Annotated in this window: 52 protein-coding genes and 2 tRNA genes (1 of these 54 only partly in view); 28 read left to right on the forward strand and 26 right to left on the reverse strand. The window is 24.5% G+C overall.

Annotated elements, in window-relative coordinates; genetic code table 11:
• A partial coding sequence (locus H0H78_RS02460; RefSeq protein ID WP_185850905.1) for a hypothetical protein occupies window positions 1-182 on the forward strand: 182 nt, incomplete at its 5' end.
• A complete protein-coding gene (locus H0H78_RS02465; RefSeq protein WP_185850906.1) occupies window positions 179-1186 on the forward strand; it encodes an RluA family pseudouridine synthase in 1008 nt (335 codons plus the stop codon). The genes H0H78_RS02460 and H0H78_RS02465, both read left to right, overlap by 4 nt.
• On the opposite strand, the gene mgtE is transcribed toward H0H78_RS02465, so the two are convergent.
• Complete coding sequence (mgtE, locus tag H0H78_RS02470) at window positions 1168-2526, reverse strand: magnesium transporter (protein ID WP_185850907.1); 1359 nt, start codon at window positions 2524-2526, stop codon at window positions 1168-1170. The two genes, H0H78_RS02465 and mgtE, sit on opposite strands and share 19 nt — an antisense overlap.
• Before the next feature lie 103 nt (window positions 2527-2629).
• On the opposite strand from mgtE, the gene leuS reads away from it, so the two are divergent.
• The 6 genes from leuS (at window position 2630) to rpoN (ending at window position 11178) form a co-directional block, all read left to right on the forward strand.
• Window positions 2630-5461 carry a leucine--tRNA ligase gene (gene leuS / locus H0H78_RS02475; RefSeq protein WP_185850908.1) on the forward strand — a complete coding sequence of 944 codons (2832 nt, stop codon included), beginning with the start codon at window positions 2630-2632 and terminating at the stop codon, window positions 5459-5461.
• Between the two features lie 102 nt (window positions 5462-5563).
• Complete coding sequence (locus H0H78_RS02480) at window positions 5564-6991, forward strand: Glu/Leu/Phe/Val family dehydrogenase (protein WP_185850909.1); 1428 nt, start codon at window positions 5564-5566, stop codon at window positions 6989-6991.
• Window positions 6988-7704: a UMP kinase gene (gene pyrH / locus H0H78_RS02485; protein WP_185850910.1), complete on the forward strand. Its 717-nt coding sequence runs from the start codon at window positions 6988-6990 to the stop codon at window positions 7702-7704. The genes H0H78_RS02480 and pyrH overlap by 4 nt, the downstream gene beginning before the upstream one ends.
• A 55-nt stretch (window positions 7705-7759) precedes the next feature.
• Window positions 7760-8272 (forward strand): ribosome-recycling factor, encoded by a 513-nt coding sequence (locus tag H0H78_RS02490; RefSeq protein ID WP_317167991.1) that lies wholly within the window; start codon window positions 7760-7762, stop codon window positions 8270-8272.
• Window positions 8273-8290: 18 nt separating this feature from the next.
• Window positions 8291-9697, forward strand: coding sequence for an asparagine--tRNA ligase (gene asnS, locus H0H78_RS02495; protein WP_185850912.1), 1407 nt, complete (start codon window positions 8291-8293; stop codon window positions 9695-9697).
• A gap of 8 nt (window positions 9698-9705) precedes the next feature.
• On the forward strand, window positions 9706-11178 hold the full coding sequence (rpoN, locus tag H0H78_RS02500) for an RNA polymerase factor sigma-54 (RefSeq protein ID WP_185850913.1): 1473 nt from the start codon (window positions 9706-9708) through the stop codon (window positions 11176-11178).
• Here the strand turns inward: rpoN and H0H78_RS02505 are convergent, their stop codons facing one another.
• From H0H78_RS02505 to H0H78_RS02530, 6 genes are read right to left on the reverse strand one after another with little or no spacing between them, the layout of a single operon-like run.
• A complete protein-coding gene (locus H0H78_RS02505) occupies window positions 11179-12543 on the reverse strand; it encodes an aldehyde dehydrogenase family protein (protein WP_185850914.1) in 1365 nt (454 codons plus the stop codon).
• 1 nt (window position 12544) lies between these two features.
• Complete coding sequence (locus tag H0H78_RS02510) at window positions 12545-12985, reverse strand: SufE family protein (protein WP_185850915.1); 441 nt, start codon at window positions 12983-12985, stop codon at window positions 12545-12547.
• A gap of 30 nt (window positions 12986-13015) precedes the next feature.
• Window positions 13016-15310: a 5-methyltetrahydropteroyltriglutamate--homocysteine S-methyltransferase gene (gene metE / locus H0H78_RS02515; protein WP_185850916.1), complete on the reverse strand. Its 2295-nt coding sequence runs from the start codon at window positions 15308-15310 to the stop codon at window positions 13016-13018.
• Window positions 15311-15353: 43 nt separating this feature from the next.
• Window positions 15354-16598 carry a putative sugar nucleotidyl transferase gene (locus H0H78_RS02520; protein WP_185850917.1) on the reverse strand — a complete coding sequence of 415 codons (1245 nt, stop codon included), beginning with the start codon at window positions 16596-16598 and terminating at the stop codon, window positions 15354-15356.
• Between the two features lie 6 nt (window positions 16599-16604).
• A complete protein-coding gene (locus H0H78_RS02525) occupies window positions 16605-16871 on the reverse strand; it encodes a type B 50S ribosomal protein L31 (RefSeq protein ID WP_185850918.1) in 267 nt (88 codons plus the stop codon).
• 1 nt (window position 16872) lies between these two features.
• Window positions 16873-17973 (reverse strand): 3-oxoacyl-ACP synthase III family protein, encoded by a 1101-nt coding sequence (locus H0H78_RS02530; RefSeq protein ID WP_185850919.1) that lies wholly within the window; start codon window positions 17971-17973, stop codon window positions 16873-16875.
• A gap of 82 nt (window positions 17974-18055) precedes the next feature.
• Here H0H78_RS02530 and ubiE point away from each other — a divergent pair, with 82 nt between their 5' ends.
• From ubiE to H0H78_RS02555, 5 genes are all read left to right on the forward strand, one after another.
• Entirely contained in the window at window positions 18056-18823 is a 768-nt protein-coding gene (gene ubiE / locus H0H78_RS02535) for a bifunctional demethylmenaquinone methyltransferase/2-methoxy-6-polyprenyl-1,4-benzoquinol methylase UbiE (RefSeq protein WP_185850920.1), read from the forward strand.
• 2 nt (window positions 18824-18825) lie between these two features.
• Complete coding sequence (locus tag H0H78_RS02540) at window positions 18826-20334, forward strand: GH3 auxin-responsive promoter family protein (RefSeq protein ID WP_185850921.1); 1509 nt, start codon at window positions 18826-18828, stop codon at window positions 20332-20334.
• Window positions 20335-20398: 64 nt separating this feature from the next.
• On the forward strand, window positions 20399-20668 hold the full coding sequence (rpsO, locus tag H0H78_RS02545; protein WP_185850922.1) for a 30S ribosomal protein S15: 270 nt from the start codon (window positions 20399-20401) through the stop codon (window positions 20666-20668).
• An 81-nt stretch (window positions 20669-20749) separates the two neighbouring features.
• Window positions 20750-22882, forward strand: coding sequence for a polyribonucleotide nucleotidyltransferase (locus tag H0H78_RS02550; RefSeq protein ID WP_185850923.1), 2133 nt, complete (start codon window positions 20750-20752; stop codon window positions 22880-22882).
• 31 nt (window positions 22883-22913) lie between these two features.
• Window positions 22914-23777: a sigma-70 family RNA polymerase sigma factor gene (locus H0H78_RS02555; protein ID WP_185850924.1), complete on the forward strand. Its 864-nt coding sequence runs from the start codon at window positions 22914-22916 to the stop codon at window positions 23775-23777.
• Between the two features lie 16 nt (window positions 23778-23793).
• Here H0H78_RS02555 and H0H78_RS02560 read toward each other — a convergent pair.
• From H0H78_RS02560 to H0H78_RS02570, 3 genes are all read right to left on the reverse strand, one after another.
• Window positions 23794-23869, reverse strand: a tRNA-Arg gene (locus H0H78_RS02560).
• A gap of 25 nt (window positions 23870-23894) precedes the next feature.
• Window positions 23895-24614: a triose-phosphate isomerase gene (gene tpiA / locus H0H78_RS02565; protein ID WP_238783747.1), complete on the reverse strand. Its 720-nt coding sequence runs from the start codon at window positions 24612-24614 to the stop codon at window positions 23895-23897.
• 95 nt (window positions 24615-24709) lie between these two features.
• Window positions 24710-25195 carry a nucleotide modification associated domain-containing protein gene (locus H0H78_RS02570; protein WP_185850926.1) on the reverse strand — a complete coding sequence of 162 codons (486 nt, stop codon included), beginning with the start codon at window positions 25193-25195 and terminating at the stop codon, window positions 24710-24712.
• A 38-nt stretch (window positions 25196-25233) separates the two neighbouring features.
• Here H0H78_RS02570 and folP point away from each other — a divergent pair, with 38 nt between their 5' ends.
• From folP to H0H78_RS02595, 5 genes are all read left to right on the forward strand, one after another.
• Complete coding sequence (gene folP / locus H0H78_RS02575; protein WP_185850927.1) at window positions 25234-26064, forward strand: dihydropteroate synthase; 831 nt, start codon at window positions 25234-25236, stop codon at window positions 26062-26064.
• Window positions 26065-26143: 79 nt separating this feature from the next.
• The gene (locus tag H0H78_RS02580) at window positions 26144-26905 is read left to right on the forward strand and encodes a diadenylate cyclase (RefSeq protein ID WP_185850928.1); all 762 of its coding nucleotides are present in this window, start codon (window positions 26144-26146) and stop codon (window positions 26903-26905) included.
• A 36-nt stretch (window positions 26906-26941) separates the two neighbouring features.
• Complete coding sequence (locus H0H78_RS02585; RefSeq protein WP_185850929.1) at window positions 26942-28240, forward strand: UDP-N-acetylmuramoyl-tripeptide--D-alanyl-D-alanine ligase; 1299 nt, start codon at window positions 26942-26944, stop codon at window positions 28238-28240.
• 76 nt (window positions 28241-28316) lie between these two features.
• On the forward strand, window positions 28317-29291 hold the full coding sequence (pdhA, locus tag H0H78_RS02590) for a pyruvate dehydrogenase (acetyl-transferring) E1 component subunit alpha (protein WP_185850930.1): 975 nt from the start codon (window positions 28317-28319) through the stop codon (window positions 29289-29291).
• A gap of 64 nt (window positions 29292-29355) precedes the next feature.
• Window positions 29356-30471, forward strand: a complete 1116-nt coding sequence (locus H0H78_RS02595) for a dihydrolipoamide acetyltransferase family protein (protein WP_185850931.1) — start codon at window positions 29356-29358, stop codon at window positions 30469-30471.
• Here the strand turns inward: H0H78_RS02595 and H0H78_RS02600 are convergent.
• Window positions 30463-31188, reverse strand: coding sequence for a TerC family protein (locus tag H0H78_RS02600; RefSeq protein WP_185850932.1), 726 nt, complete (start codon window positions 31186-31188; stop codon window positions 30463-30465). The genes H0H78_RS02595 and H0H78_RS02600 overlap by 9 nt on opposite strands.
• Before the next feature lie 74 nt (window positions 31189-31262).
• On the opposite strand from H0H78_RS02600, the gene secD reads away from it, so the two are divergent.
• The gene (gene secD, locus H0H78_RS02605; protein WP_185850933.1) at window positions 31263-34064 is read left to right on the forward strand and encodes a protein translocase subunit SecD; all 2802 of its coding nucleotides are present in this window, start codon (window positions 31263-31265) and stop codon (window positions 34062-34064) included.
• A gap of 7 nt (window positions 34065-34071) precedes the next feature.
• Entirely contained in the window at window positions 34072-34290 is a 219-nt protein-coding gene (locus tag H0H78_RS02610) for a twin-arginine translocase TatA/TatE family subunit (protein WP_185850934.1), read from the forward strand.
• A gap of 26 nt (window positions 34291-34316) precedes the next feature.
• Here the strand turns inward: H0H78_RS02610 and H0H78_RS02615 are convergent, their stop codons facing one another.
• From H0H78_RS02615 to H0H78_RS02625, 3 genes are read right to left on the reverse strand one after another with little or no spacing between them, the layout of a single operon-like run.
• Window positions 34317-36437 (reverse strand): SurA N-terminal domain-containing protein, encoded by a 2121-nt coding sequence (locus tag H0H78_RS02615; RefSeq protein ID WP_185850935.1) that lies wholly within the window; start codon window positions 36435-36437, stop codon window positions 34317-34319.
• Window positions 36438-37709 carry a hemolysin family protein gene (locus H0H78_RS02620; RefSeq protein ID WP_185850936.1) on the reverse strand — a complete coding sequence of 424 codons (1272 nt, stop codon included), beginning with the start codon at window positions 37707-37709 and terminating at the stop codon, window positions 36438-36440.
• 15 nt (window positions 37710-37724) lie between these two features.
• The gene (locus H0H78_RS02625; RefSeq protein WP_238783748.1) at window positions 37725-38225 is read right to left on the reverse strand and encodes a hypothetical protein; all 501 of its coding nucleotides are present in this window, start codon (window positions 38223-38225) and stop codon (window positions 37725-37727) included.
• A gap of 60 nt (window positions 38226-38285) precedes the next feature.
• On the opposite strand from H0H78_RS02625, the gene H0H78_RS02630 reads away from it, so the two are divergent.
• Window positions 38286-38358 (forward strand) — tRNA-Phe (locus H0H78_RS02630).
• Between the two features lie 25 nt (window positions 38359-38383).
• Here the strand turns inward: H0H78_RS02630 and H0H78_RS02635 are convergent.
• The 4 genes from H0H78_RS02635 to H0H78_RS02650 all read right to left on the reverse strand — a co-directional run bounded on the left by H0H78_RS02635 (window position 38384) and on the right by H0H78_RS02650 (window position 43187).
• Entirely contained in the window at window positions 38384-38896 is a 513-nt protein-coding gene (locus tag H0H78_RS02635) for an OmpH family outer membrane protein (RefSeq protein ID WP_185850937.1), read from the reverse strand.
• A gap of 32 nt (window positions 38897-38928) precedes the next feature.
• Window positions 38929-41502 carry a BamA/OMP85 family outer membrane protein gene (locus tag H0H78_RS02640; RefSeq protein ID WP_185850938.1) on the reverse strand — a complete coding sequence of 858 codons (2574 nt, stop codon included), beginning with the start codon at window positions 41500-41502 and terminating at the stop codon, window positions 38929-38931.
• Complete coding sequence (locus H0H78_RS02645; RefSeq protein WP_185850939.1) at window positions 41486-42223, reverse strand: isoprenyl transferase; 738 nt, start codon at window positions 42221-42223, stop codon at window positions 41486-41488. The genes H0H78_RS02640 and H0H78_RS02645 overlap by 17 nt, the downstream gene beginning before the upstream one ends.
• Window positions 42224-42296: 73 nt before the next feature.
• Window positions 42297-43187 carry an NAD kinase gene (locus tag H0H78_RS02650; protein ID WP_185851284.1) on the reverse strand — a complete coding sequence of 297 codons (891 nt, stop codon included), beginning with the start codon at window positions 43185-43187 and terminating at the stop codon, window positions 42297-42299.
• Between the two features lie 48 nt (window positions 43188-43235).
• On the opposite strand from H0H78_RS02650, the gene H0H78_RS02655 reads away from it, so the two are divergent.
• The 3 genes from H0H78_RS02655 to aroQ are packed head-to-tail and all read left to right on the forward strand — an operon-like array spanning window position 43236 to window position 45376.
• The gene (locus H0H78_RS02655) at window positions 43236-44201 is read left to right on the forward strand and encodes a mevalonate kinase family protein (protein ID WP_185850940.1); all 966 of its coding nucleotides are present in this window, start codon (window positions 43236-43238) and stop codon (window positions 44199-44201) included.
• Window positions 44202-44222: 21 nt separating this feature from the next.
• Window positions 44223-44951, forward strand: a complete 729-nt coding sequence (locus tag H0H78_RS02660; RefSeq protein ID WP_185850941.1) for a pseudouridine synthase — start codon at window positions 44223-44225, stop codon at window positions 44949-44951.
• On the forward strand, window positions 44948-45376 hold the full coding sequence (gene aroQ / locus H0H78_RS02665) for a type II 3-dehydroquinate dehydratase (RefSeq protein WP_185850942.1): 429 nt from the start codon (window positions 44948-44950) through the stop codon (window positions 45374-45376). The genes H0H78_RS02660 and aroQ overlap by 4 nt, the downstream gene beginning before the upstream one ends.
• On the opposite strand, the gene yihA is transcribed toward aroQ, so the two are convergent.
• From yihA to H0H78_RS02690, 5 genes are read right to left on the reverse strand one after another with little or no spacing between them, the layout of a single operon-like run.
• A complete protein-coding gene (yihA, locus tag H0H78_RS02670) occupies window positions 45343-45954 on the reverse strand; it encodes a ribosome biogenesis GTP-binding protein YihA/YsxC (RefSeq protein ID WP_185850943.1) in 612 nt (203 codons plus the stop codon). The genes aroQ and yihA overlap by 34 nt on opposite strands.
• Window positions 45929-46705, reverse strand: coding sequence for an alpha/beta fold hydrolase (locus H0H78_RS02675; protein WP_185850944.1), 777 nt, complete (start codon window positions 46703-46705; stop codon window positions 45929-45931). Before H0H78_RS02675 ends, yihA begins: the two co-directional genes overlap by 26 nt.
• Window positions 46706-46707: 2 nt before the next feature.
• Window positions 46708-47478, reverse strand: coding sequence for a ribonuclease III domain-containing protein (locus H0H78_RS02680; protein ID WP_185850945.1), 771 nt, complete (start codon window positions 47476-47478; stop codon window positions 46708-46710).
• Window positions 47468-48730 (reverse strand): beta-ketoacyl-ACP synthase II, encoded by a 1263-nt coding sequence (fabF, locus tag H0H78_RS02685; RefSeq protein ID WP_185850946.1) that lies wholly within the window; start codon window positions 48728-48730, stop codon window positions 47468-47470. Before fabF ends, H0H78_RS02680 begins: the two co-directional genes overlap by 11 nt.
• Before the next feature lie 17 nt (window positions 48731-48747).
• Complete coding sequence (locus H0H78_RS02690; RefSeq protein ID WP_185850947.1) at window positions 48748-49002, reverse strand: acyl carrier protein; 255 nt, start codon at window positions 49000-49002, stop codon at window positions 48748-48750.
• Between the two features lie 116 nt (window positions 49003-49118).
• Here H0H78_RS02690 and H0H78_RS02695 point away from each other — a divergent pair, with 116 nt between their 5' ends.
• A complete protein-coding gene (locus H0H78_RS02695) occupies window positions 49119-50726 on the forward strand; it encodes a phosphoenolpyruvate carboxykinase (ATP) (RefSeq protein WP_185850948.1) in 1608 nt (535 codons plus the stop codon).
• Window positions 50727-50772: 46 nt separating this feature from the next.
• On the forward strand, window positions 50773-51810 hold the full coding sequence (gene pdxA, locus H0H78_RS02700) for a 4-hydroxythreonine-4-phosphate dehydrogenase PdxA (RefSeq protein WP_185850949.1): 1038 nt from the start codon (window positions 50773-50775) through the stop codon (window positions 51808-51810).
• 33 nt (window positions 51811-51843) lie between these two features.
• On the opposite strand, the gene H0H78_RS02705 is transcribed toward pdxA, so the two are convergent.
• Window positions 51844-52080 (reverse strand): F0F1 ATP synthase subunit epsilon, encoded by a 237-nt coding sequence (locus tag H0H78_RS02705; RefSeq protein WP_185850950.1) that lies wholly within the window; start codon window positions 52078-52080, stop codon window positions 51844-51846.
• A gap of 2 nt (window positions 52081-52082) precedes the next feature.
• Entirely contained in the window at window positions 52083-53591 is a 1509-nt protein-coding gene (gene atpD, locus H0H78_RS02710) for a F0F1 ATP synthase subunit beta (protein ID WP_185850951.1), read from the reverse strand.
• Window positions 53592-53691: 100 nt separating this feature from the next.
• Between atpD and H0H78_RS02715 the strand changes: the two genes are divergently transcribed.
• Together H0H78_RS02715 and H0H78_RS02720 are read left to right on the forward strand one after the other, a co-directional pair.
• Window positions 53692-54636, forward strand: coding sequence for a bifunctional riboflavin kinase/FAD synthetase (locus H0H78_RS02715; protein ID WP_185850952.1), 945 nt, complete (start codon window positions 53692-53694; stop codon window positions 54634-54636).
• Between the two features lie 104 nt (window positions 54637-54740).
• A complete protein-coding gene (locus tag H0H78_RS02720) occupies window positions 54741-57308 on the forward strand; it encodes a PD-(D/E)XK nuclease family protein (protein ID WP_238783750.1) in 2568 nt (855 codons plus the stop codon).
• On the opposite strand, the gene leuB is transcribed toward H0H78_RS02720, so the two are convergent.
• On the reverse strand, window positions 57292-57671 hold the 3' end of the coding sequence (gene leuB, locus H0H78_RS02725) for a 3-isopropylmalate dehydrogenase (protein WP_185850954.1). The gene runs 703 nt beyond the window's last position; only the last 380 of its 1083 coding nucleotides appear in the window; its start codon lies off the right edge, out of view — the gene reads right to left on this strand; it ends in the stop codon at window positions 57292-57294. The two genes, H0H78_RS02720 and leuB, sit on opposite strands and share 17 nt — an antisense overlap.

Here is a 57671-nt window from a genome sequence, read left to right on the forward strand (position 1 = left end):
AAAAAAAACAAAATAAAGGAATAATCAAACCAACAGAAGGAAAACAAAATAAAGGCATACCAAAAAGAACAGAAGGAAAACAAAATAAAGGAATAATCAAACCAACAGAAGGAAAACAAAATAAAGGAATAATCAAACCAACAGAAGGAAAACAAAATAAAGGAATAATTAATCCAAAATGACTATAAAAAAATTTCAATTTTTTGCAAAAAAAAATCAATATTCCGTTAGAATTGATAAATTTTTAACACAGTCTATCCAAAATACAAGCAGAAATATAATTCAAAAAGCAACTGACTTAGGAAAAGTATTAGTAAATAAATATCCCATCAAAAAAAATTATAAAATAAAACCTTTTGATATTGTGGAAGCTGAAATATATTATCCTTCTATTTTAGATCCAGAATATAAAAATATTTTAGCAGAAGAGATTTATTTAAATATTCATCATGAAGATGATGATATTCTTGTTATAAATAAAGGAGAAGGAATGGTCGTTCATCCAGGATATGGAAATAAAAGTGGAACACTTATTCATGGAATTAAATACTATTTAAAAAATAATGATAAATTATATAGATTTGGTTTAGTTCATCGAATAGATAAAGGAACAACAGGTTTACTTGTTTTAGCAAAAAATGAGTATGCACAAAAATATTTATTAAAACAATTTTTTTCTAAAACAATAAAAAGAACGTATTTAGCATTAGTATGGGGAGATTTACAGAAAAAAGAAGGAACAATAAGTGGTTTCATAGGAAGAGATCCTAAAAATAGAAAAAGAATGACTTTGAAGAAAAAAAATTTTCCTAATGGAAAATTTTCCATAACTCATTACAAAGTTTTAGAACGTTTTAAATATATGACATTTGTTTCTTGCAATTTAGAAACAGGAAAAAAACATCAAATAAGAGTTCATTTCAAATTTTTAGGACATCCATTATTTAATGACTCAACATATGGTGGAAATAAAATACTTATGAAAAAAAAATTATCTAATAATTATAGAATCTTTTTTCAAAAATGTTTCAATTTTTTAAATTCAAAAAGACATGCATTACATGCTGTTTCTCTTTCTTTAATTCATCCAAAGAATGATAAATTACACCTTTTTACATGTAGAATTCCTAAAGATTTAGAAGAAATACTACATTATTTAAGAAACAATTACAATAAAGTACCATGAAAAATAATATAAGATATAGAGAAATATATAATTAAACCAATAACATCTACTAATGTAGCTACAAAAGGGGCAGAAGAACTTGCTGGATCCCCTCCAAATTTCTTAATAATAAAAGGCAACATAGAACCACTAAAAGTCCCCCATAAAACAACTCCTATTAAAGATAAAAAAACAGTTAATCCAACTAATAAACAATGAGGTCCATAATTAAAAAAATTAGCTTTATGCCAAGCTAAAATACGGATGAATCCTGTTAAACCTAAAATACAACCTAAAAAAAATCCACATATTATTTCTCGTCGTAAGACAATCCACCAATCTTTTATTTTTACTTCTCCTAAAGCCATAGCCTGAATAATGAGACTAGAAGCTTGAGATCCACTATTTCCACCACTTGAAACAACTAGTGGAATAAATAAAGCTAAAACAATAGCTTTTTCTATTGCACTTGAAAAATATTGCATGACAGTTGTTGTCAACAACTCCCCTATAAATAATAAAATTAACCATCCTGCTCTTTTTTTCATTAATTTAAATAATGGAACATTTAAATAGGATTGATTTAAAGCCTCCATACCTGCCATTTTTTGTATATCTTCTCTATAATTTTCATTTGATACCCATAAAATATCATCTATAGTAACAATTCCAAGTAGAATCTTTTGATCATCTATAACGGGAAGAGAAACTCTATTATTCATAGAAAATATTTTTGTAGCTATTTCTTCAGTCTCTGTTACACTTAATGCTGCAGTATATTGTTTATCCATTATACTAGAAACTTTAGTAGTTGGATCTACTACTAATAATTCCTGTATTTTTATATCATCTATTAATTTTCCTTTTTTATTTATTATATATACAATTTCTATAACATCACTATTTTTTCCTTCTTTTCGTATATAATCCAAAACTTCTTGTACACTCCAAGTTTCTTGTACAGCAAGATAATATGGAATCATAAGACGTCCTACACTATTTTCAGGATATCCTAAAGACACTAATGTTTTACATTTCTCTTCTGGAGTCAAATATTTAATTAAATCTTTTAAAGATTTTTCTGGAAAATTTTCTAAAAAAGAAACACGATCGTCTATTGATAATTTGTTTAGAAAATCCATCATTCTAATTGAAGGAAGATTTTCTATTATTTTTTTCTGTACAGGAAAATCTAAAACTTTGAAAATAGAAGTAGCTTTATCTATTTCTAATAAAATAAATATTTCTATAACCTTATCCGGATAAGTTTGAATCAATTTGATTAAATAATTAATAGTTTGATTATTTAAAAAAATCTCATTAAAATTTTTTTCTAAAAAATTTTTATGGGGATTAAACATATCTTTTTCCTTTATTAAAAGATAGAAAAAATTTTAATTTTACTTATTAATATTCTTATTAAGAATAGAATAATTTAAAATTACGTAATAAATAAAATTCAATATGGAATATAATTTTCGTGAAATAGAAAAACGTTGGCAAATATTTTGGAAAAAAAAAAATATTTTCCAAACAAAAAATTCTTTAAAAAAAAATCTATCTTCAAAATTTTATATTTTAAATATGTTTCCTTATCCTTCTGGTTATGGACTTCATGTAGGACATTGTTTAGGTTATATAGCTTCAGATATCTATGCTAGATATAAGAGAACAGAAGGTTGTAATGTACTTTACCCCATGGGTTTTGATTCTTTTGGACTACCTGCAGAACAATATGCAATTCAAACAGGAAAGAATCCTGATGAAACGACTCGAGATAATATAAAAAGATATAAAAATCAAATGGAAAAAATAGGGCTTTCATTTGATTGGAAAAATCAACTATGTACTAGTTCTACAGATTATTATCGTTGGACTCAATGGATGTTTATTCAAATTTTTGATTCTTGGTATGATAAAAATAGTGATAAAGCTAAACCTATAAATCTTTTAATTGAAGAATTCAATAAAAATGGAAATTTATGTGTTAATCCAAGTAGTAGTAATAACAAAATTACTAATTTTAAATTTAATTCTCAAATGTGGAAAGAATTTAATTCTTACAAAAAAGAATCTATTCTTTCAAATTATCGTTTAGCTTTTTTATGTAAAAATACAGTTAATTGGTGTCCAGAATTAGGTACAGTTTTAGCTAATGATGAAATTAAGAATGGGAAAAGTCAAAGGGGAGGATTTCCTATTTATAAAAAAAAAATGTTACAATGGCATATAAGAATTTCTTCTTATGCAGAAAGACTTTTAAAAGGGTTAGATGATATTGAATGTTCTGAATCTTTAAAAAAAATTCAATACAATTGGATAGGAAAAAAGTCAGGAATTTCTATTTATTTAGATCTTTTTTTTCATATAAATGGAATTAAAAAAATAGAAATTTTTCTTGAACGTCCAGAAATTATATTTGGTATGACTTTTATCATATTATCTACAGATCATCCATTTTCGGAAAAAATATCTCTTTTATACCAAAAAGAAAAAGTTAAATCGTTTTGCGAACAAAGTTCTCTTATAGAAAAAGAGAAAAGTATTTCTGGTATTTTCACAGGAAATTATATTTTTCATCCTTTTATTAAAAATAAAAAAATACCAATTTATATTAGTGATAATTTTTATGTAGATAATCAAACTAGATCGACGATAGGAATTCCTGGTCATGAAAACATATGTCAAACATTTGCTAAAAAATTTCATTTAGACATAATAGATGTATTAACAACCAACAATAATGAAAAAAAAGAAAAAACTTTTATTAATTCTTATTTTCTAAATGGATTAAATATAAAAGAAGCTAGAAAAAAAATTATCCTAATTTTAGAAAAAAAGAAAATAGGATTTCAAAAGAATAGTTATAAATTACGTGATGCTATTTTCTCAAGACAAAGATATTGGGGGGAACCAATTCCTATTTATTATAAGAGAAATCATATACCAAATCCAATACCTATAGAAAATCTTCCTCTAATTTTACCTAAAATAAATAATTATCATCCAAAAAATGGAAAATCTCCATTAGTAAGAGTAAATAATTGGGCTTGGGACGAAAAAAACAAGAAAATAGTATCCAATACTCTTATTGATAATCAATCTATTTTTCCAATAGAGACTAATACAATGCCTAGTTGGGCTGGATCAAGTTGGTATTTTCTTCGTTATATGGATGTTAATAATTCTCATTTTTTTTTATCTAAAAGAAAAGAAAAATATTGGATTAACGTAGACCTATATATAGGAGGATCTGAACATTCTACAGGTCATTTAATTTATGCAAGATTTTGGAATAAATTTTTAAAAGATAGAGGATGGATTAAATCAGAAGAGCCTTTTCAAAGAATATTAAATCAAGGAATGATTCTAAGTCATTCTGTATCTATACTAAAAATTATTGGAAAAAATATATTTGTATCTTTTGGATTAAGGAACAATAGAAAAAAATTTCATGATTCTTTTCAAGAAGTATATGTAGATATTTCTTTAATTGATCATAATAATGAATTGAATATAAATAAATTCAAAAAATGGAGATCAGAATACTACCATGCAGAATTTGTTTTAGAAAAGGGTGTTTTTTTGTGTAAGAAAAAATTAGAGAAAATGTCGAAATCTAAATATAATGTAATCACTCCAGATACAATCTATAAAAAATTCGGATCCGATGTATTTCGTGTATATGAAATGTTTCTTGGTCCAATTATGGTATCAAAACCATGGAATGACGAAAAAATTAATGGAATAAAAAATTTTCTAAATAAATTATGGCGTTTATTTCATAATAACAATAATCAAACATTTTATATCAGTAATAATACTCCAACTTTTAAAGAACTAAAAATTTTACATTTCACAATTAAAAAATTAAAAGAAAAAATAAATTCATTTTCCTTTAATACATCTATTAGTTATCTAATGATTATGGTAAATAAATTAATTATTCTAAAATGTAATAAAAGAAAAATATTGGAACCTTTGGTTCAATTATTAGCTCCATTTACCCCACATATTTCAGAAGAAATATGGATGAAATTAGGTAAAAAAAAATCAATTTTATTTTATTCCTTTCCTAATTTTGATCAAAAATATTTATTAGAAAATAAAATAACATATCCAATTATGTTAAATGGAAAATTTAAATTTACAGAAACGTTTGAAGTTTCTTTAAAAAAGAAAGAAATAGAAAAAAAAATACTAAATCATATTAAAGTAAAGATCTTTTTAAAAGAAAAAAAATTGAAAAAAATAATTATTATTCAAAATAAAATAATAAATATTATAGGAAAATAATTTTTTTAATGGATCTTCAATTACATATATTTATGTAGATTTGTATGACATTCAACCGTCTTTTTGAAATTTTTTTCATTTATGTTATAAAAAATTTTCTTTATGTCAAGAAAAAATAAAAATAATACGTATAGTTTTTTTAATTGTATAGAAAAAAATTTTGATAAAGCGACTAAATACCTTTCTATTAAGAAAGGTTTTTCTGGCATTTTAGAACAAATTAAAGCTTGTAATTCTATATATAGCATGCATTTCCCTGTAAAAATAGGAGAAAAAATAAAAGTCATTGAAGCATACAGGGTTCAGCATTCGCATCATAAATTACCATGTAAAGGTGGAATTAGATATAGTACAAAAGTCAATCAAGATGAAATAATGACTCTATCCGCATTGATGACTTATAAATGTGCTATAGTAGATGTTCCATTTGGAGGAGCTAAAGGAGGTATTAAAATAGATCCACAAGTTATTTCTGTAGAAGAAATGGAAAAAATAACCCGTCGTTATACTTCTGAATTAATAAAAAAAAATTTTATAGGTCCAGGAATAGATGTTCCAGCTCCTGATTATGGTAGTGGAGAAAGAGAAATGAGTTGGATTTTTGATACTTTCTTATCTATTAGTTCCGGAGAAGTTAATGCTTTAGCTTGTGTTACAGGTAAACCTATTTCTCAAGGGGGGGTTAGGGGAAGAAAAGAAGCCACAGGATTAGGTGTTTTTTATGGAATTAGAGAATTATGTAAAATGAAGGAATATATGTTATCAATTGGACTAAATGCAGGTTTATATGGAAAAAAAGTTATCATTCAAGGATTAGGAAATGTAGGTTTTCATGCAGCTAAATTTTTTCATGAAGCAGGAGCTGTTATTGTAGCTTTAGCCGAAAGAGAAGGAGCCATTTATAATGAAAATGGATTAAATGTATCTAATGTTATTTTACATTTAAAGAACACTGGATCTATATTAAATTATCCAGAATCAAAAAATATAGAAAATACAGAAAAAGCTCTAGAATTAGAATGTGATATACTTATACCAGCTGCATTAGAAAATGTTATACATAAAAATAATGCTAATCACATTAAAGCGAAAATTATAGGGGAAGCAGCTAATGGTCCTGTTACTCCTGAAGCTGATGAAATTCTAGAAAAAAAAGGTATTGTTGTCGTTCCGGATATTTATTTAAACGCTGGGGGTGTTACCGTATCTTATTTCGAATGGTTAAAGAATTTGAGTCATGTCCGTTATGGTCGTATGGGAAAACGTTTTAGTGAAAATATGAATGCAGAACTTATACAATCAATAGAAACTGTTTGTAGAAAAAAAATTCCAATAAGAGAAGAAAATTTAAGAGGACCAAAAGAAATCGATTTAATTCGTAGTGGATTAGAAGATACAATGATCAGTGGATTTCATAAAATTCTAGATATAAAAAAATCTTTTGGAATTGAAAGTCTTCGTACGGCTGCATTTGTTCTTTCTATAAAGAAAATCATAAATTCTTATGAAAAATTAGGCATTTTTCCATGAAGTACAAAAGATCATTGTTGAAATTAAGTGGAGAAGCTCTTATGGGAAAAAAAGAATTTGGTTTTCATTCTTCTTCACTTCAAAAATATGCTGAAGAAGTAAAAAAAGTTGTAGACATAGGAGGTCAAGTAGCTATAGTAATTGGAGGTGGTAATATTTTTAGAGGTTTATCTAATAAAAATATGAAAAAAAAAATGATAGGTCGTATAGGCGGAGATTATATGGGGATGTTAGCCACTGTTATAAATGGAATAGCTTTTCAAGCTTATTTAGAAAATTTAGGAATTTGTACGTCTATACAAACAGCAATTAGAATGGATCAGATAGCTGAACCATTTGTAAAAGATAGAGCTATTCATCACCTTGAAAAGGGTAGAGTTGTAATATTTGTGGCAGGTTTGGGTAATCCTTATTTTACTACAGACACTGCAGCTGTTTTACGTGCTATGGAAATTAAAGCAGATGTTTTATTGAAAGGGACTAGAGTAGATGGAATTTATACAGATGATCCAGAAAAAGATAAATATGCTAAAAAGCTTACAAGTATATCATTTGATATGGCTTATAAAATGGAAATAAAAGTAATGGATAAAACAGCCTTTATTTTGGGAAATGAAAATAATCTACCTATTATTATTTTTGATATAAATAAAAAAGGAAATTTAAAAAAAGTAATTTCTGGAGAAAAAATAGGAACTATTGTTTCCAAATAAAAAAAGTTATGTAATGGATGAGTTAAATAAAGTTTTCATGTCTTGCAAAAAAAACATGAAAAAAATTTTGAACCAACTTCAAGAAGAAATTCATCGTATGAGATTAGGTAGTCAATCCATCCTTTCTATTTTAGAAAATATAAGAGTTAAATGTTATGGGACTTTCTTACCCATGATTGAAATATCTACAATAAACATTGTTGATCATATGAATCTTACCATTGAACCTTGGGATCGTACGCTTATATCAAACATAGATAAAGCAGTGATAGATGCAAATCTAGGTTTTATGCCAACTAATAAAGGAAATTTATTATATATTCATCTTCCAATTCTTACGGAAGAAAGTAGAATAAATTTGATGAAAAGAATCAAAACAAAAATAGAAAAATCCAAAATATTAATAAGAACAGTACGAAAAAAAAATAATCAATCTATAAAACAATTAAAATTATCTGATGATTTATCAAAAATAGGAGAAAATCATATACAAAAAACAACAAAAGAGTATATTCAAAAGATTGAAATTCTTTTTCATGAAAAAGAAAAAGAAATATTAAATATATAACTAATTACTTTACTATTCATGAAAATAAGAAAATATTCGATTAAAGAATTATTAGAGAAAGGAATTTTTTTTTTAAAAAAAAATGTTATAGTAGAAGGATGGATTCGTTCTTTTCGAAATTCTATTTTTATATCGTTAAATGATGGATCTACAATAAAAAATATTCAAATTGTTTTATTAAAAAAACTTGAAAAAGAAACTATACAAAAAATAACTATCGGGACTTCTGTTAAAATTTTAGGAGTAGTCAAAAAAAGCCTAGGTAAACAACAGTCTATAGAATTAGAGTTGTTAGATATCAATATCTATGGAGAAGTGGATCTAAAAGAATTTCAAAAAACTATTTTACAACCTAAAAAACACAGTCTAGAAAAATTACGATCACAAGCACATTTACGATTACGTACTAATCTTTTTAGTAGTATTATGCGTATACGTCATCATATTTCTTTTTCTATCCACAAATATTTTCACAAAAATGGATTTTTTTACGTTCATACTCCAATTATTACAACTTTAAATGCTGAAGGAGCAGGAAAAATGTTTCAGGTAACAACTAAAAATAAAAAAAAAAATCTTAATGAAAAAGATTTTTTTAAGTGTAAAACCTATCTTAGTGTGTCTGGACAATTAGAAGCAGAAATGGCTTCTTTAGCTTTAGGAAAAGTTTATACTTTTGGACCCGTTTTTAGAGCAGAGAATTCCAATACTTCACGACATTTATCTGAATTTTGGATGATAGAACCAGAAATGGCTTTTTATCATTTAGAAGAAAATATGAATTTAGCAGAAAATTTTCTAAAATTTATTATTCAATATACAATTGAGAATTGTATAGAAGATCTTTTATTTTTAAATGATCATATAAAAAAATGGAATCAAAAAGAGGAAACTACACTTTTAAAAAAATTAGAAAATATATTAAAATATCCATTTATAAGAATTTCTTACACAGAAGTGATCAATATACTTGAAAAAAGTATTAATAAAAAAAAAGTTAATTTTATTCATCCGGTTAATTGGGGTTTAGATTTACAATCAGAACATGAACTTTTTTTAATAAAAAAATATTTCAAATTTCCTATAATTATTTTTGATTATCCTTCTTCTATTAAAGCTTTTTATATGAGAATAAATGATGATGGAAAAACAGTTAGAGCTATGGATATTTTATTTCCTGAAATAGGAGAGATTATTGGAGGTTCTCAAAGAGAAGAACGTTATGATTTATTATTAAAACGAATAAAAAATATTAACATAGATCATAATGAATTGTGGTGGTATTTAGATTCACGTCGTTTTGGTAGTGTCCCCCATAGTGGTTTTGGCTTAGGTATGGATCGTTTAGTTCAATTTATTACAGGAATGAAAAATATTCGTGACGTAATTCCTTTTCCAAGAACTCCGAATCATGCAGAATTTTAAAGTAAAAAATGTTAAAACAAAAACTTTTACAAAAAGGACAACATAAACTCTCCCCACAACAAATTAAACTTATGAAACTGGTACAGTTGTCTACCTTAGATTTTGAACAAAAAGTTCAACAAGAATTAGAAGAAAATCCAGCATTAGAAATAGAAGAAGAAATCTCAGAAGAGTCTGATACATCAGAAGAAAATATATTTGATATAGAAGAAGATCAAAATAAATCCTTAGATATTCCTGAAATAAATATAGAGGAATATTTAAATAACGAAGAAGATAATACAGATTTTAAAAATCATATTCAACACAATCATTTTAATAACGAAAAAAATATTCCAATTGTTTCTGGAATATCTTTTCAAGAATATTTAAAAAGTCAATTGCATACTTTTCGTTTAAAAAAAGATGACTTACTTATAGCTGATTTTCTGTTAGGATATTTAGATGAAGATGGTTATATAAGAAGAGAAATAACATCTATAACTGATGATATTCTTTTTATACTTGGAATAACAGTTTCTATCGAAAAAGTAGAAAAATTGTTATATAATTATATACAAAAACTAGAACCTATAGGAGTAGGTTCTAGGAATTTGAAAGAATGTCTTTTTTTACAATTAAAAAATAAAAAAAAATCTAATGAAATTAATTTAGCAAAAAATATTATACAAAATTACTTCGATATTTTCACAAAAAAACATTACAAAAAACTACAAGACAAATTAAGTGTAACAAAAAAAAACTTACGATTAGCTATACAACAAATAGAAAAACTAAATCCGAAACCAGGAAAAACCTACTCTGGAAGTAATAATAATAAGAATTGGGATCATCTTATACCAGATTTTACCATATGTATTTCAGATGAAAAACTAGAGTTATCTTTGAACCATAGAAATACTCCAGAATTAAAAGTTTCATCCTTATATATAGATATGTTAAAATCTTATAAAAATTCGAAAAAAAAAAATATTTCAAAAAATGAAAATACTATTGTTTTTCTAAAACAAAAAATAGACTCAGCTAAATGGTTTGTAGATGCTATAAAAAAACGTCAAAATACATTGATGATGACCATGAACGCTATTATGGATTATCAAAAAGAATATTTTTTCACTGGAGATCCATATAAAATAAAACCTATGATTCTGAAAAATATATCACAAAAAATAGGAGTAGGTATATCTACTGTATCTCGTGTCGCTAATAGCAAATATGTCAATACACCATATGGTACTTTTTTAATCAAAAGTTTCTTCTCGGAGAAAATGATAAACAAAAAAGGTGTAGAGATTTCCTCCATTGAAATAAAGAAATTATTAAGAGAATTTATTTATAAAGAAAATAAAAGAAAACCACTTACTGACGAAAAATTATCAAATATTTTTAGAAAAAAAGGATACATAGTAGCTAGACGTACCATCGCTAAATATAGAGATCAAATGAATATTCCAGTAGCAAGGATGCGAAGAATTCTTTAATTATTTAGATTTTATAATTATGGTTTTACAATTTGTGAATTCTTTAATAGATAAAATAGAAAGTTCTCTTCCATATCCAGATTTTTTCGTTCCTCCAAAAGGAAATCTAGGATCAGATTTAACTATCTCATTAATAAAAACCATTCCAGTCTCTATTTTATTGGATAATTTTTCTGCTTTTTCTAAATCTTTTGTCCATATGGAAGCTCCTAAACCGTATGAAGTATCATTCACTATAGATAGAAGTTCTTTTTCTTTTGAAAAGGAAGAAATTAGAGCTATTGGACCAAATAATTCTTCTTTGTTAAAAGAAAAATTATTATTTTCTATTCTCAATAAAGAAGGAGAAAAAAAATTTTCATCTCTTATTGCTTTCAAACAAATTTTTCCTCCATTCAAAATAATATCTTGATATTGTTTATATAATTTTTCAGATAAATCAACACGAGATATATATCCTATTCTTGTTTGTTCATCATGTAAATCTCCTTTATTATATTTTTTCATTTCTTGGATAACAAGATCTATAAAATCATCTATGATCACATCCTCAACTATAAATCTTTTAGCAGAAATACATGTCTGTCCAGTATTATTTAATCTAGATTTTGTAGCTAAGATAGCTGTTTCTTTAATATCACTTACATCTTTCATTACTACAAAAGCATCATTTCCTCCTAATTCTAAAATTGATTTTTTAATATATTTACCAGACAAAGATCCTACGTAACTACCTGCTGTATGACTACCAGTAAAAGAGACTCCTCGTATAATAGGATTTGATATTAAAATTTCTATCTGAGGTATATCTATTAAAAAAATTTGAAATATTCCTTTTAAAAATCCAGAATCAATAAATATTTTTTCTAAAAGAAGAGAACATCCAGCCGTATTAGTTGAGGGTTTAAGTATGACTACATTTCCTAATAAAATATTAGGAATAGCAAATCTTATGGTTTGCCATATAGGATAATTCCAAGGCATTATTCCTAATAATACACCTATAGACTCATATTTAACATATGATTTTTCGTATTCAGAAGCAGATATTTTTTGTAAAAAAATAGACTCTTCTAAATTAGAATAATATTCACATAATTTTATACATTTATCTACTTCTATACGTGATTGACTAATAGGTTTTCCCATTTCTTGGGTAATTAAATAAGCTATTATATCTATAATATGTTTCATAGACTTAGATAATTGGAATATTTTTTTTCTTCTGTAAGAAAAAGAATCATTACTCCAGATGCTATAAGCTTTATCAGACAAGAACAACTTTTCTTTAATATCTTGATTATTGATAAAAGAATAAGTATTTATTATATGGTTATCTACAGGATTAATAGTTTGAAATATCATATTATTTTTTATTAAAATTCATAGCTATTTTAGCATTTAATACTATCGCATATAATTTTATTTTTTTAAATAATAAAAGTATTCCATTAGCACGGATTGGAGATAAAAAAGTGGTAAAACCCATTTCATAAATAAAGTCTGATTTTGCAGAAATAATTTCATCAGGAAGAAGTCCTGAATAAATATTTATCATAATATAAACCATTCCTCTGGTTAATAAAGCATCACTATCTGCTTCAAAAAAAACAAATTTCCCTTTTAATTTAGCTTCTAGCCAAACTTTAGATTGACAACCATTAATCAATTTATCTTCAGATCTAAAAATATCTGATTTTTTTGGAAGTTTTTTACCCAAATCTATAAGATATTCATATTTTTCTTCCCAATTTTTGAGAAGAAAAAATTCTTTCTTAATTTTTTCTTCTTTATCCTGTAACTTCATTTTAATTTTATATACAACCTAATTTATTTTCTAGATATCTATAATTTTTCTTCTAGCTAATTTAGCAGCTTTTATCATATTCTTTAAAGAAGGAATAACTTCTTCCCATTTTCTAGTTTTTAAACCACAATCTGGATTAATCCATAAATTTCGAATTGGTATATTTTTAGAAGCTTCTTTAATTAAATCAAACATCTCTTTTACAGAAGGTATTCTTGGAGAATGAATATCATACACTCCCGGTCCAATTCCATTAGGATAAGAAAATTCCGAAAAAGCTTTTAATAATTCCATTCTAGATCTAGATGTTTCCATTGTAATCACATCTGCATCCATATTAGATATATGCTCCAAGATATCATTAAATTCGCTATAACACATGTGCGTATGAATTTGTGTTTCATCATTTACTCCACTTGAAGAAAGACGAAAAGCCTTAATAGACCAATCAAAATAAGATATCCAATCTTTCTTTTTTAATGGAAGCCCCTCTCTTATAGCTGGTTCATCTATCTGAATAATTTGAATACCAGCATTTTCTAATGACTGAACTTCATCTCTTATTGCTAAAGCGATTTGATAAGCTGTATTTGAAATGGCTTGATCATTTCTTACAAAAGACCATTTTAATATAGTCACAGGACCAGTTAACATACCCTTAATTGGTTTTTTTGTTTTAGTTTGAGAAAAACGGATCCAATCTAAAGTCATTTCATGAAGTCTTTTTACATCTCCATAAATTACAGGAGGTTTTACACAACGACTTCCATAACTTTGAACCCATCCATTTTCAGTAGAAAGAAAACCTTTTAATTTATCTGAAAAAAATTCTACCATATCATTTCTCTCAAACTCTCCATGTACCAATACATCTAAACCAAGATTTTCTTGTTTTTTAATAAGATCTACTATAAAATATTGAATTTTTTTTTCATATTCTTTTTTACTTAATTCTTTCCTTTTATACTGATTTCTTAAGGATCTAATTTTCTTTGTTTGAGGAAAAGAACCTATGGTCGTAGTAGGAAATAATGGTAAATTAAATTTATTATTCTGTTTTTTTTGACGTATGTTGAAAATGTTTTTTCTTCTTAAATATTTTTCTTCCACTTGAAGAACTCTTTCCTTTATTTTATGATCATGAATGATTAAAGATTTTTGTGATTCCTCCAAGGAGTGAATATTTTCCATTAAAATATTTTTAGATCCTTTTATGATACTATTTAAATCATTTAATTCGCAAATTTTTTGTTTTGCAAAAGACATTTTATTCTTTATGTCTGAGTGAATAGAATATTCTTCATTTAAATCTATAGGGACGTGTAAAAGAGAACAATTAGGAGCAATCATAACTCTTTTTTCTCCTAGAGCATCTATTGATTTTTTAATATATTTAATTGATTCACTATAGTTATTTTTCCAAATATTTCTTCCATCTATTAAACCCAATGATAATATCATTTTTTTATCCATAAAAAATGGAAGAATATCGTCTAATTGTTTTGGTTTTTCAACTATGTCAATATGTAAAGCTTGTATAGAGATATCTCTAAAAAGATGAATTGTTTCTGCAACTCCATCAAAATAAGAGGTTAATAAAATATTTATTTTATTAAAAAATAAATTAGATATTTTTTGATATGCATACAGAAAAGCTTCTTTTTCTTTTGTAGATAAATCTAAAACTAATACAGGTTCATCTATTTGTATCCAAGTTGCTCCTTTATCTATTAATTTTTGAATAATTTTTATGTAAACAGAAAGGATATTATCAATTAAATCCATTCTGTGAAAAGACTTATCTTTTTCTTTACCTAAAAAAAGATAAGTAATAGGACCAATCAATACAGGTTTTGGAATGACTTTTATTATACTCTTTGCTTCTTCAAATTCAGAAAATATTTTATTAGAATGAATATAAAACTTTTGGTCTTTTTTGAACTCTGGAACTATATAATGATAATTAGTATTAAACCATTTCGTCATTTCCATAGCTTTTAGATCCAATCCTTTTTTTTGAAATCCTCTAGCCATAGAAAAATAAATATTTATATTTTCTTCACCTTCTGGAATAGAAAAAAAATAATCTGGTATAGAACCCAATAATAGAGACATATCTAAAACATGATCATAAAAACTAAAATCATTACATGGAATTAAATCTAAACCAAATTTTTCTTGATCAATCCAATTTATTTGACGAATTTTTCTTCCAACATTAAACAATTCTTGATAATCTATTTTAGAACTCCAATAGGCTTCACAAGCCTTTTTCAATTCCCTACGTATTCCTATTCTTGGATAACCTAAATTATGTTTCAGCATTATATTTTATTTATTATCTAAATTTACAAAGAACAAAAATCATCTACTTTATTTCTTCTTTAAAAAAAGTTATATCTTTATCTATCGAAGTATATAAATGTTTTAAAATGTCTTTTTCTAAAATAGAAAAAGATATTTTCCTTCTTTTCATTATCATATCTGCCATTTCACAAACTTTTTGAAAAGGAATTGTTTTTCTATCTTGTATTCCTCCAAATGAAAAAGAAGGAATGTTTCTAGGTGGAAACCCATATCCAAAAACATTTGCATTGACACCAACCATAGTACCTGTATTAAATTGAGTATTAATAGATGATTTAGAATAATCTCCCATTATCATTCCTAAAAATTGAAGATTAACAGGTAAAAAGATTTTTTTTTCATAATCCCAAATGGAGACATTAGAATAATCATTTCTCAAATTGGAAATATTAGTACCGGCTCCTAAGTTACACCATTCACCTAATATAGTATTTCCTAAAAATCCATCGTGAGCTTTATTAGAATAAGAAAGTATAATAGAATTCATTATTTCTCCTCCAACTTTACAAAATGGACCAATAGTTGTTGCTCCATATATTCTTGTTCCCATGTTTAATATAGAGCTATTACAGATAGCTACCGGTCCTTTAATTATAGTACCTTCCATTATTTGAACTCCAGTATCAATATAAATTGGTCCTAATTTTGCGTTTAATACAATATTTTCAGCTATCATATCTTCTTCTAAGAAGATACTTTTCTTAGAAAGAATATGATTATTTCCAAACAATGAAAAAGATTTTCTCCCTTTCGTCAGAAAAAAAAAATCTTGATTTAATACAATTTCATTTTTTAAAAAAAGATCCCATGGATATTGAATTTCAAGTATTTTATTAATATAATATACTTTTTTTAAAGCATGCATATTTTCAATATGCATAATAGTTGTAGAATAAGATTCTATTGGAAAAAAATCTTTTCGTATAGCTACTATCTTTTTATTAAACAGTATAGCTTCATTACTATTAAGTTTAAAAATTAATTGAATTAATTCTTCATTCGGTATAAATGAAGAATTTATGAATAACACATCTTTTAATTCTTCATTTATTATATTCATTTTTCCATATTTCTTCGAAAGAAATGGAAGAGTAAAAACAAAAGCCTTTCTTCTTAAATATTTTTTCCACCTTTCTTTTATGGTAAAAATACCTAAACGAATTTCTGAAATAGGTCGAGTAAATGTAATAGGAAGTAATTTTTTCCATTCTGTAAATCCATCATATAAAATAAAAAAATTTTCCATTAAGAATTATTTACTTTTTTTATTTTTATTATATTTTTCATATTTTTTTCTAAATTTTTCAGCTGGTCCTGTTTTTCCTACAAATCTCTTTTCTCCAGTAAAAAAAGGATGAGAATAACTAGATATTTCCATTTTATATAATGGATAAACAACTCCTTTTATTTTAATAGTTTCTTTAGTCTTAACAGTAGATCTACAAATCAATATTTTTTCGTTATTAATATCTTTAAAAACAACAGGTCTATAATTTTCAGGATGTATTTTTTTTTTCATTTTATCTTTTATTTTTAGGAAATCTATAAATCATACCATTAATATTCATACCTGCACCTAATGAGGCCATAATTATCGTATCTCCAGGTTTAATTTCATGAGATGGCAATTTTCCATGAAGAATTAAATCTAATAACGTCGGAACTGTAGCTACAGATGAATTTCCAAATTTTTGAATAGTCATAGGCATTAATTTTTTATAAATTCTTTCATTCAAAGATGAATAATTATATAATTTCAACAATCTTTTTAAGATTGCATAATCCATTTTAGCATTAGCTTGATGTATCAGTATTTTTTTTATATCCTTAAGATGTAAATTAGCATGATCTAATATGCTTTTTAACATATTAGGAACTTCAGTTAATGCGTATTCATAAATACGTCTTCCATTCATTCTAATATTAATTGACGATTTTTTATAATGAGGATTTAAAGATGGACCGTTGGATAAATAATGAATTTCTTCATTATTATTACACTGTGTATCATAATAAATAATTCCATTATTTTCTCCTTTTATTTCTATAGCTGATAAAACAGCGGCACCTGCTCCATCTGAAAAAATCATAGAATTTCTATCGTGAGGATCTAGAACTTTAGATAAAGTTTCTGAACTTGTAATCAGTATATTTTTTGCATACTTTGAACGTAAAAGTTTATCTGCTAAAATCATTCCTTCTATCCAACCTGTACAACCGAAGATCATATCATAAGGACGACATCTCTTATTTTTTATTTCCAGTTTATTCTTAACTCTAGCAGCTATAGAAGGCATAATATCTGATTGAAGAGATACAGGATGGATATCTCCATAATTATGAGCGGATATTATATAATCTATTTTTTCTTTATAAATTTTGGCTTTAGTTAAAGCTCTTTTTGCTGCTATAGTAGCTATATCAGAATTTAACAAAAAATTATTGACATATCTCCTTTCCTGAATTTCTGTAATTTTTTGAAATTTTTTAATAATTTCTTCATTCCTTATTTCAATTTTTAAACCTTTTTCATTGTAAAACGTGTTTTTTAAAAAATGATAATTTTTTATTTTACTATTTGGTAAATAATGCCCAGTACCTGTAATGATTGATCTAATCATTTTTTCTATTATGTTATGAAAAAATTTTTTTCTTTTTTACCAAAAAAATCGTTTTTCTTCGGTAAATTAAATATATATAAATATGAACAAAAATCCTCTATTTTTTTCTAAAGAATCTAAAGAAAAAGAATTAACAAAAATGTTTGATCATATTTCACCTAAATATGATTTTATTAATCATTTTCTATCTTTTGGAATAGATATTTTTTGGAGAAAAGAAGTCATAAAAATATTGAATAATTTCAATTTTATCAACAAAAAAAACAAAAATAATATACAAAAAATATTAGATTTAGCTACGGGTACTGGAGATTTAGCTATCTCATTAGCTAAATGTTTTCATCATGCTTTTATTATAGGTTTAGATCCTTCTAAAGAAATGTTGAAAATAGCAAAAAATAAAATTAAGGATCATTCTTTAGAAAAACAAATCAAATTTGTTCAAGGATTTTCACATAAAATTCCTTTTGAGGATAGTACTTTTGACTTAATTACGATATCTTTTGGTGTAAGAAATTTTCAATTTTTTCATTCTTCTTTTAAAGAAATATATAGAATTCTTAAACCTATGGGAATCCTAGAAATTTTAGAATTTTCTAAACCATCAAATTTTTTTATTAAAAATATTTATCAATTTTATTCTAATTTTATTCTTCCTAAAATAGGAAGTTTTTTTTCGAAAAATGATATTGCTTATCAATATTTACGTAAATCTATTCAATTGTTTCCATTTTGTGGAAAAAAAATGAACAAATTATTAATTTTTCATGGTTTTCATCCTGTTCATATAAAAAAATTAACATTTGGAATTGTTTCTATTTATTTATCCCAAAAAAATAAAATAATTTGATAATGAAAAATATATATGGATGTATAATATCTACATTCATCAAAAAAAGAATAAAACGAATAGAATCTATCATGAAAACTCCAATAGAGATACAGTATAGATTAATCCATAATTTAATTAACCATGCAAAAAATACAGAATTTGGAAAAAAATATGGTTTTATAGATATTAAAAAATATCAACAATTCTCTGAAAGAATTCCAATATGTGAGTATATAGATTTATATCCTTTAGTTAAAAGAATAAGAAAAGGTGAAAAAAATGTATTATGGCCCGGTAAAATAAAATGGTTTGCTCGTTCCTCTGGAACCACTCATAAAAAAAGTAAATATATTCCCGTCACAAATATTTCTATGCAGAAATGTCATTACAAAGCAGGAAAAGATATGTTATCAATTTATCTTCATAATCATCCAGAAACTAAAATTTTATTTGGAAAATCTTTACGTTTAGGAGGAAGTCATGAATTATATAAAAATTATAATACATTTTATGGAGATCTATCCTCTATTTTAATTAAAAATCTTCCTTTTTGGGCGGAATATATTAGTATACCTAAAAAAGAAATAGCATTAATAAGTGAATGGGAAAAAAAGTTGAAAACACTTGTTAAAGAAACTGCACATGAAGATGTTCGTCTTTTATTTGGAGTATGTTCTTGGCTTTTAATTTTTTTGAATCAAATATTGAAAGAATATAACAAAAAAAAAATTAATGAAATATGGCCAAATGTAGAAGTTATATTTCATGGAGGTGTACATTTAAAACCATATATCAAACAGTACAATGAATTATTTTATAATGATTCTATCAATTATTACGATGTTTACAGTGCTTCAGAAGGTTTTTTTGCTGTACAAGATCAAAAAAAAGTAGAAGATCTTTTACTTTTATTAGATCATGGTATTTTTTATGAGTTTATTCCTATAAAAGAATTACATAATCCTTATCCAAACATTATTCCTATAGAAAAAGTTGAATTAAAAAAAAATTATGCATTAGTGATATCTACAAATTCTGGATTATGGAGATATATAATTGGAGATACAATTAAATTTACCAGCTTATCTCCATATAGAATATCTATTTCAGGGAGAACTACTCATTATATTAATTCTTTTGGAGAAGAATTAATTATAGAAAATGCAGAAAAAGCTATAAACAAAACTTGTATTAAAACAAATTCTATTATTCATGAATATACAGCAGGACCTGTTTACATGGATCAAAAACACACTGGAGCTCATGAATGGATTATAGAATTTAAAAAAGAACCCAGAGACTTATGTTTATTTAGAGATACTTTAGATCATGAATTAAAATCACTAAACTCAGATTATGAAATTAAAAGATATAAAAATCTTATTTTACGTCCTCCAATCATACAAGTAGCTAGAAATGGTTTGTTTTATGATTGGTTAAAAAAACATAAAAAATTAGGCGGTCAAAATAAAATACCACGTTTGTATAACAATAGAAAATATATAGAATCTATTCTAAAAATAAAATAAATACATATTAGAAAAATATTTTTAACTTTATTATCTAATCAAACAAGATTATATTACATTATGTATGTATTTAACTAAAGATAAAAAAAAAGAAATATTCAAAACATATGGTTCTTCTGTACTGGATACAGGTGCTTCAGAGGTTCAGATTGCTTTGTTTACTTTGAGAATAAATCATTTAAGTAATCATCTTAAAAAAAATAAAAAAGATTTTAATACAGAAAAATCTCTTGTAAGATTAGTAGGAAAGAGAAAAAAACTTCTAAAATATATAGAAAAAAAGAATATAAATAATTATAAAAAAATTATTAAGATTTTAAAATTAAGAAAATGATTATTCTTTTCATTCATTTATATTTTTCTCTATTCTAAAAAGTAAAAATCTTTATTTTTTTTCATTCATGAAAATAAAAATATGCCAGATACAATAAAAGAAACTATATCATTAGAAGATGGTCGTTCTATTATTATAGAAACAGGACAGATAGCTAGACAGGCTGATGGTTCAGCTGTTGTACGCATGAAAAATACCGTTTTGTTAGCAACTGTAGTAGTTTCTAAAGACATGAAAAACGACATTAATTTTTTGCCACTAACTGTAGATTACAGAGAAAAATATTCTTCCATTGGAAAAATTCCTGGTGGATACTTGAAAAGAGAAGGAAAACCTTCTGATGAAGAAATTTTAATCATGAGATTAGTGGATAGAATTTTAAGACCTTCTTTTCCTGAACATTTTCGTTACGAAATACAGGTTATGATTTCTCTTTTATCATATGATCAAACAGTTTTACCTGATGGACTAGCTGGATTAGTTGCTTCTACAGCTTTATTTTTATCAGGAATTCCATTTGACGGTCCTATATCAGGAATTCGTATTATACGTGTAAATGGAAATTTTATCATAAATCCAAGTTTGGATCAATTAAAAAAAGCAGATATAGATTTAATTGTAGGAGCTTCTAATGAAGCTATTATTATGATAGAAGGAGAAATGAAAGAAGTCCCTGAAAATGAACTTTTATACGCTATAAAAAAAGCTCATCAAGCTATAAAACTTCAAATAAAAGCTCAAAAAAGATTGGTTAAAGAAATTTTTCAAAAAAAAAATTCTTTTTTTGAAGAAAAAAAAAAGGATTATCCTTTAGATAAAAAAATTCTGAAAAAAAAATTATTTTCTTTTTCTTATGAAAAAATTTACAATCTTTATAAAAATTTTTTGGATAAGAAAACACGTTTTTATCGAGAGAGTATTATTCTAAAAAACTTTAAAGAAAAATTATCTCTGGAAATAAGAGAAAAAAATGATTTTTTTTTGGATCATTGTTTTGAAAAAATTAAAAAAAAAGTGATTCAACATATGATTTTAAAGGAAGGTTTAAGGATAGATGGAAGAAAAAACAAACAAATACGTTCTATATCTAGTATAGTAGATTATCTACCAGGAGTACATGGTTCTGCTTTATTTTCTAGAGGAGAAACTCAATCGTTAACAACGATAACATTAGGATCATCTTCTGATGCTAATAAAATAGATAATGTGATTATGGAAGATTATGAAAAATTTTATCTTCACTATAATTTTCCTCCTTTCTCTACAGGAGAAATACGTCAAGTACGAGGAATTTCTAGACGTGAAATAGGACATGGAAATTTAGCACAACGTGCATTAAAAAACGTAATACCTCAAAAAAATCCATATACAATTCGTGTCGTATCCGATATTCTAGAATCTAATGGGTCTTCTTCAATGGCAACAGTTTGTGCTGCTAGCTTAGCATTAATGGATGCTGGAATAGCTATTGAAAATCCTGTTTCTGGTATCTCTATGGGTTTATTTTCAGATAAAGAAAAAAAAGTTATTTTATCCGATATTATTGGAGACGAAGATAATTTTGGAATTCTTGATTTTAAAATAGCTGGAACTAAACGTGGAATAACAGCATGTCAAATGGATATAAAAAAAAATAAAGTATTGACTGAGAATCTTTTGAGTAAAATTTTAAATCAAGCTTTAGAAGGACGAATATTTATACTAAATAAGATGCTAGAAACTTTACCAAAATATAGAAATCAATTAAAACCTAATGCTCCTAAAATATATACTTTTAATATTCCGAAAAATTACATAGGTTCTGTTATTGGTCCTGGAGGAAGAGTAATTCAAGAAATACAATTTCTTACGGATACAAGTATATTAATTGAAGAAAAGGAAGGAATGGGTTTTATTGAAATTATAGGAAAAGATATTCAAAAAATGAGGAAAGCCATTGATAAAATCAATGAACTTATTTTCATTCCTGAACTTGGTAAAGTTTATAAAGCAAAAGTAAAATCTATAAAAGATTTTGGGGCTTTTGTAGAAATATCTAAAGGAGTAGAAGGGTTACTTCATATTTCTGAAATAGGATGGAAAAGATTAAATAAAGTAGAAGATGAATTAAACATTGGTGATTTTATTGAAGTAAAACTAATTGGTTTTGATGAAAAAAATAAGAAGATGAAACTTTCTAGAAAGATACTTTTTCCTCGTCCTAAAGAGTCCTAGCTAGAATGATCAAAAAAAAAGAAGAAAAAATATGAGACAACTTAAAATTACGAAACAAGTAACAAATCGTGAATCTGAATCATTAGATAAATACCTCCATGAAATAGGTAAAATTCCTTTGCTCACTCCAGAAGAAGAAGTTGAATATGCACGTAAAGCGAGAGAAGGAGATTCCTCTGCAATAGAAAAACTAGTAAATGCAAATTTACGTTTCGTTGTTTCTGTAGCAAAACAATATCAAAATCAGGGATTAAGTTTATGTGATTTAATTAATGAAGGGAACCTAGGTTTAATAAAAGGTATATTACGATTTGATGAAACAAGAGGTTTTAAATGTATCTCTTATGTTGTTTGGTGGATCAGACAAGCAATATTACAAGCTATAGCAGAACAATCACGTTCTATTCGTCAACCAACCAACAAATTAGCTTTATTAAATAAAATACTTAAAACTCTAGCTAAATTAGAGCAAGATCTACAAAGAACTCCTTCTGCAAGAGAAATAGCAGAACATTTAAATATGAATGAAAAAGATGTAGAAGATTCCATTAAAAATTCAGGGAGACATGTTTCCATGGATGCTCCTTTAATAGAAGGGGAAGATTCAAATTTATATGATTTAGTAAGATCAGACGAGTCACCTCGCCCAGATGAACATTTAGAAAAAGAATCTCTTCGTAAAGACATACGTAGAATTTTAGAAACTTTAAGTGAAAGAGAACGTCGTGTTATCATTTTACATTTTGGATTAAATGGATCACCTCCAATGACTTTAGAAGAAGTCGGTCAATCTTGTGATTTAACAAGAGAAAGAGTAAGACAAATTGAAAGTATAGCTCTTAAAAGATTAAAACATTCATCTAGAAGTAAAATACTAAAACCTTATTTAGGATAATAATAAAAACAAGACGAGACCTCGATGGGATTCGAACCCATAAACCTTCTGATCCGTAGTCAGATGCTCTATCCAAATTAAGCTACGAGGCCGAATAATAAACAAATAATAAAAAATTTAGGAATGTATAATTTTCAAAAACTTTTTTACTTGAAGTGATGAATTACCTACAAGACCTCCATCAATATCCTCTTGAGAAAACAGATGACCTGCATTCATATCGTTTATACTTCCTCCATATAAGATAGATATATTTTTGGATATATTTTCTCCATATTTCTCTCTAAACATAGTTCGAATGTACAAATGCATTTCTTGAGCTTCTTTAGGTGTAGCAGTCTTTCCAGTTCCAATAGCCCATATAGGTTCATAAGCTATAATAAATTTACTCATTTCATAAAAATGGAAAACAGTTTCTTCTAATTGTTTTTTAACAGTTATAAACTGTTCATTCTTTTCTTTTTCAATAGAATTTTCTCCTATACAAAAAATAATTTGAAAACCATATTTTAATGCTATTTTTATTTTTTCTACAAAAATAGAATTGGTTTCATGAAAAAACTTTTTTCGTTCACTGTGTCCTAATATAACTTTTTGTATTCCTATAGATTTTAACATAGAAGCAGACACTTCACCAGTATAAGATCCTTTTTCTCTTTGGGATATATTTTGTGCAGAGATACTTAAATGTGTCCCTTGTAAGATTTGATTGGAAATATGTAAAAAAGGAAAAGATGGAGCTATTATAATATCTTTTTTTTTATAAATATTTTTTTCAAAAACCTTTTTTAATAAATTTTTTAAAAAAGAAGTAGTCTCATAAAAATCATGATTCATCTTCCAATTCGCAATTACAATTTTTTTCCTCATTTATTTGTTATAAATAAATCAAAAAACATTTCCAACTAATATTTAATTAATATTTTAAATATTTAAAATATGTTTTTTTTTAAATAGGTCAAAGTTACATTTAACATCTTTAAACAAAAAATTTTTAATTCTTTAGAATTAATTTTTTCCTTTTTTTTCAATAAAAAAATATTATTCACAATATCTTCTATCGAAAATGAATAAATCCAATTTTTTTTATTATATAATAATTTTATTTTATAGAATTCACGTGAATAAATTTTAATAACATCATAATGAGAAATAGATTTTTTATAATCTGTATATTTTTTGATTAAAATAATCAATATATAATTGATTATATCCATGTGTGTATCCATTATTTTTTCTTCTTCTACTTTTTGATATCCTTTTTTTTGAATATTTTGAATACGAATAATTTTCATGAAAATTTGATCTACTATGGAAGAAACATTTATACATTTCCATGATAAATCGTAATTATTTAATTTTTGTTTAAAAATTTTTTCACATTTTTCCATGATTAAATCAATAGAAATATGATTCATATCTTTTCATTTATATTTAAAATAAAAATATTTTTTGAATGACAATTAATTGTGGTGGTTCTTTATTATTTTTTCATGTTCCAAAAATCATGGGAATTGTTAATATAACTCCTGATTCTTTTTATGATGGAGGAAAGTTTAAATCAGAGAAAGAAATATTACGACATGTTGAACATTTATTAAGTCATGGTTCTGATTTTATAGATATTGGTGGTTGTTCTACCCGTCCATGGTCTAAAAGTTATCCAACAAAAGAAGAGGAGATAAGAAGAGTGATACCTACTATTCGTTCCATTTTAAAAGAATTTCCAAAATCTATAATATCTATAGATACTTTTCATAGTGAAGTAGCTAAGATAGCAGTAGAAGAAGGAGCCTTAATTATAAACGATATTTCCGGAGGAGATATAGACAAACAAATGTTTCCTTTATTATCTAAATTAAGAATACCATATATATTAAGTCATAATAATATGATGGGAGAAATTAACAATAGAAAATGCAGAGAAGATAATACACTTTTAAAAATAAATTTATTTTTTTCTAGAAAAATTTTCTTTTTAAAAAAATATGGAGTTAATGATATAATATTAGATCCTGGATTTGGTTTTGGTAAAACATTAAAACAAAATTATCAATTATTAAAAAATTTATCTCTTTTAGGTTTTAAGGATCATGTAATTTTAGTAGGTATTTCCAGAAAATCTATGATTAGAAATATACTAAAAATAACAACAGAAGAAGCATTGAATGCTTCTTCTGTTGTTCATTCTTTAGCTTTATTAAATGGAGCTAAAATATTACGTGTTCATGATGTTAAAGAAGCGATAGAATGCATAAAACTTATTCGAGTTTATCAAAAATCATAAAATTAATTGATTTATCTACTTTTTTTTAGGAAAAAAAAATGTAGGTTACTTTTAGTCCTTTTTTGATTATTATATTTTTTTGAAAATTTCTTTCATTGATATTTTAGATATTTTTTTAGTCGCTATTATTCTATTACAAATTTATAGATTAGTTTACAGAACAGTAGCTTTAAATATTTTTTATGGTATAATATCCACTTTTATTTTTTGGAAAATAGTAGAAGCATATAAAATGAAACTTCTTAGTATAGTTATGAGTGCTTTTTTTAAAGGTGGATTTTTAGCTTTAATTATTTTATTTCAACCAGAAATAAGAAAATTTCTTCTTATAGTTGGAAGTAAAATTTTATTTGGAAAATTTATTTTTTCCCTTCTTGTAAGACCTATAATTCCTTCTGTTAAAACTGAAACTATAGATAGTATAATAAAAGCTTGTGCCATTTTTTCAGGAGATAAAACAGGAGTATTAATTGTGATACAATTATACCAAAATATAAAAGAATTTATTCAAAATGGAGATGAGATAGATGCAAAAGTAAATATTCCTATTCTGGAAAGTATATTCTATAAAAATAGTCCATTACATGATGGGGCAGTAGTAGTTATAGGTAATAAAATAGTAAGAACAAGAGCTATTCTTCCTGTATCCTATAATAAGGAAATTCCTTCCCGTTTAGGTCTTCGTCATAGAGCCGCTTTTGGCCTATCTGAGAAAACAGATGCAGTTTGCATTGTTATTTCAGAAGAAACAGGTTATATTTCTTATATTAAAGATCAAAAAAGGACAATTATTACTAACATCAATAATTTAAAATTGATACTTGAAAAAGATCTTCTTTAAGAAATTTAGTCATTCTATTTAAGAAATAACTTTTGTATGAAAATAAAAGATTTATATAAAATTTATACTGTTTCTTCAGGTGTGGAAATAAACAGTAATAATATAAAAAATGGTTCTATTTTTTTTGCTTTAAAAGGAAAAAATTTTGATGGTAATCAATTTGCTCATGAGGCTATTTTAAATGGAGCTTCAATAGCAATAATAGATAATAAAAAATACTTTGTTCATCAAACAAAAAATATCCTTCTTGTCAAAGATACTTTATCCTATTTGCAAAAATTAGCTTATTATCATAGATTGAAACTTTTACATATTCCTATTATTGTTATAACAGGAAGTAATGGAAAAACAACAACAAAAGAATTAATAAAAACTATTCTTTCTAAAAAATATAAAACAGTTCATTATACTAAACAAAATTTTAATAATCACATAGGAATTCCTTTAACCATATTATCTATGTCTAAAAAAACACAAATTTCTGTTATAGAAATTGGTGCTAATAAAGAAAAAGAAATCTATAAAATGTGTTCCATTATTTATCCAGATTATGGATACATAACTAATTTTGGAAAAGCTCATCTTGATGGTTTCAAAAATATAAAAGGAGTAATTAGAGGAAAATTAGAATTATATGAATTTCTTAAAGAGAATAAAAAAAAAGTTTTTGTAAATGAAGATGATCCTATTCAATTGACTCATAGCTTAGGTATGGATAGATATACTTTTTCAGAAAAAGGAGATTCAAATGTAAAAATTACATATTTATGGAAAAAAACTAACTTAAAATCATTTTTACGGGTTCGTAATGTAAAAATAGAATCTCCATTATTTGGTTCTTATAATTTATATAACATAGCATCCGCTATAACTATTGGTATTTATTTTAAAGTTTCTTTAAAAAAGATAAAAAAAGCTATAAAAGAATATTATCCAAATAATTATCGTTCTCAAATTTTAGAGAAAAAAAACATAAAGATTATTTTAGATTGTTATAATGCAAATCCTAGTAGTATGGTAGAATCGCTCATTTCTTTTAATAAAATAAAGGGTAATAAAATAGCGATTTTAGGGGATATGTTAGAATTAGGAAGTTCTTCTTCATATGAACATGTTAAAATTATTTCTTTTTTAGAGAAAAGCAATATTGAAAAAATATTTCTGATTGGTGAAAGATTTTTTCAAATAAGCAAAAATAAATATGATAAGATAAAGAAATTTTATAATAAAAAAATTTTCATTCAATGGATTAAAAAACATCCTATAAAGACTGATTTTATTTTAATTAAAGGTTCTAGAAAAAACACATTAGAAAGTTTAATTCATTTTCTTTAATTCTTTTTGTAGGTTTCTATCTTAAAGATTAAATTTGTATTTGTTTTTATATTGATTCATAAAATTTTCCCTTAATATGAAGGAAATTACCACAAAAACCTATATAAAGTGGTTTAAAAATATGTTTTTTTGGAGAAAATTTGAGGACAAATGTCGTTCCTTATACTTAAAAAGAAAAATTAGAGGATTTCTTCATTTATATAATGGTCAAGAATCCATTCCTGCTGGTTTAACACATGCTATGGATATGTCGAAAGATAAAATAATTACAGCTTATAGATGTCATATATTACCCATTTCTATGGGAGTTGATCCAAAAAAAGTTATGGCCGAACTTTTAGGAAAAGTAACAGGAACTTCTTATGGTATGGGTGGATCTATGCATATTTTTAGTAAAAAACATCGTTTTTATGGAGGACATGGAATAGTAGGAGGACAAATACCATTAGGTGCAGGTATAGCTTTTGCTGATAAATATTTTGATAGAGATGCTGTCACACTTACACTGATGGGTGATGGAGCTATTAGACAAGGTTCTTTACATGAGACGTTTAACATGGCTATGTTGTGGAAACTTCCTGTTGTTTTTATATGTGAAAATAATCAATATGCAATGGGAACATCCGTAAAAAGAAGTACCAATATAGAAGATTTATATAAAATTGGACATTCATATGGGATGCCTTCTTTTCCTGTCAATGGAATGGACCCTAAAGAGGTAGCAATAGCTTCTTATAAAGCTATTGAAAGAGCAAGAAAAGGAAATGGATCAACTTTTCTTGAAGTAAGAACTTATAGATATAGAGGACATTCTATGTCTGATGCTGAATCCTATCGTAGTAAAGAAGAAGTCCTTTTTTATAAAAAAAAAGATCCTATTTTAAAATTAAAAAAACTCATTTTAAAAAATAAATGGGAAACTGTAGATATATTAAATTCTATTGAAAATAAAATAAAAGAAGAAGTAGATCTTTGTGTAGATTTTGCAGAGAGATCGGATACTCCTTCTTTAAGTAAAATGTATGATTTTGTTTATTATCATGAATCTTGATTATCCTTTTTTTTAGGATAAAAAAAAGTTATAATTTCCTAATTAATAAAACACCTTAAAAATAATGGCGGAAATAATATCTATGCCCCAATTAAGCGACACAATGGAAGAAGGAATTGTAGTTAAATGGAATAAAAAAATAGGAGAAATAGTTTCAGAAGGGGATATTTTAGCAGAAATAGAAACGGATAAAGCTATACAAGATTTTGAAGTTGACGTTAGTGGATATCTACTTTTTATTGGAGCAAAAGAAGGAGAAAAAACACGTGTTAATGATATACTAGCTATAATTGGTGATAAAAATGAAGATATCAGTCATCTTATTATAAAAAAAAATGATCAAGTTATCAATCAAGAAGAAAATAAAGAAAAAAATAGGATTTTTATCTCTCCATTAGCAAAAAAAATGGCAAAAAAAATAGGATTATCTATTGATAAAATTAGAGGAAGTGGGGATAAAGGTAGAATAGTAAAAAAAGACATTGATATACATAAAAATGAAAAAAATGTAGAAATTTCTTCTATGAGAAAGAAAATTGCTGAACATTTGACTTATTCTAAATTTACGGCCCCTCATTATTATTTATTTATCGAAATAAATGTAGGAAAAATGATTCAATTAAGACAGGAAATAAACGAAAAATTATCCAAAGAAGACAAAATATCATTCAATGATATTATTATTAAAGCTGTCGCTCTTTCTTTAAAAAAAAATCCTCATATAAATTCTTCATGGAAAGAAGAAAAAATTGTATATCACTCTCACATCAATATTGGTGTTGCAGTATCTGTTAAAGAAGGATTAATTGTTCCAGTTATTTATCAAACAGACCAAAAATCATTACTACAAATATCTAAAGAAATAAAAGATAAAGCTTTACGTTCTAAGTTAAAAAAAATTAAAGAAAAAGAAATAGAAAATAGTACATTTACTGTTTCCAATTTAGGAATGTATGGAATAGAATTTTTTACTTCTATAATTAATATACCTAATTCATCTATTCTTTCAATAGGTTCCATATTAGAAAAACCTATTGTGATAGATTCAAAAATTAAAATAGGAAAAGTTATGAAACTTACTTTATCTTGTGATCATAGAATTATAGATGGATCTACTGGTAGTAATTTTCTTCATTCTTTAAAAGAAATATTAGAAGATCCAGTTTTTATATTAATTTAACTCTTTTTTATTATGATAAATATAGGACATAATAATTGGAAAAAAGAATATAACTACAGTAATATAAGGGAAAAAACATTCTACATATCTAAATATAAAATATATAGGTTTTTTTTTCTCAAAAGAAGAAATCAAAAGTTTTATTCCTAACAATAAAATAACAATACAAGTTGACTTTTTTAAACTAGGAATATTTTCTATAAGCTTAATAAATTTTTGAACAAAAAATCTCATAGTTAAAATACTTATAGAAACTCCTAAAAAAATGAGGATAATATTTTCTGATAAAGCAACGGAAGAAAAAATATTATCAATTGAAAAAACTAAATCCATCAATTCCATGGAAAAAATAACAAACCAAAAAGAATTAGTATTTTTTCTTTCTTTCTTTTTAGAAAAAAAAATTTTTTTTTCTAAAAAAAATCTTAATCCAAGATAAATTAAATATAAACCTCCTAATGGTTTCAACCACCAAATTTTTATTAAAATAGAAGCAAATGCAAGTGTTATTCCTCTAAATAAATAGGCTCCAATAATACCATATTTAAAAGCTTTTTTTCTTTCTTCCTTTTTTAATCCTATAGCAAAAGAAGATAGTATAATCGCATTATCTATAGATAAAATACTTTCTATGAAAAATAAATTTACAATAATAGAAATAGAAAGAATGGGATGTTTTGCTATATCTAGAATAGAATTGAAAATAATATCCTTCATTATTTATTTCATAATAATCAGATTTTTTTAAGAAAAATTTTTTTATTTTTACTACTTAAAACTATGAAGATAAAATGCGAATAATAAATTTTTTTACAATTTTTATAGCATTTTTCCTCACTATAATCTGTTTATACTATATTTCTTTTAGTTTAAATATTTCAAATGTAGAATTTTTCAGAAAAAAAAAAAATTATTCTAAGGAAAGATATAAATATGAAAAAGTTAGAAACAATAAAACTTTAAATCTTGGTTTAGATTTAAAAGGAGGAATAAGCATGATGATAGAAATATCTGAAAAAGATTTATTGAAAAAATTTTCTAATAATTCTCAGGATCCTATTTTTTTAAGAGCATTAGAAAATGCAGATAAAGAAAAAAAGAAAAACCAAAATATTAATTACTTTTCTTATTTTTTAAATTTTTTTCATAGGGAAAAGAAAATAATGAAAAGTCATTCTTCCTTCACTGATTTATTTTCAAAAAAATTTTATTTAAATGAAATAAACTCTGATCGTTCTGATAAAGAAACAGAAAAAATTATCAGAAATAAAATAGAATCTTCTATTGATAATACATCTAACATTCTTAGATACAGAATAAATCAATTGGGAGACGTTCAACCTAATATACAAAGAATAAAAAAAACTAATAGAATTTTAATAGAATTATCCGGAATAAAAGATATAAATAGAATAAAAAACATTTTACAAAGAAAAGCTGAATTACAATTTTTTGAAATTGTTAATTTAAAGGAGATTTTTCCATTTTTTGAAAAAATCAATAATTTTTATTCTATAAAAAAAAACAATAAAGAAAAATCTTTTATAGAAAAATTAAATATTAAAAATATAGAATTGGATAACATTATAGTAGGATTAGTTAAAAGAGAGGACAAAAACAATGTTACAAATTTTTTAAATTCTACAGAATTTATAGATTTATTACCATATAATCTAAAAAATATAAAATTTTTATGGGGATATAAAGAATATATAAAGGATAAAAATAAATATGCACAATTGTTTGCTGTTAAAAATAATGAAAGTGAAGATTATTCTATAAAAGAAAATATGATTGTTAATGCTTATAAATCTTTTGGTCCATTTAATGAAATTTTTGTAAATATTCAAATGGATCGAGAAGGAGCTAAAAATTGGAGTCTTTTTACTGAAAAAAACCTTGAAAAGGGTATAGCGATAGTTCTTGATCACTTAGTTTATACTGCTCCAATTGTAAAATCTGTGATAAAGAATGGTATATCACAAATATCTGGAAATTTTTCTTTACAAGAATCAAATGATTTGATCAATATATTAAATGGAGGAAAATTACCTACTTCGATAAAAATAATTCAGTCAGAGATGATTGGTCCTTCTTTAGGAAAAGATACAATCAAAAAAGGAATGATATCCTTCATTATTTCTATATTTTTCATATTCATTTGTATGTTTTATTATTATTCAATTCCGGGAATATATGCTAATATATCGTTAATTTTTAATTTGATATTCATATTTGGAATACTTATTTCCATTAATTCTGTATTAACATTTTCTGGAATAGCAGGTATTATACTAACTTTAGCTATGTCTATGGACGCTTGTATTCTTATTTATGAAAAAATTAAAGAAGATTTAAAAAATGGATTTTCTATTCGTCAAGCAATACATAATAGCTATCAATTTAAAGGATCTTTATCTTCTATTATAGATAGTCAAGTAACTACTTTATTGTGTGGTTTAATCCTATTTTTTTTTGGAATAGGTCCTATTAAAAGTTTTTCCATTTCTTTAATTATAGGAATATTTACTTCTTTTTTTTCTTCTGTATGTTTATGCAAATCTTTCTTAGAAAATCATTTAAATTATAAAAAAATTTTTTTTAGAGTTTCCAATTATAAAAAAAAATTTTTTTTTCAATGGGATTTTTTATCCAAAAGAAAATTTTTTTATACCATTTCTATGGTTAGTATTCTATTCAGTTTAACATCTATTTATTATCAAGGATTAAATTTTGGAATAGATTTTGTAGGTGGATGTTCTTATGTTATTCGTTTTGATCGTGAAGTTTCTCCAAATGAGATATCTTCTATTTTATCCAAAAAATTTTCAGAAAAAGAAAAAAGTATTTTATCTATAAAAGTTTTCTCTTTTGGAGATAAAAATCAGCTAAAAATAATAACAAAATCTAGAATAGAAAATGAAGATAGAAAGGTAGATCAAGAAATCCTAAAAAAAATATTTTTTTCATTAAAACCATATTTTTTTACTTCCATAGATTTTCGTCATTTTCAAAATAACGAAAAAAATAAATCTATAGGATTACTTTTTTACGAAAAAGTAGATCCTATAATCTCTGATAAAATAATTAAAAATTCTTTTTTTTCAATAATCCTATCCTTATTAGGAATTTTTATTTACCTACTTATCAGATTTAAAAAATGGGAATTTAGTTTTAGTGCTATTATTTCTCTTCTTCACGATACAATAATTATATTTGGTTTATTTTCATTTTTTCATAAAAGGTTTCCTCTTTTTTTTGAAGTAAATCAAACGTTTATTGCTGCTATATTAACTATTATAGGTTATTCAATTAATGATACAGTTGTTTTATACGATAAAATTAGGAATTATCAATATAATATGGGATCCAGTTTTTCAATGAAAGAAATTATAAATAATGGAATTAATAATTCTTTAACAAGAACAATGAAAACTTCATTTATCACAATATTAGTGATAACTATTATTTTTTTATTTGGAGGTCAGACTCTTCATAGTTTTATGTTAGCTTTGTTTTTCGGAGTAATGATTGGAACCTATTCTTCTATATTTATAGCTTCATCTATAATATATGATTTTTCTAAAAAGTAGAAAAAAAATGATAAATTTTTTATTTATTAGTCTTGAAGAAAGCTTTTTTATTATTATAATAGCTATTATTATTTTTGGACCGAAAAAAATACCATATATAGCTAGAGAAATAGGAGAAGGAATAAGATTTTTAAAATCTGCAAAAAATAAAATTAAGAATGAAATAAGGAAAAATAATATTATAGATAATATAATAGATAAAAATAGAAAAAAAGAGAAAAAATAAGAAGTTAAATCTTCTATTAAACGTCATTAAAAATCTTTTCTATAATCTTTTATTTTTGATTTTTTTATTAAGACCTTACCTAAATTTTCCAATATTTTTTTCCTCAAATAAGTATTTGATATCTCTATTTCATGAGAAAAATAAGATGGTTTTTTATAGGAAGAAATATGTTTTATCGGTCTAATAAAAAAAATTCCTTTTTCTCCAAATATAGGTTTAGATGTTTTATTTTTTTTTAAGGATAAAGAAAATCCAACAACTTTAGGTTCTTTAAAACCATTAATGATAGAATCATGAAAATTTATTTTATATCCTTTTTTTATTCTTTTAGAAAAAATAGAAGAAACTTCTTCTAATTCTATGTTTTTTTTTACCGTATTTGATAAAATGTTTTTTATTCTTTCTTTTCTCAAGAAAGGAATCAAATTATTTTTTATTTCTTCCATTAAATAACCTTTCTTTTTAATCTTTGAAAGATATGCTATGATATAATTTTTATTATGATTAGAAAAAATATGAGTATCTCCCTCCTTTCTCTTTTTTTCAAAAGACCAATTTAAAATTTCTTTATCTACTTCTGTATTAAATTCATTTATATCCCATTGAGTCGATTTTACATCCTTTAAAAGGATTGTATCATATCCTTTTTTTCTTGCATTATTAAGAAATATATTTAAACTATAATTTTTATTTTTTTTCAAAAAAAATTTTACTTCATTATAAAGTAAATCTTCCGTGTTTTTAGATGGAAAAAGAGTTTTAACTATTAAAGCAAACTGATAAGCTGGTTCAGGTTTGCTCTTATTATCTATTCTTAGAATATGATAACCGAATTTTGTTTCAGTAAGACCTATCATCCCAATTTTATTTTTAGAATGAAAAATATTATATTTTCCAATATTATTTTGATCTTCATATCTCAACCATCCCAAACTTCCTTTATTTTTTTTCGTATTAAGAAAATCATCAGATTTTTTTTTCAAAAAAAAATCAAATTTGTAGGGGTTTTTTTTTAGATCGTTATATATTTCATTAGCTATTTTTTTAGCTTCTTTTTTATTTCTATTATTGGAAGAACGTATAGCATCTTCATGGGAGATTAATATATGACTAGACAAAACATAATTAGATATCATTTCTTTTCCAATAAGTTTCGCTATCATATATTGATTTCCATTTTTAAATGGACCAAACATACTTCCAATTTTTTTATCCTTTTTTATAAAGTTTTGTAACATTATAGGAAGATCTTTTTTAAGATAAAAATTTGAATCAAAATCTTTTTCAGATTGATTTGATACGAAAACCAAGTTTTGATTAGTTAATTTTAATTTATGGAACAATTCTTCCATTTTCTTCTTCATTTTTATTTCATCATCTAAAGACGGTATAGATTTAAAAATAATAAAACTGAGACTCCTTAAATTTTCTTTTTTATAGATAAATTTATGTTTTTGAACAAAATTTTTAATTTTTTTATTTTCAATAGTAAATAAATTATACTTACGTTCTATTTCTGAATAAGGTATAAAAACATAATCTACAATAGAAAATAATTCTTTTCCTTTAAAATTTAATTCCGCTTCTACTGAAGAAGTATTTAATCCATACATTAACATTTCTATATATTTTTTTGATACGATTCTTTTTGGAATATTTTCTTTTTCATAAAACCATATTTTTTTTTCTACTTCAAGTTGAGGATTGTAATAATTGGATGGACTTTCCAATCTATTTAAGTATAATTGAAATTTTTTTATATCTAAAAAACCATATTTATCCTGAAATTCAGGAATATAACTATATATAGACTGTTTAGATAAAGTATTCAAAAAATCTTCTTTATTACTCTGTATTCCTACTTTTATAGCCTGTTCATTCAATAATTTTTCATGAATTAATAAATTCCAAGTATCTTTTTTTATATCATAATCTGATTCTCCTTTACGGAATTGTTTTAAAAATTGAAAACAATTAGTGTATTCTTTTACGGATATATTTTCTCCATTTACCTTTCCAATTATATTGGACTTTTCGGTAAAAAATTTTAACAATATATGTGGATCTAATATAAAAGATAACATGGATATTCCTATAAAAAAGAATAAAATCCATGTATTTTTTCTTATTTTTTCTAAAAAACTCATTTATAAATTCTTTTTTTGAAGAAAAACTTCTTCTATTTTATTTTTTGAAACTTTTTTTATTTCAATATACAAAATATCATTAATCTTTATTTTTTCTTTGCATTTAGGTATATATCCTGTATGATAAACTATTAAACCACCTAATGTTTCATATTCATCAGAACTAGGTAGTTCTAAATTATATTTAGCATTAAGAAAATCAATTTCCAATCTAGCAGAGAACAAAAATTCGTTGTCATTTAATTGATTTTCTATAAATTTCATTTCGTCATGTTCATCTTTTATATCTCCAAGAAATTCTTCCAGTATATCTTCTATTGTTATCATACCTGCCGTTCCTCCATACTCATCCAACACAACTGCTATACTTTTTTTCTTCTTAATGAGAAGATCCATTATTTTTCTTACTGGTGTAGTCACATGCACAAATTCTACAGGTTGAATTATAGAATGATTGATATTAATTGGTTTTTTTAAAATTTCTAAATAATGAATATATCCTATAATATTATCAATATTATTTTGATATATCAAAATTTTAGAAATCCCTTTTTTCGTAAGAATATGACGTATTTGATCAATATTAGAAGTGTAAATATTAGAAGAAATCATTTCTTTTCTAGGAAGCATACATTCTCGTGCTTTTTTTTCAGAAAATTCTAAAGCTTTATGAAAGATTTCTACTTCTGATTCCACTATTCCGTGAATATTATTTCCTATTTTATCTGATAAAAAATAAATCAAATCTTCTTTATCAAATATTTTTTGGTTATTTTCTTCTTTTTCTCCCAAAATTTTTAAAAAAAAACTAGAAATATAGATAATAAAATTTGTTACAGGAGAAAGTGCTGTATTGATAATATATACTGGAACAATAAATAAACTTAACAATTCATTAGGATATACACTAAATATCATTTTAGGAAAAAATTCACCAATAATAAGAATAATAGTTGCGGAAATTACCGTTTCTAAAAAAAGGATACAAAAAGTAGTTTTTTGAATAAAAAACCATTCATTTAATAGAATTAAAAACAATTTTTCCATATGAATTCCATAGATAACTAAAGATATTGTATTTCCTATTAGCATAGTTATTATAAATTCCTTAGATTTTTTTATACTTTTAGAAAGAAGTTTAGATCGAAAAGATCCTTTCTTTTTTTCTATTTCTATTTGGAATAAATTAGAAGAAATTAAAGCCATTTCCATTCCAGAAAAAAAAGAAGAAAGAAGTATAGTAATTAAAACTATACTAATATGAAAAAACATAAATAGGAATTTTTTCTATTCAATGGGAATAATACCACTAATATTTTTTATATTAATCTTTTTAAGATCTTCAGATGCTTCTATTCCATTTTTAGCATGTAATAAAATACCATCATTACAATATATAATTGTAGGTATATTATTAAATATTTTTCTAGATTTTTTGTTCCAAAAAATTTCTTCCGTTTTTAAAAAATCTCCATTAGAATTCATAACAATAACTTGACCCTTAAAGTTATAAAAGATTTCCTTTGTTAATTTTACCCAATTTGCACTAAGATATATATACTTTTTTTTACCCTCATAAAAAAGGAAGAGTTTTATTCCATTTGGAAATAAAGTATAAAAAGAATATTCTTCCATTATTGGAGAATCAATAAAAAATCGGATATTTCCATTTTCTTTGTAAGAAATCCTTATTTTAGTAAAAGTCCTATGAGGCTTATTATTTTTTTTATTGGGAACTTCTTGTCTTTTTTTAACTAAAGTAGAACAAGATATGAAAGAAAAAACCAATATTATACTGATAATAATTTTTAATCTTTTACTTATTATTTTTTGTATTTTTGTGAAAATGGTATCTTAGCTCAGTTGGTAGAGCAAAGGACTGAAAATCCTTGTGTCCCCGGTTCAATTCCGGGAGATACCACATTATTCACAATGCATTTTTATTTTTATGAAATACCTAATTCCTTTTTTACTTCTTCAGTAATATCTATACCTCTATTAACCAAAACTCCTTTCCCAGGACTACAATCATCTACTCGTGTAATTGTTTGATCTTTTTCAAGAACTTTGTTAATAGCATTTTCTATTTTTTTATAGATAGGATTTAACAAATTATTTTGTTTTTTAGATAAATCATCTTCAGCTTTTTTTTGATATGCTTTAGCTTTAGCCTGCAAAATTTCTAATTCTTTTTTTAGTATTAGATTTTTGTTTTTTTGAAATTTTTCGGATTTTTTATGAAATTCTTTTGCTAGTTTTTCAAGTGTCTCCTCATGATTTTTACTTAATTTTTCCAGTTCTTTTTGAGCATTAGAAAATTCTGGCATTTTTTCTATAAGAATCAAACTATTCAAACAAACAATTTTTTGATTGCAATTTTTAGCTTTAGAAAAAGTAATATTTCCTAATATAACAAACAAAAAAAATAATAAACAATAAATAACTCTATTTTTTTTCATATAATATTTATTTATAACCGTTATAATGTAAATTAATTTTGACCGATAATAAAATGTATTTTATATTTTTCTTTTTCATAAAAAGAACTTTTTCCTACTATAGGATAACCTACATCAATTCCAAAAGGACCTATAGGTAACCAAAAAAGACGAAATCCAAAACCAAAAGATTTATTATTCATTTTTAATGGATTAAATTTTTTATAAGAATCACTAATACTACCTCCTTCTATAAAAGATAGAATCCAAAATTTGCAGACATTAGCATACTCTTTAATTAAATAACGAATTTCAAAAACTGACTTATTATAAATGATTCCTCCATCACCAGGTGTTATAGAATCATTTCCAATATTAGAATAACCTCTTAAGGAAATATGATCTTCTTCTATTTTCTTTTTACTAAACAAGTCATTTTTAATTCCTCCCATAGAAAATTTTTGAAAATGAAAGAGTTTCTTATTAATACTATATTTACCAATAACTCCTAATTCTTCACCTATTTTTAAAACTGTTTTATTCAAAATTTCTTTATACAAAGAATAAGTTATTTTAACTTTAAAAAATTCCATCCATTCGGATAATGATTTTTTTATATTTTTATCTTTTTTAATTTTAAAAAACATTGATATAGTAGAATATGGAAGAGTAAATTTACTTTCAAATTGTATTTTGGATCCTGTAATCGGAAAAATAAAATCAGGATAATTTGAAAATCTTTGGAAAGCTATTAAATAATTTAAATTATTTATTTTTAGACCATTACCATTATTTAAGTTTGGAAATAAATGATGATCATAATAAAATTGATTATAATCAATAGATAACATTATTTTAGAATACGAATCTATAAAAAATAAAGGTTTATTTAAATTAATGGAAAACTCTTTCTTTTTTAAAAAACCTTCAATATTTGTTATATTTTCGTGAGAAAATGTTTTATATAATAGAAAAAGATCATCAGTTTTCTTTTTATTATTTGAATAATTCATATTCAAAGTCAATGATGTTGGATTTACTTTATCTATTATACTAAACCAAGGTTCTGTAAAAGAAAGACCATAAGATTGAGTATTTTTTCCGAATTGAAAGGATAATATAAGATTCTGTCCATCTCCTTGGGGTATAGGTTTCCATGATTTCATTCTAAATAAATCACTAATAGAAAAATTTCCAATATTTAATTGAAAATTTCCAAGAAATTTATCTTTTCCATAACCTCCATTTAATTGAATTTGATTTGTATTTTTTTCCGAAATACGCCACTCTACATCTAGAGTATTATCGTTATTTAATTGTAGATATGGATATGTTTTTTTATTATCAAATAAATTCAAATTTTCTAAACGAAATAAACTATTCTTTATTTTTATAGGAGAAAATAGATCACCTGGATAAGTATTTAGTTCACGTCTGATAACATGATCTTTAGTCAAAGTATTTCCTACTATATGCACTTTGTTAATAAATACTGGTTTATTCTCTTTTATCTGTATCTCTAAAGAGATTTTATTATCATCTATTAATCTCTCTATAGGAACTATTTTTACCAATAAAAATCCTAAATTCAAATAATATGAAGTAATGTTATTTTTAGATGTCTTTTTTTCAATATCAAAAATATTGTTTTCTATTCCTATTTTGTTATAAATATCACCTTTTTTGTAAGATAAAATCTTTTTCAAAATATCTGTTTTTACTACAGTATTTCCTACAAAATTAACATCATCTAAATAATATTTTTTTCCTTCAATTATTTTAATCTTTAGTTTAAAATAATTATCATTATCATTTTTACAAACAGAATCTAAAATTGCTTTTGCATCTAAAAAACCCATTGATATATACTTATATTTAATGTTTTTTAAATCCTCTTTTATATTTTCATATATATAAACAAATTTTTTTCTTATAGAAAAACAAGAAAAAAAATTTTTTTTTCTTGTTTTTTCCATAATTCTTAATAAAGCATTATCTGTTAAATAATGATTACCATGAAAAAAAATATTATTTATTTCAATTTTTTTACCTTTATTTATATGTAGGTTTAATATGTTTTTATGATTATCCACTTTTATAACATTCGTGATAGATATTTCATAATATCCTTTTTGGATATAAAAATTTATAATCTCATTCCGAATATTTTGAATTATATCTTCGGATATTTTGTCTCCTGATTTTATCTTTTCAATGATAGGAAACTTATGAAGTTCTATTCCACTTCCTTCAATATTAATTTTATGAATCTCCGGAAGATCTTCCAAATTAAAAAATAAATCTATTTCATTTTTTGATCTATTTTTTTTATAAACTGATATTTTTTTAAAAAGATTTTTTTTCCAAAGTTTTCTAATAGTTTCATCTACTTTTTTTCCGGGTAAAAATATTTTATCACCTGGAAAAATATTAAAAAAATCAGAAATGAAATGATGATCATATTTAGTTTTCCCTATTACATATATATTTCTAACTGTAAAAGTTGATGTTTTTTCATTTTTATTCATTTCATTCCAATTTTCCGTTATAGAAAACGATAAACTTGGAAAAAAAATAATAAATAAGTATAGAAGAATATTTCTACTTCTTTTATTCAACTTTTCCAAAACGACGGTTCCTTTTCTGATAATTTATTATAGCTTCATATAAATCTTTTTTACGAAAATCAGGCCATAAAATATTCGTAAAATATAATTCTGCATATGCAGATTGCCAAAGTAAAAAATTACTAATTCTTTGTTCTCCACTTGTTCTTATAATAAGATCTACATCTGGTATTTCTTTAGTATATAAAAAATTATTAAAAGAAAAAGCATTAATTTCATCTAAAGATAAATATCCTTGACTCACTTTTTTTGCTATAGTTTTTGTTGCTCTTAAAATCTCTTCTCTAGCTCCATAGCTTAATGCTAAAATCAATGTAATAGAAGTATTATTTCTTGTTTTTTTTCGCAAAAAGAATAATTCTTTTTGTATTTTTTCAGAAAATTTTTCTATTTCTCCTATAGTAATAATTTTTACATTACTATCATGAATTTCTTCAAAAAAATTTCTAATATTAGAATAAAATAAACAAGTTAAATCCTCTATTTCTTTTTTTGGACGATTCCAATTTTCTGAGGAAAAGACATATAATGTAATATATGGAATTCCTAATTCTTTACATCCATTGACAGTTTCTTTTACAGACTGTATAGCATTTTCATGTCCATATGTTCTCATTTGTCCTCTCTTTTTAGCCCAACGTCCATTTCCATCCATTATAATTGCAACATGATGAGGTAGATTATTAAAATCTATTTTGTTCTTATCCAAAAATTTTTTCATTCAAAAAAAAAACAGATAATCGTAATTGACACAAATATATATAAAAAGATTTTTCTTTTTTATTTTAATTTTATCAATTTCTTTGATCCATACCCCACAATAATTTTTCTCTTAATGTTTTATAATATGTATGATTACCTTCTTGGAGCAAATAAATATAAAAAGGAGCTTTTTTGATATATAATTCATTCTTCTTTTCTAAAGAAATTAATCTAGTATCCATAGATAAAGAATAATACTTAACACGACTATGCACTTTTATATGTAATCTATGATGATCAGAAATAATTAATGGGCGAGAAAATAAATTATGTGGAGAGATAGGAGTTAAAACAAAATTATTATTTTCAGGTGTAATAATAGGGCCTCCACAACTTAATGAATATCCAGTAGAACCAGTTGGAGTAGAAATAATTAATCCATCAGACCAATAAGAAGTTAAAAATTCGTCATCTATATATGTATCTATAGTTATCATGGAAACGGTTTCTTTTCTTAATATGACAACTTCATTCAACGCAAAATTGAAAAAAGAAAGATCTTCATCATACATGATAGAAGTTTCTAACCATAACAAGCTTCTTGGTATTAAATAAAATTTTTCATGAAAAATTTTATCTATTTTTTTAATAAAAACATCTTTATTAAAGGTTGCTAAAAAACCCAAATTCCCTGTATTTACACCAACAATAGGTATTCCAGAATCTCTAATAAAAGGAATAGCAGATAAAATAGTTCCATCTCCTCCAAAAGTAAACATTAGATTAAAATCTTTAGTCAATTCTTTATAATTGGAAAAAATAGGAAAATTTAGATTTTTAAATTCTTCAAAAGAAGATAAAATATTAAAAAATGATTTTTCAATATAAATATCTATTGAATGATTAGATACATAATTAATGAATTGACTGATATATGGTATATTTTGTTTTCCAAACTTTTGTCCATATAAAGCTATTTTCATTATTCTTGTCATTTTTAGTTTTTTAATTAAATTTGTTTTCATAAAAAAATGAAGAAGTTTTTTTTTCCTTCAAAAATTCTCTTATTTGGAGAATATGGAATAATAGAAAATTCCAGTGGACTTTCTTTTCCTTACCCTTTTTATAAGGGGGCTTTGCAGTTAAATGAACCTAATCATAACTTATCTACCACCTTTACTACTCCCATTAAGAAAGAATTTACAAATTCTAATTTAGAATTAGAAAAATATTACAATTTTTTACTTCTTTTAGAAAGAAAAAAAAAAGATTTAGCAAAATTAGATCTAATCAGATTAGATCAAGATATTAAAAAAGGAATATCCTTTCATTCGAATATACCTCAAGGATACGGAATAGGAAGTTCAGGGGCTTTAGTAGCTTCTATTTACGATAAATATGCTAAAAATAAATTAGATAAAAAAAAACACGTAATAACTTTAAAGAATATATTTAGTCAAATGGAATCTTTTTTTCATGGAAAAAGCTCTGGACTAGATCCTCTCATTTGTTATTTGAATCATCCTTTACTCATTCATTCAAAAAAAAATATATCCTTTATAAAAAAAAATTATAAAAAAAAAAATTTTAAAGGAAAAGGCGCTATTTTTTTAATAGATTCTGGTTCCCCTAGAAAAACATCATCCATGGTAGAATTTTTTGAAGAAAAATTCAAATGTGAGAATTTTAAAAGAAGATTAAAAGAAGAATTTATTAAATATAATGAAACCTGTATTAATGCATTTTTAAAAGAAAATTACCATTCTCTTTTAAAAAATGTAAAATTACTTTCTACTTGGGTTTTTCATCATTTCCGTCTAATGATACCAATAAACTTTTTAGAAATTTGGGAAAAAGGTATATTAACAAATAATTACTATTTAAAATTATGTGGTTCTGGAGGTGGTGGTTTTATATTAGGTTTTACTAAAAATTATGAAACTTTATCTAAGTTAGAATTAAGAAAATACGTAAAAGAAATTCTTTTTCGTTTTTAGATTTATATTTCAGACAAAGAAATGAAAAAAAAAGAAGAAAAAAAAATTATAAGATTAAATCATTACTTAGCAAATTCTGGTATTTCATCTAGAAGAGAAGCAGATAAATTAATTCAATCAGGTTCTATAGAAGTCAACGGAAGAATAATATCAAAATTAGGAACAAAAGTAAATATAAACGATAATATAAAATTTAATGGAAATCGTATTAAAAAAAAAGAAAATATGTATATCATTCTTAATAAACCTAAGGGTTATATTACTTCTACACGAGATCCACTTAATAGAAAAACAGTTATGAATTTAGTTCCTCATTTTTCCAACTATAGAATTTATCCTGTAGGAAGACTGGATCGTTTAACAACAGGAGTTTTACTTCTTACTAATGATGGTTTAATAACTGAAATATTAACTCATCCAAAATATAAAGTACAAAAAATATATCATGTATTATTAAATAAAACAATAAATCCTCAAGATTTAGACAAAATCAGAAGAGAAAAAATTTATTTAAGTGAAGGAAAAGTGAAAATAGATTTTATTTTATCTAAAAAAAACAGAATAAAAATAGGATTACATATAGGATGGAATAAGGTAATCCGACGTTTGTTTAAAAAACTTACTTATAAAGTAATTCAGCTGGATAGAATTAATTTTGGAGGATTTAATAAAAAAGATATTAAAATAGGACGATGGCGTTTTATAGATAAAAAAGAAGTAGAAAAAAAAATAAAAAAATTTATTTCATGAAAAAAAAAATAAACATAATTAACGGACCAAATTTAAATCTAATAGGAAGTAGGGAACCTAATTTATACGGAACTGAAAAATTCATGGATTACCTAAATAAAATAAAAAAGAAAAAAATATTTTCCAATATAGAAATTACTTATTATCAAAGTAATCATGAAGGAAAAATTATAGATATTTTACATATCATAGGTTTTCAATCAGATGGAATCATTCTTAATGCAGGGGCCTATACTCATACATCTTTAGGAATTGCAGATGCTATTAAATCTATTTCTACTCCAGTTGTAGAAATTCATATATCAAACATTCATTCAAGAGAATCTTTTAGAAAAAAATCATTTTTATCTTCCGTTTGTGTAGGTACAATTTTTGGTTTTGGATTAAAATCTTATGAATTGGGAATTCTTAGTTTTTCTTTATAAGAAAAAAGAATATTTTTAATATATTGCAAAATACTCTTTCTTCCATATTTTTTTGTTACCGACACTTGAAAATATTCAATATTCAAAAAAAATTCTTCCTCTATTTTTTTTTTACAGGAGTTTATATTTTTATTTAAAATGTTTTTATTTAATTTATCTATTTTTGTGAAAACAATACAGAATCTTATTTTATACATTTGTAATTTTCGTATAAAATATAAGTCTATTTCTTGCAAAAGAAACCTACAATCTATCAACAAAAATAAACAAAGTAAATTATTTCTCTTGTATATATAATCTATAATTAAGTTCTTTTTTCTTGTATGATGAAAAGTAAATCCGTATCCAGGTAGATCAATTAAATACCATTTTTTATTAATTAAAAAAGGATGAATATACTTTGTTCTTCCAGGTAAGGAAGAGACTATCGCTATTTTCTTTCGATTGGTAAGAAAATTAATTAAACTAGATTTTCCAACATTAGAACGTCCGGCAAAAGCATATTCAGGAAAACTAGAAAATAAACATTGATTGATGTTAACCTTACTTCCTTTAAATTCTACAGAATAAATTTTCACGATTAAAATCAAATTTTGATAGCCATTTTTCTAGAATGTTTATAAATCTTTTTGGATGTTCCATCATGGGTACATGTCCACATTTATCTATCCAATATAACTCTGAATGAGGCAATAATCTGTGAAATTCTTTAGCTACTTCTGGTGGAGTAACATGATCTTGCCTCCCCCAAATTAAACAAATAGGTTGTCGAATAACAGATAAATCTTTAGACATATTATATTTCATAGAACTTTTTGCTATATATAAAGTTTTTATTCCCTTTTTTTTATCATTTACAATATGAAAAACTTCATCTACTAATTCTTTGGTTGCTATTCTAGGATCATAAAATACTTCTTGAGATTTTTTTCTAATATATTCATAATTTTCCCTTTTTGGAATAGCATCTCCAAAAGCTCTTTCAAATAAACCTGAACTTCCTGTAAGTACAATTGAATGTACTAAATCCATCCTGTTTTTAGCTATAATCAAAGCTATATGTCCACCAAGTGAATTACCTATTAAGGTAGCCTTTTCTATTTCTATTTCTATTAATAGATTAATAACATATTTAGATAAACTATAAATATTTGTAAGTAACAAAGGCATCTTATAAAGAGGTAATCTAGGTATTATAACTTGATATCCTTTTTTTGGAAAAAAATCTAGAAGAGCATTAAAATTACTTAATTTCCCCATTAAACCATGAAGTAATATTAATGGATGCCCTGAACCTCTTCTCACATAAGAAAATTTCTTTATAAACATAATTATAATTCAGTATTTTTTTTACTTTTTTTTTGGATAATGAAATAGGCATTTTTAGCAGCCATCTCTTCTGAATTTTTTTTTGAAAGACCTCTTCCTATTGTTTTTATACCATATTGGTATATGGTCATTTCAGAAAAATAAGTAATAAGATGTTTATTCTCTTCTTCATTTTTAGTTTTTTTTTCATCCCTAAAAGTATTGAATTTTAAAATAAATTTATTTTTCTGAGACCATTCTATCACCCATACTTTATAACTAAAAATTTCCTTTTGCAATTTTGAAATATTCACATGATAATTTAATATTTTGTTATACACAAACTTTTGACAACCTTTATATCCTATTTCTAAATAAATATAACCTATTAAAGCTTCTAAAGTATTACCCAATATATTATCAGATATAATAGATTGATTTTTTTGAAAAATAACTTCCGTAAGAGTCATCTTTTTAGATATTTCATTTAGTTTTCTCCTACAAACTATTTGAGATCTAACTTTAGTTAATTCTCCTTCTTTTTTTTCTGGAAATTTTTCACATAAAAAATGTGAAATAATAGAGTTTAATACTGCATCTCCTAAAAACTCTAATCTTTGAAAATCTAAAAAATAGTTTTTATTCAAAGTTTTTTTTTTTGTATGATAAAAACTATAAATGAATACATCTTTTAAAAGTTTTTTATTTTTTGGTAAAAAACCCAATATTTTTTCTAATCTACTAACTAAAATAGAAAATTCTCTTTTTTTAAAAGTAGTATCTTCAGATGACATCTATTTTTTTAAATAAAAGACAAACATTATGTCCTCCAAAACCAAAAGTATTACATATACTAATATTAATTTCTCTTTTTATTGCCTTATTTGGAGTAAAACTAATTCTTTGATCTATTTTTTTATCCACTTGAAACAAGTTAATAGTTGGAGGAATCAATCCTTTACTTAAAGGAAGTATTGATGCAATAGCTTCTATAGCCCCTGCAGCTCCTAATAAATGCCCAGTCATAGACTTTGTAGAATTAATGGAGATATCGTATGTTTTTTCTTTAAAAACTTCTTGAATGGCTTTCATTTCAGCTAAATCACCTAAAATAGTAGAAGTCCCATGAGCATTTATATGGTCTACTTCGTTATATTTTATCCCTGCATCTTTTAGGGCTGTTTTCATAGCAATGACAACACCTTTTCCTTCCGGATGTGGTGTTGTAATATGATAAGCATCACCAGACATTCCTACTCCTCCTATTTCTGCATAAATATATGCTCCTCTTTTTTTTGCATGTTTGTATTCCTCAAGTACAAGACATCCAGCTCCTTCTCCTAATACAAAACCATCCCTATTCTTGTCAAAAGGACGTGATGCTGTTCTGTAATCTTCATTTCTAGTTGATAAAGCATGTAATGCATTAAATCCTCCAACTCCACTTTTTGTTATAGGGGCTTCAGAACCCCCAGTTACCATAACATCAGCTTTTCCTAAACATATTAAATGATATGCATCTACTATTGCGTTAGATGAAGAAGCACAAGCGGATACAGTAGCGTAATTCGGTCCATGAAGTCCATAATTCATAGATATAAAACCTGCAGTAATATCTATAAGCATTTTAGGAATAAAAAAAGGACTAAATCTAGGTTTTTCTCCACTATTTACATAATCTGATATAGATTTTTCTAAATTTAATAATCCACCAATTCCAGAACCCCATATAACTCCAATACGTTCTCTTTTTTCTTTAGAAAAAATTATTCCACTATTTTCTATAGCTTCGTAAGAAGCCACAATACCATACTGTGCACAAGGATCTATTTTTTTTTTATCTTTCTTATTAAAAAAAACATTTGGATCATAATTCTTTAATTCACAAGCAAATTTTGTTTTATGTTTTTTAGTATCAAAATAAGTAATAGGACCAACCCCATTATTTCCATTTTTAAGAGAATTCCAAAATTTTTCTACATTATTACCTATTGGAGTAATTGAACCAATTCCAGTAATTACTACTCTATTTAATAATTTATTCATCGAATAATTATTAATTTTTATTTTTGTTTGTTTTTTTCATTTAAAAGATCTTCTATAGCCTGTATAGATTCACTTACAGTGGTAATTTTTTCTGCTTTTTCATCAGAAATACTAATATTAAATTCTTTTTCAAATTCCATAATTAGTTCCACAATATCTAACGAATCTGCACCTAAATCATTAGTAAAACTAGAGGTTAAATGAATATCTTTTTCTTCAACACTCAATTTTTCGATGATTAGTGCTTTAACTCTTGATGCAAGATCAGACATAAAATCATAATTTTTATTTTATTTTATGATACAAAATTAGTAAACTTTTATAAATTTGCATTTTTATGGTAACAGCAATTAAATAATCACACGTATAACAATAGTAGATTAAGATTATGAGTTCTCTTTTTTTAGAAAATTATGGAATTTTGAATTCTTCCAACAAGAATCAATTAACCCCCGAAGAATTGCAAAATATAGTGATAAAAAATGGTATGGGTTTGGAAACCAGTTCAGGAGTATTAACTGTGAAAACGGGAACATTTACTGGACGATCTCCTAAAGATCGATATATTGTAAGAGATTTTATTACAGAAAAAAAAGTTTGGTGGGATGAAAAATTTAATCAGTCTTTTGATCCAAAAAAATTTGACAAATTATATCAAAAAATAGTTAAATATCTATCTGGAAAAGAAATATATGTAAGAGAGGGTTATCTTTGTTCAGATAAACGTTATCAATTAAATATTCGTTCTATTAGTGAGTATCCTTGGTCTGATTTATTTGTGCACAATCTCTTTTTCAGAATATTTAATAATAACCAAAAACAAAAAATATCACCAGATTGGTTACTTTTTTGCATCCCAGGTTTTCAAGCTGATCCAAAAACGGATGGAACACGTAAAGAAAATTTTTCTATTTTAAATTTTGAAAAAAAAATAGTCCTGATAGGAGGATCAGGATATACAGGAGAAATAAAAAAATCTTTTTTTTCTGTTTTAAATTTTATACTTCCTACATATAAAAATGTATTTCCTATGCATTGTGCCGCAAATATTGGTTTTTCTAAGAAAGATATAGCTCTTTTTTTTGGATTATCCGGAACTGGAAAAACTACGTTATCTAACGATTATAATAGAAGATTAATAGGAGATGACGAACACGGATGGACTTCTGATAATATTATTTTCAATTTTGAAGGAGGTTGTTATGCAAAAATATTAGGGATAACTAAAGAACAAGAACCTATGATTTACAAAGCCATAAAAAAAGGAGCCATGTTAGAAAATGTAGTTTTCAAAAAAGGAACAAATGAAGTTGATTTTTTTAATGATTCTATCACACAAAATATGAGAATGAGTTATCCAATTGATTTTATAGAAAATATAGAAAAGAAATCTATATCTTCCAACATAAAAAACATTTTTTTTCTTACTTATGATGCTTTTGGGGTATTACCACCCATCTCTAAATTAAATAAAGAACAATCTGCTTATTATTTTTTATTAGGATATACTTCAAAAGTAGCTGGTACAGAATTAGATATAAAAGAACCTATGGCTACATTCTCTTCCTGTTTCGGAGCCCCATTCATGCCTTTACATCCCGTTAAATATACAAAAATGTTGATAGAAAAATTGTTAAATAATCCATCCATAAATGTATGGATGCTAAATACAGGATTAATATCAGAAGTAGGTATAGGTAATATAGGAATACGTATTAAATTAAAATATACAAGAAAACTCGTTCAACAAGCTTTAAATGGTTTTTTTACTAAAAATTGTTACGATATATATCCTATTTTTAATTTTCAAATACCTAGATCATGTCCAGGAGTCCCCTCAGAAATGTTAAATCCAAAAAATATATGGAAAAATAAAAAAATGTATCAAAAACAAGTAGAAAATCTTGTAAAAAAATTCATCAAACACTTTTCTGTATATAGAAAATATGCTGACAAAAAAATATTATCTGGAGAACCTAAAATATTATTTTCATAAATTTTTTTCAAAAATACCAGCTCTCATTTTAATAAAAATTTAAATAATGAATTATAGTAAAAATAAAATTATAGTAGGTTTTTCTACTGGAGATCTTAATGGAATAGGAATGGAAATTTTTTTAAAAGTATGTGGAAATAAAAGAATGTTAGATTTCTTTACTCCAATATTATTTGGTTCTTACGAATTATGTTTTTTTTACAAAAAAATCCTAAATATTGATATAAATCACATAACAGAAATAAAAAATTTTAAGGAAATTGTAGATCGAAAAATAAATGTATTAAATGTATGGGAGGAAAATAATATTAGATTTGATTTAATTAATCTTAACAAAAATTCAGGAAAATACCCTATTCTTTCTTTAAAAAAAGCATCATATGCTTTAAAAAAAGGAGAAATAGATGTTCTTGTTACTGCTCCTGTTAATAAAAAATGGATGAATGATAAGCATTTTTCTTTTTTTGGACATACGGAATATTTGCAAAAAATTTTAGATGGAGAAGCTTTAATGATGATGATTCATGATTCTATAAAAATAGCATTGGTTACTAACCATATACCATTAAAAAATGTTACTCATGAAATTAACAAAAAAAAGATTATAAAATCAATTAAAATTTTACATAAATCTTTAATAGTTGATTTTTCTATAGAAAAACCTAAAATTGCAGTTTTAGGATGCAATCCTCATTCAAGTGATTGTGGATTAATTGGAGATGAAGAAAAAAAAAAAATAAAACCAGCTATCGATTGTTTATTTAAAGAAAAAGGATTATTAGTCTTTGGTCCTTATCCTCCAGATAGTTTCTTCGGTAATCAAAACTACCGTAATTTTGATGCGACTTTAGCTATGTATCACGATCAAGGTTTAATACCTTTTAAAACATTAACCTTTAATGAAGGCGTTAATTTTACAGCAGGATTATCTCGTATACGTACATCACCAGATCATGGAGTTGCTTATGACATAGCTAAAAAAGGAATAGCTAATGAAAATTCTTTTGAAGAAGCTATTTTTCATGCTATTAAAATATTTAAAAACCGAAAAGAATATATGAATATTATTACAGATAATCATTAATTCAAAATCTTTTGAATCAATTAAAATTAAAAACTATAAAATAATAAATACAATATTTTTTTCTACTTGCATAATTCCACATTTTATACTAATTGTAAATTTTATATTGTCTACCTTTTTCAAGGTTAAAATACCTTTTCCTAATAAAGAAATCAGTGTTATATGATTTTCTAATATTTGAAAATAACCATTTAATCCAGGAGCTATAATAGAAATAACAAATTCTTTTTTTATTAAAAATTTTTCTAAATTAATAATTGTTACTTCCATACTTATGACGATAACATTTCCTTTCCAGTTTCTATTACTTCCTCTATTTTTCCTTTTAAATTAAAGGCCATTTCTGGATACATATCCAATTCTCCGTTCATTATCATATTGAAACCTTTAATTATATCTTCTATTTCTACAAATTCTCCTTTAATTCCCGTAAATTGCTTCGCAACATGAAAAGGTTGTGAAAAAAAACGTTGAATACGTCTAGCACGAGAAACTACTAATTTATCTTCTTCACTTAATTCATCTATTCCTAGAATAGCAATTATATCTTGTAAAGAATTATACTTCTGTAAAATTTCTTTTACACGTAATGCACAATTATAATGATCTTTTCCTATAGAATCTATAGATAAAATTCTAGAAGTAGAATCTAAAGGATCTATAGCGGGATAAATACCTAAAGAAGCTATTTTTCTTGAAAGAACTGTCGTAGAATCTAAATGTGAAAACGTAATAGCTGGAGCCGGATCTGTTAAATCATCTGCAGGAACATAAACAGCCTGAACTGAAGTAATAGAACCATTTTTAGTAGATGTAATCCTCTCCTGTAAAATTCCCATTTCAGACGATAAGGTAGGTTGATAACCTACAGATGATGGAATTCTACCTAATAAAGCTGAAACTTCTGATCCTGCTTGAGTAAATCTAAATATATTATCTATAAAAAATAAGACATCTTGTCCTTTTTTTTCTCCAATAGATAAATCTCTATAATATTCTGCTAAAGTTAATCCAGATAAAGCAACCCTAGCTCTTGCTCCAGGAGGTTCGTTCATTTGTCCAAAAACAAAAGCGGCCTTAGATTCTTTTAAGGCATTTTTATCTACTTTAGAAATATCCCAATTTCCTTTTTTCATGGACTTCATGAAAGAATCTCCATATTTTACAATTCCAGATTCCAACATTTCTCGTAGTAAATCATTTCCTTCTCTAGTCCTTTCACCAACTCCAGCAAAAACAGAACGTCCTCCATGCCCTTTTGCTACATTATTTATTAATTCTTGTATAAGTACTGTTTTTCCTACTCCAGCCCCTCCAAATAATCCTATTTTTCCTCCTTTTGGATATGGACATATTAAATCTATGACTTTAATTCCGGTATATAATATTTCTGTATCCGTAGATAAATCTTGAAATCTTGGTGATGGTCTATGAATAGGTTTCTTTTTAGTTTTTTCTAAACTCCATAATCCATCTATAGGATCTCCTAAAACATTGAAAATACGACCATTTATTTCTTCACCTATAGGCATACTTATAGGAACTCCTAGATTTTCTGCTTCCTGACCTCTTCGTATTCTATCTGTTATATCCATAGATATACAACGGACACTGTATTCCCCTACATGTTGTTGAACTTCTAATATAATTTTACTCCATTTGGATATTTTTACGGATAAAGCATCGTAAATATTAGGAAGGTCGGATTTATTTTCAAATGAAACATCTATAACAGGTCCTACAATTCTAGTTATTTTTCCTTTTGATTTTTTTTGATCCATTGATACAGGAATTTAAAAAAAAAGATTATAAAATTTACAATTTTATTTATATTTAATCTTAATTGAGATGTAAAGGTAAGAGAAAAAAAAGAAAAATATTTTGAAAATTTATTCATTTATTGATGAATTTTCTTCCTTACTACCATGTGTTTTCACTCTTGGTTTTTTTGATGGTGTTCATAGAGGACATCAAAAATTGATTCAAAATTTAATTTATCAAGCAAAAAAAGAAGGTAAATATAGTTCTGTTGTATTGACATTCAAACCTCATCCAAAAGAAATATTAAATCCAGATAATCGATTTTTGTATCTAAATACTTTTTCTGAAAGAATATATCATTTACAAAAAACAGGAATTGAACATTTAATTATTCATCCTTTTACCATAGGATTTTCAAGATTAAGCACAAAATATTTTATGAAAAATATTTTGTGCTCCAAATTAAAAGTAAAAAAAATTATTACTGGATATGATTCACATTTTGGTAGAAATAGAGATGGATCTTCTCATTTATTAAAAAAATATTCTCATATTTATGGATATAAACTTTACCAAGTTCATCCATATAAATTAAAAAGAAGAATCATAAGCTCGACTTCTATACGTCAATCTCTTTTAAAAGGGAACATAAGATGGGCTAATGAAGCTTTAGGTTATTTTTATACTCTTTCTGGTTATGTGATAAAAGGAAAAGGATTAGGAAGATTATTAAAATTTCCAACCGCTAATATTCAGGTAGATAAAAAAAAATTAATACCAAAAAAAGGAGTATATGCCGTAAAAATTAATCTTTACAAAAAAATTTATCAAGGAATGATGAATATAGGTATTTGTCCAACTATTAATAAGATTAGTCATGAAATAAAAATAGAAGTACATATTTTTAATTTTCATCAAAATATTTATGGAGAAAAAATAGATGTTTTAATTGCTCAATTAATCCGTGAAGAAAAAAAATTCAAAACACATCATGATTTAATTAATCAGATTAATAAAGATAGAATTAAAATAAAAAATTTTTTTCAAAAAAATGGTTCAGTATAAACTTTCATATTTTGAAAAATGAAATAGATTTTTTTATTCAAAAATTTTTATCAAAAAATTTTTTAACCAAAAAACTAATTTTGGTGACTTCCGATAAAATTCTAATGGAAAATATAAAAAAAAAATTTAATAGAAAAACTACTAAATTTTTTACCATGGAAAAATTAATGGAAGAAATATCAGGTCTATCTTTTTTTCCTAAATCTTACATTCTTTTCTCTTGGTTTTATATGTTAAAAAAAGAAAAAAACCTCTTAGCAAAAAATTTTCATAATTTTTTTAAATGGGGTCCTAATATCCTTGATGATTTTCAAGAGATTGATTATAATTTAATAAATATTGAATATTTTTTTTCTTATATGATTTCTACAGAAAAAATAAAAAAATGGAATCTTAATCCTATCAGAAAAAAATACAAAGAAAAAAATCTTTTTTGGGAAGAAATATACAAATATTATAAACTACTAACTTCTCATCTTTTTAGGAAAAAAAAAGGATATCATGGAATGATATTTAGAAAGGCTTTCGATCGTTTACAAGATTTCGTTCAAAAAAATAAATTAGATACAAAAATTATTATAGTAAGAACAAAATTTCATTTACTTGCGAAATATGAAGAAATTTTTATTAAAAAAATTATTGAATTAGATAAAAATTTTATAGAATTATATAATCTACACGGTAATTCAATCAATAAAAAAAATAATACTAATCTGAATAATATTAAAATCATTAGTGTGACTAAAGAAATAGAACAAGTTAAAATTGTAGAAAAAATAGTTCATAAATTAATAAAAAAAGGACATAGTTTATCAAAAATTATTCTAATACTTGGAGACAATTATTTAATTTTTCCACTTTTATCTTTTTTTAAGAAAAATCTTGGAATAAATTTATCCGTATCTATTAATTATCCAATTAAAAATCTTCCTATTCATTCTACTTTTTATTACATTTTTCAATTTTTATTAAAAAAAGAAGAATTCAAAAATTTTTCTAAAAAAGATATACTAAGAATATTATCAGATGGATATATTAAGAAGTTTTTTTTTCAAGAACAACAGTCTTCTTTTATAAAAAAATTTAACATAGAAAATATCCATTTTTTTACAAGAAAAGAAATAAATCAATTTTTTTTAAAAAATGATTTAAATATTATTTTTCAAATAAATACTCATGATATAAAAAAAAGCATTCTTGGATTGGTTAAATTTATTAGAATTTTTAATAATTTTTTCTATATAAACACGGAAAAATATATGTTAGAATTGAAATTTCTTTCTGGTTTGGAGATTTATATGCAGAAAATTAAAATTTTAACAAGAAAAATAGGACATAAATATTTTAAAATTCAAGACTTATTTAATATTTATAAATTTTTTATAAAAAAAGAAAAAATTTTCTATAGAAAAAAAAATCCAGAAAGTTTATATTCAATAAGTTTTTTAGATTCTTTTTTTGAAAATTTTGAAACAACAATTATAACTTCTGTCAATGAAGGAATCATTCCTCCGTCCAATAATAAAACAGATAATTCTTTTATTCCTATTGACATACGTAAAAAATTTTTATTTTCCGAAGAAAATGATAAATTTTCTTATTCATATTTTATGAGATTATTGGAAAATTTTAAAAATGTTTTTTTGATTTATAAGGATCAAGCTGACGAACTAAATTCAGGAGAAAAGAGTCGTTTTATCCATCAAATAGAAATGAATTCCAATTTTTCTATAAAAAAGGAATCTAAAAAAACACCTATTATAGAACTTTATAATAAAAAAATTACCATCGTAATAAAAAAAACAAATTCTATATTAAAACGTTTATCTTACTTAACAAATAAAGGTTTATCTCCAACTTCGATTCTTTTGTACAATTACAATCCACTACTTTTTTATTATCAAAAAATACTTGGATTACAAGAAGAAAAAATTTCTACTAAACAAAAAATAGGTAAAATTATACATGAAATTCTAAAAATATTATATCATCCTATTAAATGGAAGTTGATAACTTCTAATCTTATTAAAAAAATGAAAAAAGATTATGAAGAAATAATAAAAAAAGTTGTTTCAAAAACAATTAAAAATTTTTCATTAGAAGGTGAAAATTTACTATTCTACCACATCATAAAGAATTATATAGAAAATTTTATATCATGGGAAGAAAAAATATTTTACAAAGGATATAAAATTCTTATCAAAGAAGTCGAATTTAGTATGTCAACTCAATTAGATATTGGATATAAAAAAGTAAATTTATACGGAATTATAGATCGTATTGATGAATGTAATGGAATAACACGGATACTTGATTATAAAACAGGTTTGTCTAGAGAAAAAAAAACCCATGTTACAATTAAAAATATTGAAAACATATTTCATGATCCAAATCATGGAAATACAATGCAATTGCTCATATACATTTATTTATGGTTTCAAACCAATCATCAAAAAAAAAAACCACCAATCATAGCTAATATTTCACTTGAGAAAGAAAAAAAGAATTCTATTTTCATAAAACCTGTTAATTTTTTTTATAGAAAAAAAGAAGTGGATATCACTTATGATAAATATAAAGAGTTTTTTCTTCCGTATTTAGTGAATAAAATTACAGAAATATTAGATCCTCATATTCCAATTATAGAAAAAAAAATCAACAATGAATTTTAATATATTTTTCTATGTAATCCCCTACTTCTTCAGTCGTGTAAGAACATTTTTCATTTGTCATTAAATCTGATGTACATATTTTCTCTTCCATAGAGCTTTTTACTGCTTTTTCAACAATTTTTTTTTCTTTATTCAATCCGAAATGTTCTAACATCATAGATGCTGAAAGAATAGATCCTAACGGATTTGCTATATTTTTTCCTTTAGCTTCAGGATAAGATCCATGAACAGGCTCAAACAAAGAATTATTTTTTCCTATAGAAGCAGAAGGTAACAAACCTAAAGAACCTGTAATTACACTCGCTCCATCTGATAAAATATCTCCAAACATGTTATCTGTTAAAATAACGTCAAATTTTATAG

Origin of the sequence: Blattabacterium cuenoti (genome assembly GCF_014251235.1) — a bacterium.
In the GTDB taxonomy this organism is placed as follows: domain Bacteria; phylum Bacteroidota; class Bacteroidia; order Flavobacteriales; family Blattabacteriaceae; genus Blattabacterium; species Blattabacterium cuenoti_AF.

Coding starts and splice junctions, on each gene's coding strand:
- leuS (WP_185850908.1), top strand. CDS start 2,630: ATGGAATATAATTTTCGTGAAATAGAAAAACGTTGGCAAATATTTTGG.
- H0H78_RS02615 (WP_185850935.1), bottom strand. CDS start 36,437: ATGAGTTTTTTAGAAAAAATAAGAAAAAATACATGGATTTTATTCTTT.
- fabF (WP_185850946.1), bottom strand. CDS start 48,730: ATGAATAAATTATTAAATAGAGTAGTAATTACTGGAATTGGTTCAATT.
- H0H78_RS02480 (WP_185850909.1), top strand. CDS start 5,564: ATGTCAAGAAAAAATAAAAATAATACGTATAGTTTTTTTAATTGTATA.
- pdhA (WP_185850930.1), top strand. CDS start 28,317: ATGAAGGAAATTACCACAAAAACCTATATAAAGTGGTTTAAAAATATG.
- H0H78_RS02645 (WP_185850939.1), bottom strand. CDS start 42,223: ATGAAAAAATTTTTGGATAAGAACAAAATAGATTTTAATAATCTACCT.
- H0H78_RS02720 (WP_238783750.1), top strand. CDS start 54,741: ATGGAAAATATAAAAAAAAAATTTAATAGAAAAACTACTAAATTTTTT.
- mgtE (WP_185850907.1), bottom strand. CDS start 2,526: ATGTTTAATCCCCATAAAAATTTTTTAGAAAAAAATTTTAATGAGATT.
- H0H78_RS02680 (WP_185850945.1), bottom strand. CDS start 47,478: ATGTCATCTGAAGATACTACTTTTAAAAAAAGAGAATTTTCTATTTTA.
- H0H78_RS02600 (WP_185850932.1), bottom strand. CDS start 31,188: ATGAAGGATATTATTTTCAATTCTATTCTAGATATAGCAAAACATCCC.
- H0H78_RS02595 (WP_185850931.1), top strand. CDS start 29,356: ATGGCGGAAATAATATCTATGCCCCAATTAAGCGACACAATGGAAGAA.
- H0H78_RS02690 (WP_185850947.1), bottom strand. CDS start 49,002: ATGTCTGATCTTGCATCAAGAGTTAAAGCACTAATCATCGAAAAATTG.
- H0H78_RS02675 (WP_185850944.1), bottom strand. CDS start 46,705: ATGTTTATAAAGAAATTTTCTTATGTGAGAAGAGGTTCAGGGCATCCA.
- H0H78_RS02610 (WP_185850934.1), top strand. CDS start 34,072: ATGATAAATTTTTTATTTATTAGTCTTGAAGAAAGCTTTTTTATTATT.
- H0H78_RS02570 (WP_185850926.1), bottom strand. CDS start 25,195: ATGAATCATATTTCTATTGATTTAATCATGGAAAAATGTGAAAAAATT.
- H0H78_RS02660 (WP_185850941.1), top strand. CDS start 44,223: ATGAAAAAAAAAGAAGAAAAAAAAATTATAAGATTAAATCATTACTTA.
- H0H78_RS02555 (WP_185850924.1), top strand. CDS start 22,914: ATGAGACAACTTAAAATTACGAAACAAGTAACAAATCGTGAATCTGAA.
- ubiE (WP_185850920.1), top strand. CDS start 18,056: ATGAACAAAAATCCTCTATTTTTTTCTAAAGAATCTAAAGAAAAAGAA.
- H0H78_RS02650 (WP_185851284.1), bottom strand. CDS start 43,187: ATGAAAATAGCTTTATATGGACAAAAGTTTGGAAAACAAAATATACCA.
- H0H78_RS02465 (WP_185850906.1), top strand. CDS start 179: ATGACTATAAAAAAATTTCAATTTTTTGCAAAAAAAAATCAATATTCC.
- metE (WP_185850916.1), bottom strand. CDS start 15,310: ATGCTGAAACATAATTTAGGTTATCCAAGAATAGGAATACGTAGGGAA.
- folP (WP_185850927.1), top strand. CDS start 25,234: ATGACAATTAATTGTGGTGGTTCTTTATTATTTTTTCATGTTCCAAAA.
- H0H78_RS02655 (WP_185850940.1), top strand. CDS start 43,236: ATGAAGAAGTTTTTTTTTCCTTCAAAAATTCTCTTATTTGGAGAATAT.
- H0H78_RS02695 (WP_185850948.1), top strand. CDS start 49,119: ATGAGTTCTCTTTTTTTAGAAAATTATGGAATTTTGAATTCTTCCAAC.
- H0H78_RS02510 (WP_185850915.1), bottom strand. CDS start 12,985: ATGAAGTTACAGGATAAAGAAGAAAAAATTAAGAAAGAATTTTTTCTT.
- aroQ (WP_185850942.1), top strand. CDS start 44,948: ATGAAAAAAAAAATAAACATAATTAACGGACCAAATTTAAATCTAATA.
- H0H78_RS02585 (WP_185850929.1), top strand. CDS start 26,942: ATGAAAATAAAAGATTTATATAAAATTTATACTGTTTCTTCAGGTGTG.
- atpD (WP_185850951.1), bottom strand. CDS start 53,591: ATGGATCAAAAAAAATCAAAAGGAAAAATAACTAGAATTGTAGGACCT.
- tpiA (WP_238783747.1), bottom strand. CDS start 24,614: ATGAATCATGATTTTTATGAGACTACTTCTTTTTTAAAAAATTTATTA.
- H0H78_RS02490 (WP_317167991.1), top strand. CDS start 7,760: ATGAAAAAAATTTTGAACCAACTTCAAGAAGAAATTCATCGTATGAGA.
- rpsO (WP_185850922.1), top strand. CDS start 20,399: ATGTATTTAACTAAAGATAAAAAAAAAGAAATATTCAAAACATATGGT.
- pyrH (WP_185850910.1), top strand. CDS start 6,988: ATGAAGTACAAAAGATCATTGTTGAAATTAAGTGGAGAAGCTCTTATG.
- asnS (WP_185850912.1), top strand. CDS start 8,291: ATGAAAATAAGAAAATATTCGATTAAAGAATTATTAGAGAAAGGAATT.
- H0H78_RS02635 (WP_185850937.1), bottom strand. CDS start 38,896: ATGAAAAAAAATAGAGTTATTTATTGTTTATTATTTTTTTTGTTTGTT.
- H0H78_RS02550 (WP_185850923.1), top strand. CDS start 20,750: ATGCCAGATACAATAAAAGAAACTATATCATTAGAAGATGGTCGTTCT.
- H0H78_RS02505 (WP_185850914.1), bottom strand. CDS start 12,543: ATGATATTTCAAACTATTAATCCTGTAGATAACCATATAATAAATACT.
- pdxA (WP_185850949.1), top strand. CDS start 50,773: ATGAATTATAGTAAAAATAAAATTATAGTAGGTTTTTCTACTGGAGAT.
- H0H78_RS02530 (WP_185850919.1), bottom strand. CDS start 17,973: ATGATTAGATCAATCATTACAGGTACTGGGCATTATTTACCAAATAGT.
- H0H78_RS02620 (WP_185850936.1), bottom strand. CDS start 37,709: ATGTTTTTTCATATTAGTATAGTTTTAATTACTATACTTCTTTCTTCT.
- H0H78_RS02525 (WP_185850918.1), bottom strand. CDS start 16,871: ATGAAAAAAAAAATACATCCTGAAAATTATAGACCTGTTGTTTTTAAA.
- rpoN (WP_185850913.1), top strand. CDS start 9,706: ATGTTAAAACAAAAACTTTTACAAAAAGGACAACATAAACTCTCCCCA.
- secD (WP_185850933.1), top strand. CDS start 31,263: ATGCGAATAATAAATTTTTTTACAATTTTTATAGCATTTTTCCTCACT.
- H0H78_RS02520 (WP_185850917.1), bottom strand. CDS start 16,598: ATGGAAAATTTTTTTATTTTATATGATGGATTTACAGAATGGAAAAAA.
- H0H78_RS02540 (WP_185850921.1), top strand. CDS start 18,826: ATGAAAAATATATATGGATGTATAATATCTACATTCATCAAAAAAAGA.
- H0H78_RS02705 (WP_185850950.1), bottom strand. CDS start 52,080: ATGGAAGTAACAATTATTAATTTAGAAAAATTTTTAATAAAAAAAGAA.